Source organism: Pseudomonas sp. SA233 (assembly GCF_054792385.1).
The window spans coordinates 2,803,949-2,859,665 of the sequence record NZ_CP096449.1 but is presented as its reverse complement, the minus strand read 5'-3'; the positions used below and the strand labels follow the sequence as shown (position 1 = coordinate 2,859,665).

Annotated in this window: 55 protein-coding genes and 1 pseudogene (2 of these 56 cut by a window edge); 31 read left to right on the top strand and 25 right to left on the bottom strand. The window is 63.8% G+C overall.

Annotated elements, in window-relative coordinates:
• Positions 1-700: the 5' portion of a helix-turn-helix transcriptional regulator gene (locus tag M1D87_RS13325; protein WP_123084147.1), read on the bottom strand. 89 nt of this gene lie to the left of the window's left edge; only the first 700 of its 789 coding nucleotides appear in the window; it begins with the start codon at positions 698-700; the stop codon falls past the left edge of the window.
• Between the two features lie 162 nt (positions 701-862).
• Here M1D87_RS13325 and M1D87_RS13320 point away from each other — a divergent pair, with 162 nt between their 5' ends.
• Both M1D87_RS13320 and M1D87_RS13315 read left to right on the top strand, forming a co-directional pair.
• Entirely contained in the window at positions 863-1,684 is an 822-nt protein-coding gene (locus M1D87_RS13320) for a carbon-nitrogen hydrolase family protein (RefSeq protein WP_123084148.1), read from the top strand.
• A gap of 99 nt (positions 1,685-1,783) precedes the next feature.
• On the top strand, positions 1,784-3,106 hold the full coding sequence (locus M1D87_RS13315; RefSeq protein ID WP_123084149.1) for an APC family permease: 1,323 nt from the start codon (positions 1,784-1,786) through the stop codon (positions 3,104-3,106).
• Positions 3,107-3,361: 255 nt separating this feature from the next.
• Here M1D87_RS13315 and M1D87_RS13310 read toward each other — a convergent pair whose 3' ends face one another.
• Positions 3,362-5,005 (bottom strand): acetolactate synthase large subunit, encoded by a 1,644-nt coding sequence (locus M1D87_RS13310; protein WP_013972567.1) that lies wholly within the window; start codon positions 5,003-5,005, stop codon positions 3,362-3,364.
• A 170-nt stretch (positions 5,006-5,175) separates the two neighbouring features.
• Here M1D87_RS13310 and M1D87_RS13305 point away from each other — a divergent pair, with 170 nt between their 5' ends.
• The 18 genes and pseudogenes from M1D87_RS13305 (at position 5,176) to M1D87_RS13220 (ending at position 23,511) form a co-directional block, all read left to right on the top strand.
• A complete protein-coding gene (locus tag M1D87_RS13305) occupies positions 5,176-6,057 on the top strand; it encodes a LysR family transcriptional regulator (protein ID WP_123084150.1) in 882 nt (293 codons plus the stop codon).
• Positions 6,058-6,137: 80 nt separating this feature from the next.
• Positions 6,138-7,322, top strand: coding sequence for an MFS transporter (locus M1D87_RS13300; RefSeq protein WP_123084151.1), 1,185 nt, complete (start codon positions 6,138-6,140; stop codon positions 7,320-7,322).
• Positions 7,323-7,573: 251 nt separating this feature from the next.
• Positions 7,574-7,894: pseudogene (locus M1D87_RS13295) on the top strand (BamA/TamA family outer membrane protein); the annotation flags it as partial.
• A 211-nt stretch (positions 7,895-8,105) separates the two neighbouring features.
• Complete coding sequence (locus M1D87_RS13290) at positions 8,106-8,489, top strand: hypothetical protein (RefSeq protein WP_123084152.1); 384 nt, start codon at positions 8,106-8,108, stop codon at positions 8,487-8,489.
• 14 nt (positions 8,490-8,503) lie between these two features.
• Entirely contained in the window at positions 8,504-9,469 is a 966-nt protein-coding gene (locus tag M1D87_RS13285; protein ID WP_123084153.1) for an endonuclease, read from the top strand.
• Between the two features lie 146 nt (positions 9,470-9,615).
• Entirely contained in the window at positions 9,616-9,924 is a 309-nt protein-coding gene (locus M1D87_RS13280; RefSeq protein WP_039613437.1) for a hypothetical protein, read from the top strand.
• Between the two features lie 48 nt (positions 9,925-9,972).
• The gene (locus M1D87_RS13275; RefSeq protein WP_013972562.1) at positions 9,973-10,524 is read left to right on the top strand and encodes a YbhB/YbcL family Raf kinase inhibitor-like protein; all 552 of its coding nucleotides are present in this window, start codon (positions 9,973-9,975) and stop codon (positions 10,522-10,524) included.
• A gap of 555 nt (positions 10,525-11,079) precedes the next feature.
• Positions 11,080-12,135, top strand: coding sequence for a 3-deoxy-7-phosphoheptulonate synthase (locus M1D87_RS13270; protein ID WP_123084154.1), 1,056 nt, complete (start codon positions 11,080-11,082; stop codon positions 12,133-12,135).
• An 80-nt stretch (positions 12,136-12,215) separates the two neighbouring features.
• Complete coding sequence (locus tag M1D87_RS13265) at positions 12,216-12,497, top strand: peptidylprolyl isomerase (protein ID WP_123084155.1); 282 nt, start codon at positions 12,216-12,218, stop codon at positions 12,495-12,497.
• 11 nt (positions 12,498-12,508) lie between these two features.
• Positions 12,509-14,437, top strand: coding sequence for an extracellular solute-binding protein (locus M1D87_RS13260; protein ID WP_232881670.1), 1,929 nt, complete (start codon positions 12,509-12,511; stop codon positions 14,435-14,437).
• Positions 14,434-15,492 (top strand): microcin C ABC transporter permease YejB, encoded by a 1,059-nt coding sequence (locus M1D87_RS13255; RefSeq protein ID WP_123084157.1) that lies wholly within the window; start codon positions 14,434-14,436, stop codon positions 15,490-15,492. Before M1D87_RS13260 ends, M1D87_RS13255 begins: the two co-directional genes overlap by 4 nt.
• Positions 15,492-16,508 carry an ABC transporter permease gene (locus M1D87_RS13250; protein WP_025339234.1) on the top strand — a complete coding sequence of 339 codons (1,017 nt, stop codon included), beginning with the start codon at positions 15,492-15,494 and terminating at the stop codon, positions 16,506-16,508. Before M1D87_RS13255 ends, M1D87_RS13250 begins: the two co-directional genes overlap by 1 nt.
• Before the next feature lie 119 nt (positions 16,509-16,627).
• Positions 16,628-18,010 carry a sigma-54 interaction domain-containing protein gene (locus M1D87_RS13245; RefSeq protein WP_015270254.1) on the top strand — a complete coding sequence of 461 codons (1,383 nt, stop codon included), beginning with the start codon at positions 16,628-16,630 and terminating at the stop codon, positions 18,008-18,010.
• 269 nt (positions 18,011-18,279) lie between these two features.
• Positions 18,280-19,671: a GntP family permease gene (locus M1D87_RS13240; RefSeq protein ID WP_123084159.1), complete on the top strand. Its 1,392-nt coding sequence runs from the start codon at positions 18,280-18,282 to the stop codon at positions 19,669-19,671.
• 10 nt (positions 19,672-19,681) lie between these two features.
• Positions 19,682-20,452, top strand: a complete 771-nt coding sequence (hbdH, locus tag M1D87_RS13235) for a 3-hydroxybutyrate dehydrogenase (RefSeq protein WP_023660865.1) — start codon at positions 19,682-19,684, stop codon at positions 20,450-20,452.
• Between the two features lie 55 nt (positions 20,453-20,507).
• A complete protein-coding gene (gene eco / locus M1D87_RS13230) occupies positions 20,508-20,987 on the top strand; it encodes a serine protease inhibitor ecotin (protein WP_015270251.1) in 480 nt (159 codons plus the stop codon).
• An 87-nt stretch (positions 20,988-21,074) separates the two neighbouring features.
• Complete coding sequence (locus M1D87_RS13225; protein WP_123084160.1) at positions 21,075-23,027, top strand: acetoacetate--CoA ligase; 1,953 nt, start codon at positions 21,075-21,077, stop codon at positions 23,025-23,027.
• A 208-nt stretch (positions 23,028-23,235) separates the two neighbouring features.
• The gene (locus M1D87_RS13220; protein ID WP_013972552.1) at positions 23,236-23,511 is read left to right on the top strand and encodes a peptidylprolyl isomerase; all 276 of its coding nucleotides are present in this window, start codon (positions 23,236-23,238) and stop codon (positions 23,509-23,511) included.
• Here M1D87_RS13220 and M1D87_RS13215 read toward each other — a convergent pair.
• Positions 23,508-24,134, bottom strand: a complete 627-nt coding sequence (locus M1D87_RS13215) for a LysE family translocator (protein WP_123084161.1) — start codon at positions 24,132-24,134, stop codon at positions 23,508-23,510. The two genes, M1D87_RS13220 and M1D87_RS13215, sit on opposite strands and share 4 nt — an antisense overlap.
• Positions 24,135-24,265: 131 nt before the next feature.
• On the opposite strand from M1D87_RS13215, the gene M1D87_RS13210 reads away from it, so the two are divergent.
• On the top strand, positions 24,266-25,084 hold the full coding sequence (locus M1D87_RS13210) for an AraC family transcriptional regulator (protein WP_123084162.1): 819 nt from the start codon (positions 24,266-24,268) through the stop codon (positions 25,082-25,084).
• A 199-nt stretch (positions 25,085-25,283) separates the two neighbouring features.
• On the top strand, positions 25,284-25,898 hold the full coding sequence (locus M1D87_RS13205) for a LysE family translocator (protein ID WP_123084178.1): 615 nt from the start codon (positions 25,284-25,286) through the stop codon (positions 25,896-25,898).
• Here M1D87_RS13205 and M1D87_RS13200 read toward each other — a convergent pair.
• Positions 25,864-26,571, bottom strand: coding sequence for a metallophosphoesterase (locus tag M1D87_RS13200; RefSeq protein WP_013972547.1), 708 nt, complete (start codon positions 26,569-26,571; stop codon positions 25,864-25,866). The genes M1D87_RS13205 and M1D87_RS13200 overlap by 35 nt on opposite strands.
• A gap of 75 nt (positions 26,572-26,646) precedes the next feature.
• Between M1D87_RS13200 and M1D87_RS13195 the strand changes: the two genes are divergently transcribed.
• From M1D87_RS13195 to M1D87_RS13185, 3 genes are all read left to right on the top strand, one after another.
• Entirely contained in the window at positions 26,647-27,162 is a 516-nt protein-coding gene (locus tag M1D87_RS13195) for a DUF3016 domain-containing protein (RefSeq protein ID WP_123084163.1), read from the top strand.
• Between the two features lie 76 nt (positions 27,163-27,238).
• Complete coding sequence (locus M1D87_RS13190) at positions 27,239-27,982, top strand: carbon-nitrogen hydrolase family protein (RefSeq protein WP_123084164.1); 744 nt, start codon at positions 27,239-27,241, stop codon at positions 27,980-27,982.
• Positions 27,979-28,221 carry a hypothetical protein gene (locus M1D87_RS13185; RefSeq protein WP_013972544.1) on the top strand — a complete coding sequence of 81 codons (243 nt, stop codon included), beginning with the start codon at positions 27,979-27,981 and terminating at the stop codon, positions 28,219-28,221. Before M1D87_RS13190 ends, M1D87_RS13185 begins: the two co-directional genes overlap by 4 nt.
• Positions 28,222-28,224: 3 nt before the next feature.
• Here M1D87_RS13185 and M1D87_RS13180 read toward each other — a convergent pair whose 3' ends face one another.
• The 8 genes from M1D87_RS13180 to M1D87_RS13145 form a co-directional block, all read right to left on the bottom strand.
• The gene (locus M1D87_RS13180) at positions 28,225-28,725 is read right to left on the bottom strand and encodes a methylated-DNA--[protein]-cysteine S-methyltransferase (protein WP_003258793.1); all 501 of its coding nucleotides are present in this window, start codon (positions 28,723-28,725) and stop codon (positions 28,225-28,227) included.
• A 503-nt stretch (positions 28,726-29,228) separates the two neighbouring features.
• Positions 29,229-30,869 (bottom strand): fatty acid--CoA ligase, encoded by a 1,641-nt coding sequence (locus tag M1D87_RS13175; protein ID WP_061551491.1) that lies wholly within the window; start codon positions 30,867-30,869, stop codon positions 29,229-29,231.
• Positions 30,870-30,880: 11 nt separating this feature from the next.
• Positions 30,881-32,659 carry an acyl-CoA dehydrogenase C-terminal domain-containing protein gene (locus tag M1D87_RS13170; protein WP_123084165.1) on the bottom strand — a complete coding sequence of 593 codons (1,779 nt, stop codon included), beginning with the start codon at positions 32,657-32,659 and terminating at the stop codon, positions 30,881-30,883.
• Positions 32,652-35,117 (bottom strand): efflux RND transporter permease subunit, encoded by a 2,466-nt coding sequence (locus M1D87_RS13165; protein WP_232881666.1) that lies wholly within the window; start codon positions 35,115-35,117, stop codon positions 32,652-32,654. The genes M1D87_RS13170 and M1D87_RS13165 overlap by 8 nt, the downstream gene beginning before the upstream one ends.
• A gap of 15 nt (positions 35,118-35,132) precedes the next feature.
• Positions 35,133-36,128, bottom strand: coding sequence for a WD40/YVTN/BNR-like repeat-containing protein (locus M1D87_RS13160; protein ID WP_123084167.1), 996 nt, complete (start codon positions 36,126-36,128; stop codon positions 35,133-35,135).
• A 21-nt stretch (positions 36,129-36,149) separates the two neighbouring features.
• Positions 36,150-37,508 (bottom strand): DUF1329 domain-containing protein, encoded by a 1,359-nt coding sequence (locus M1D87_RS13155; protein WP_025339000.1) that lies wholly within the window; start codon positions 37,506-37,508, stop codon positions 36,150-36,152.
• 38 nt (positions 37,509-37,546) lie between these two features.
• Positions 37,547-39,502 (bottom strand): DUF1302 domain-containing protein, encoded by a 1,956-nt coding sequence (locus tag M1D87_RS13150; protein ID WP_025338999.1) that lies wholly within the window; start codon positions 39,500-39,502, stop codon positions 37,547-37,549.
• Between the two features lie 74 nt (positions 39,503-39,576).
• Entirely contained in the window at positions 39,577-40,155 is a 579-nt protein-coding gene (locus M1D87_RS13145; RefSeq protein WP_123084168.1) for an RBBP9/YdeN family alpha/beta hydrolase, read from the bottom strand.
• A gap of 307 nt (positions 40,156-40,462) precedes the next feature.
• Between M1D87_RS13145 and M1D87_RS13140 the strand changes: the two genes are divergently transcribed.
• A complete protein-coding gene (locus M1D87_RS13140; RefSeq protein ID WP_061302347.1) occupies positions 40,463-41,491 on the top strand; it encodes an AraC family transcriptional regulator in 1,029 nt (342 codons plus the stop codon).
• Between the two features lie 262 nt (positions 41,492-41,753).
• On the opposite strand, the gene M1D87_RS13135 is transcribed toward M1D87_RS13140, so the two are convergent.
• The 7 genes from M1D87_RS13135 to M1D87_RS13105 form a co-directional block, all read right to left on the bottom strand.
• Positions 41,754-42,770 (bottom strand): YeiH family protein, encoded by a 1,017-nt coding sequence (locus M1D87_RS13135; RefSeq protein WP_039613495.1) that lies wholly within the window; start codon positions 42,768-42,770, stop codon positions 41,754-41,756.
• Positions 42,767-43,093 carry a Rieske (2Fe-2S) protein gene (locus tag M1D87_RS13130; protein ID WP_123084169.1) on the bottom strand — a complete coding sequence of 109 codons (327 nt, stop codon included), beginning with the start codon at positions 43,091-43,093 and terminating at the stop codon, positions 42,767-42,769. The genes M1D87_RS13135 and M1D87_RS13130 overlap by 4 nt, the downstream gene beginning before the upstream one ends.
• A complete protein-coding gene (locus tag M1D87_RS13125; RefSeq protein WP_123084170.1) occupies positions 43,090-43,743 on the bottom strand; it encodes a DsbA family oxidoreductase in 654 nt (217 codons plus the stop codon). The genes M1D87_RS13130 and M1D87_RS13125 overlap by 4 nt, the downstream gene beginning before the upstream one ends.
• Positions 43,740-45,053, bottom strand: a complete 1,314-nt coding sequence (locus M1D87_RS13120; protein WP_123084171.1) for an MFS transporter — start codon at positions 45,051-45,053, stop codon at positions 43,740-43,742. Before M1D87_RS13120 ends, M1D87_RS13125 begins: the two co-directional genes overlap by 4 nt.
• Positions 45,054-45,241: 188 nt before the next feature.
• On the bottom strand, positions 45,242-46,294 hold the full coding sequence (locus M1D87_RS13115; RefSeq protein WP_123084172.1) for a beta-keto acid cleavage family enzyme: 1,053 nt from the start codon (positions 46,292-46,294) through the stop codon (positions 45,242-45,244).
• A 54-nt stretch (positions 46,295-46,348) separates the two neighbouring features.
• Positions 46,349-47,197 (bottom strand): TauD/TfdA dioxygenase family protein, encoded by an 849-nt coding sequence (locus tag M1D87_RS13110; RefSeq protein ID WP_123084173.1) that lies wholly within the window; start codon positions 47,195-47,197, stop codon positions 46,349-46,351.
• Positions 47,198-47,210: 13 nt separating this feature from the next.
• Complete coding sequence (locus M1D87_RS13105; RefSeq protein ID WP_123084174.1) at positions 47,211-48,191, bottom strand: quinone oxidoreductase family protein; 981 nt, start codon at positions 48,189-48,191, stop codon at positions 47,211-47,213.
• Between the two features lie 229 nt (positions 48,192-48,420).
• Between M1D87_RS13105 and M1D87_RS13100 the strand changes: the two genes are divergently transcribed.
• On the top strand, positions 48,421-48,627 hold the full coding sequence (locus M1D87_RS13100; protein ID WP_123084180.1) for a hypothetical protein: 207 nt from the start codon (positions 48,421-48,423) through the stop codon (positions 48,625-48,627).
• 166 nt (positions 48,628-48,793) lie between these two features.
• On the opposite strand, the gene M1D87_RS13095 is transcribed toward M1D87_RS13100, so the two are convergent.
• The gene (locus M1D87_RS13095; protein WP_061302349.1) at positions 48,794-49,213 is read right to left on the bottom strand and encodes a MerR family transcriptional regulator; all 420 of its coding nucleotides are present in this window, start codon (positions 49,211-49,213) and stop codon (positions 48,794-48,796) included.
• Between the two features lie 111 nt (positions 49,214-49,324).
• Between M1D87_RS13095 and M1D87_RS13090 the strand changes: the two genes are divergently transcribed.
• Both M1D87_RS13090 and osmE read left to right on the top strand, forming a co-directional pair.
• Positions 49,325-50,560: an NADH:flavin oxidoreductase/NADH oxidase family protein gene (locus M1D87_RS13090; RefSeq protein WP_182329265.1), complete on the top strand. Its 1,236-nt coding sequence runs from the start codon at positions 49,325-49,327 to the stop codon at positions 50,558-50,560.
• Positions 50,561-50,610: 50 nt separating this feature from the next.
• The gene (gene osmE / locus M1D87_RS13085) at positions 50,611-50,967 is read left to right on the top strand and encodes an osmotically-inducible lipoprotein OsmE (RefSeq protein ID WP_015270224.1); all 357 of its coding nucleotides are present in this window, start codon (positions 50,611-50,613) and stop codon (positions 50,965-50,967) included.
• Position 50,968: 1 nt separating this feature from the next.
• Here the strand turns inward: osmE and M1D87_RS13080 are convergent, their stop codons facing one another.
• The gene (locus M1D87_RS13080) at positions 50,969-51,298 is read right to left on the bottom strand and encodes a hypothetical protein (RefSeq protein WP_038409613.1); all 330 of its coding nucleotides are present in this window, start codon (positions 51,296-51,298) and stop codon (positions 50,969-50,971) included.
• 164 nt (positions 51,299-51,462) lie between these two features.
• Here M1D87_RS13080 and M1D87_RS13075 point away from each other — a divergent pair, with 164 nt between their 5' ends.
• Positions 51,463-51,696, top strand: a complete 234-nt coding sequence (locus M1D87_RS13075; protein ID WP_039613501.1) for a hypothetical protein — start codon at positions 51,463-51,465, stop codon at positions 51,694-51,696.
• A gap of 15 nt (positions 51,697-51,711) precedes the next feature.
• Here the strand turns inward: M1D87_RS13075 and M1D87_RS13070 are convergent, their stop codons facing one another.
• The 3 genes from M1D87_RS13070 to M1D87_RS13060 form a co-directional block, all read right to left on the bottom strand.
• Positions 51,712-52,134 carry an anti-virulence regulator CigR family protein gene (locus M1D87_RS13070; protein ID WP_421091686.1) on the bottom strand — a complete coding sequence of 141 codons (423 nt, stop codon included), beginning with the start codon at positions 52,132-52,134 and terminating at the stop codon, positions 51,712-51,714.
• A gap of 258 nt (positions 52,135-52,392) precedes the next feature.
• A complete protein-coding gene (locus M1D87_RS13065; RefSeq protein WP_123085886.1) occupies positions 52,393-53,661 on the bottom strand; it encodes a cation:dicarboxylate symporter family transporter in 1,269 nt (422 codons plus the stop codon).
• A 26-nt stretch (positions 53,662-53,687) separates the two neighbouring features.
• Positions 53,688-54,101 carry a VOC family protein gene (locus M1D87_RS13060; RefSeq protein ID WP_039613503.1) on the bottom strand — a complete coding sequence of 138 codons (414 nt, stop codon included), beginning with the start codon at positions 54,099-54,101 and terminating at the stop codon, positions 53,688-53,690.
• Positions 54,102-54,191: 90 nt separating this feature from the next.
• On the opposite strand from M1D87_RS13060, the gene M1D87_RS13055 reads away from it, so the two are divergent.
• A complete protein-coding gene (locus M1D87_RS13055; RefSeq protein WP_085720075.1) occupies positions 54,192-55,049 on the top strand; it encodes a LysR family transcriptional regulator in 858 nt (285 codons plus the stop codon).
• 9 nt (positions 55,050-55,058) lie between these two features.
• Here M1D87_RS13055 and M1D87_RS13050 read toward each other — a convergent pair whose 3' ends face one another.
• Positions 55,059-55,717 carry the 3' portion of an HlyD family efflux transporter periplasmic adaptor subunit gene (locus tag M1D87_RS13050; protein ID WP_061302352.1) on the bottom strand. It continues 529 nt past the right edge of the window, so 659 of the gene's 1,188 nt are visible here — the last part of the coding sequence; the start codon falls outside the window, past its right edge — the gene reads right to left on this strand; the stop codon is at positions 55,059-55,061.

Sequence of the window (55,717 nt, the reverse complement as noted above, 5' to 3'; positions counted from 1 at the left end):
TCACTGTCTCCACGGAGATTTCAAGCTTGCGCGCAATTTCTTTGCTGGAACACCCGCTCAGCATCAGCCGCCCCACCTCCAGCTCACGCCCGGTCAGCGGCGACTCCATCTGCTCGACCCTGTCCTCCATGCGGCTTTGCCAGTGCGGCGCAGGCTTGGTGGCCTCTTCCAGCAACTCCCGCTCGAACGTCATCCGCTGGCGCATCAGCGCAGTGACCCACGGCCGCAACAGTTCAAGCAGGGTGACCTGTTCGATGCTGAACCGGCGCTTGCTACCCAACGACAGGCACAGCGTGCGCTGCGCATCCAGCTGCACGTTGAACTGAATTTCATCGGCAACCACGTTAAGTCGGAAATAGCGCTGGTAGTAGTCCGTCTGCTCGAAACACTCAGGGGCCACATCCGACAGGCGCACCAGGCCAGTTCCCCCGGATTCTCGGCTGGCCACGTAGAAAGGGTCCAGCAGGTACAAGCCCTTCAGGTAGTCCTGGAACAGCGGGTCAGGGTTGCCGTCTGCACTGGGGCACTCGGCGAACACCTGCGGGCGCCCTGCGGAAAACAGCAGCGCAACCCAGCTGTCGCAGGCAACGTACTCGTTCAGCAACCGCACCAAGGCTGTCCAGAAGTGGTCCTTGTCGAGGGTGTCGATCAATTGGCCTACCGATCGGTGCCAGGCGATGTCGTGCAGCGTAAAATTCATCCTCTACCCCTGTTGGGTTACCACGTGGGCGTAATACCCCCCGCCATGATGACCACCCCATAATCCGGGCTAGCTTACGCTGAGCGAACCTGTACAGGGATCGTTTTTTACACCTCATGCCGCCAGGGCATGGCGGTCGAAGCTGTTAGTCGAGGATTGGAAATGAAGGTAGAGCTTGTCCAACTGGCCGGTCGCGATGGCGATACCGCGTACAACCTGCAGCGCACCATCGAGGCGATCGGCAACTGCGGCGCCGATACCGATCTGCTGGTCTTCCCGGAAACCCAGCTGATGGGCTTTCCAACCGAAGAAAACATCGGCCGCATCGCCGAGCCACTGGATGGCCCGAGCATCACGGCAGTCCAACAGGCCGCACAAGCGCAGAATGTTGCCGTGGTCGTCGGGATGGCCGAAGCCGCAGACGACGGTCGTTTCTACAACACCACCGTGCTGGTCACGCCTGAAGGCGTAGCGCTCACCTATCGCAAAACCCACCTTTGGGCATCGGACTGCGGGGTTTTCACCCCAGGCGACCGTTTTGCGACAGCCCTGTTCAAAGGCATCCGTGTCGGCCTGCTGATCTGCTTTGACATCGAGTTCCCGGAAACCGCCCGTGCCCTGGGGCAGCTGGGCGCAGAACTGATCATCATCACCAACGGCAACATGGACCCGTACGGGCCCACCCACAGAACCGCCATCACCGCACGCGCCATGGAAAACCAGGCCTTTGCGGTCATGGTCAACCGCGTAGGCGACGGTGATGGCGGCCTGGTCTTCGCCGGTGGCAGTGCCGTCGTCGACCCGTACGGCCAGTTGCTGTGCGAAGCCGGCCGTGGCGAGTGCCGGATGACCGTCGAGCTGGCCATGGAGCAACTGCAGCAGTCACGGCGCGATTACACCTACATCGCCCAGCGCCGCATCCAGCTGCCGGGTGAACAGGTCGAGCACGCCAACGGTCTTCGCGAACTGATCATCCCCTCCTGAAAATTCCACCCTTCCAGGCTCTATTACTGGAATGCAAGGCCGCCAGGGACGGCAGCGTGTTCGACTCTGAATAACAATCACAAGCTGGAGCAAGCAGTAATGGCCACACTCAAGCGAACGCTTTCGCTGGGCTCGGTGGTGCTTTTCGGCATCGCTTATATGACCCCCATCATCGTCCTGGGCACATTCGGCATCCTGGCCGAGACCACGGGAGGGAGGGTACCTGCAGCCTACCTCGCTGCAGCCATCGCCATGCTCTTTACCGCCTTGAGCTACGGCCACATGGCGCGCGCCTTCCCGGTCGCCGGGTCCGCCTATACCTATGTGCGCAAATCGATCAGCCCGCAGCTGGGCTTCATCACCGGTTGGGCGGTGTTGCTCGACTACCTGTTCCTGCCCATGGCGATCTGGCTCATTGGCGCGGCCTATCTGCACTCGGCGTTCCCGGGCGTGCCACAAGCCATTTGGGTGCTGGCATTCATCGGCATCACCACAACGATCAATGTGATCGGCCTGCGGCTGGCCAAGACCGTCAATGGCCTGTTGATGTTCATTCAGCTGCTGGTGCTGGCGGCGTTCGTTGCACTGGCTGTGCACTATGTCTGGGGCGACCCCACGGTACCGCTGTGGACACTCGAGCCGTTCTACAAGGAAGGCACCCAGTTGCCGCTGATCATGAGCGGTGCGGCGATTGCCTGCTATTCATTCCTGGGCTTCGACGCGGTCAGCACCCTGACCGAAGAAACCAAGGAACCACGCAAGAACATCCCGAAAGCCATCCTGCTGATCACCCTGATCGGTGGCGGGCTGTTCATCGCCTGCAGCTACTTCGTTCAGCTCGCTCACCCGTCCACCAACTTTGCCAACGCCGACGCGGCGGCTTATGAAATCGCCCAGAACATCGGTGGCGACATCTTCGTCAGCATCTTCCTGCTGGGGCTGATCGTCGGCCAGTTCACTTCTGGCCTGTCGGCACAGGCCAGCGCCTCCCGGCTGCTGTATGCGATGGGGCGTGACGGAGTGCTGCCCAGGTCATTCTTTGGAAGGTTGAGCGAACGCTTCAGCACGCCGGTGCCCAGCATCATCCTGTGCGGGGTGGTCGCCCTGCTTGCCTTGCGCATGGACGTGACGACCTCCACCTCGTTCATCAACTTCGGTGCATTTCTCGCCTTCAGCCTGGTCAACCTGGCGGTGATCTTCCACTACTGGGTCGCCATGCAGCAGCGTGGTGCGAACGCGCTACTGATGTACCTCGCGTTCCCCTTGGTGGGCTTTGCATCCACGTTGTGGCTGATGGCAAGTCTTGATCACCTGGCGATCTACCTGGGGGCAGGCTGGCTCTGCCTCGGCGTGCTCTACCTGACGGTGATTACCCGTGGTTTCAAGCGCAAGCCCCCGGAGATGCACTTCGAGGAAGCCTGAGCTGTCCACTCAGGTCGATACGGCGCTTTGAGCGATGCTCTGGATGGCACCGGCGGCGCCGGTGTTTGCGGTTGAGTCTAAGGCAGGTCGCTAGCCGTGCAGGAGCGGCCTAGCGTCGCGATGGGCTGCATGGCAGCCCGGCGATTGTTGCGTTGATGCTGAAATCCGGGGGCCGCTTTGCGGCCCATCGCGACGCAAGGCCGCTCCTACACAGGTTCGGCGCCAGCCTTGAGGTGGCGCCGATCCTGTCAGGCCTTACACCGCCAGCGCGCGCTCACGCAGCTCGCTGTTGAGGATGCGGTCGTTCTCGCTGTAATCGACCGGGCAGTCGATCACGTGCACGCCCGGGGTCTTGATGCAGTGCTCGAGCAGCGGCAGCAGGCCTTCGGCGCTTTCCACGCGGTGGCCGTTGGCACCGTAGGCTTCGGCGTACTTGACGAAGTCCGGGTTGCCGTAGTCCAGGCCGAAATCGGTGAAGCCCATGTTGGCCTGCTTCCAGCGAATCATGCCGTAGCCGTCGTCACGCAGGATCACCACGGTGATGTGCATGCCCAGGCGTACCGCAGTTTCCAGCTCCTGGCTGTTCATCATGAAACCGCCGTCGCCGCAAACCGAGATCACCGGGCGGTCCGGGTGCACCAGGTGCGCGGCCATGGCCGATGGCAGGCCGGCGCCCATGGTTGCCAGGGCGTTGTCCAGCAGCACGGTGTTCGGCTTGTGTGCCTTGTAGTTACGAGCGAACCAGATCTTGTAGATGCCGTTGTCCAGGGCAACGATGCCTTCGGACGGCAGCACGCGACGGATGTCGGCGACCATGCGCTGCGGGTAGACCGGGAAGCGGTTGTCGTCAGCACCTTCGGCGATCTGAGCTTCGTTGGCTTCACGGATCGCCATCAGGCGGGTGAAATCCCAGTGCGAAGTGTCGTTCAGCGCTTCGCTGATCTGCCATACGGCGTTGGCGATGTCGCCGATCACTTCAACCTGCGGGAAGTACACGGCATCGACTTCGGCGGAGCGGAAGTTGATGTGGATGACCTCGGTGCCGCCACGGACCATGAAGAACGGCGGCTTCTCGATCACGTCGTGGCCGATGTTGACGATCAGGTCGGCGGCTTCGACGGCGCGGTGCACGAAGTCACCCGACGACAGTGCGGCGTTGCCCAGGAAGCGCGGGTGGCGCTCGTCGACCACACCTTTGCCCATCTGGGTTGTGATGAACGGGATACCGGTCTTGTCGATCAGCTGCTTGAGGACCTTGGCGGTCATCTTGCGGTTGGCGCCGGCGCCGATCACCAGGATCGGGTTACGGGCGTTCAGCAGCTTTTGTACGGCGGCGTCGATCGCCACGTGCTCGGCCAACGGGCGGCGGTGCAGGCTTGGCGGGATCGGCAGTGCGTCGGTCTGCTCGGCGGCGATGTCTTCCGGCAGCTCCAGGTGCACGGCACCCGGCTTTTCTTCTTCAGCCAGGCGGAAGGCTTCGCGCATGCGCGAAGGGATGTTGTCGGCGGAGGCGAACTGGTGGGTGTACTTGGTGATGGGGTCCATCATGCCGCACACATCGATGATCTGGAAACGGCCCTGCTTGGACTTCTTGATCGGCTTCTGGCCGGTGATCATCATCATCGGCATGCCGCCCAGGTAGGCATAGGCGCTGGCGGTGACCAGGTTGGTGGCGCCAGGGCCGAGGGTCGACAGGCTGACGCCGGTCTTGCCGGTCAGGCGACCATAGGTGGCAGCCATGAAACCTGCGGACTGCTCGTGACGGGTAAGTACCAGCTTGATCTTCGACTTGCGCAGGGATTCGAGCAGGTCGAGGTTTTCCTCACCAGGAATGCCGAACACATACTCGACACCTTCGTTTTCCAGGCATTGCACAACGACATCGGCGGCCTTGGCCATTTGGGGTACTACCTCAAAATCTTCGTGGGATTGCAGATTTATTAAGCTGCGTGACTGAGATGTTGCAGGATGTCTCAGTGGCGCGCATCGTAGGCCCTCTGGTTAATAATAATAAATATATTGTTATGATGCTTGGCATCACAGTTTGTTATGAACGGTAAACCCCCTCAATGAACCTCAAGGCATTGCGCTGCTGCGTCGAGATCGTGCGCCAAGGCAGCTTCACCAAAGCCGCGCAGCACCTGCATATCGCCCAGCCGGCACTGAGCATGGCCGTTACCCGCCTGGAAGAAGAACTGGGCGTCACCCTGTTCAACCGCACCACACGCAAAGTCATCCTGACAGCCGAGGGCGAACGCTTCCTGCCACGTATTGCAGCGGCCCTGCGGGAAATGGATGTGGCCCGGCAAGAGCTGCGCGACATGGCCGACCTGAAGCGCGGCGAAGTGCGCCTGGGTATCCCGCCGATGTTCGGCCTGCACTATGTGCCCGGCCTGATGAACGCCTTCCGCCAGCTGTACCCGGGCATTGCCATGACCGTGTTCGAAGGCAGTGCCGAGGACATCGGCCATCGCCTGGAACAACGGGAGATCGACCTGGCGCTGCTGGAGTCCCGGCGCGTGCCGCCCGACAAGGAATCGATCCTCTTGGGCAGCGATGAGATGCTGGCGTGCATGCACCCTGACCATCCCTATGCTGGCAAGGCCTTCCTCACAGCCGAGGACCTGCGCAATACCGACATGGTGGTGTTCGACCGCACCTTCGTGCAACGTCACCTGCTGGATGCGTTCTTTGCCGAACATGGCATCACCTACCGGGTAGCGCTGCAAAGCAACTTCGTATCGCTGGTGGTACAGGCCGCGCTGGACAACATGGGCGTGGCGACCCTGCTGCGCTCGGTGCAACAGCGCACGCCGGGCATCGTCGGCGTACCGTTCCAGCCAGCGCAGCAGATGAGCTTCCGCTTGTGCTGGCGCTCGGGGGAATACCTTTCGCTGGCCAGCAAGCGCTTCATCGATTTTGCCGCGCAGACTCATTACCTGGAGCGCTGACTCCACCTTGCTCGACGTCACTATCGCGAGTTGACTATGATCCCACCTTGAACGTTTCAGCATGTTTCACAAGGATCCAGATGTCAGTTCAGGAATTACCCCCTCTCCCTAGCAAAAGTACCGTCGCGAAGATGGAAGCCGCCATGGCGCTGGGCAGCTTTGCCATTGGCACCGGCGAGTTCGCCATCATGGGCCTGATGCCCGATATCGCCAGCAATCTGCAATTGAGCGAGCCCCAGGTGGGCCATGCCATCAGCGCCTATGCGCTGGGGGTGATGGTTGGCGCCCCGACACTGGCGATCATCGGTGCCAGGCTGTTGCGCAAGCACATGCTGCTGTTGTTGATGGCGTTGTATGCCGTAGGCAACCTGGCTACCGCCTTCGCCCCCTCGTTCGGTGGCCTGGTCGCCTTCCGCTTCATCAGCGGCCTGCCCCACGGTGCCTACTTCGGCATCGCGGCGGTAGTGGCATCGAGCATGGTGGCCAGGGACCAGCGTGCGGGGGCCGTGGCCCGGGTGATGATGGGGCTGACCGTGGCCATGTTGCTCGGCAACCCGGTTGCCACCTTGCTGGGCCAGTACTTCGGCTGGCGCTCGGCATTCGTGCTGGTCGGCGTGATCGCCCTGTGCACCATCGCCCTGGTCTGGCGCTTCGTGCCCCAGCGCCACGATGAAGTGCGCAGCGACCCGCGCAAGGAACTGCAAGCCTTCACCCTGCCGCAAGTGTGGATGGCGCTGGGCATCGCCTCGATCGGCTTTGCCGGCATGTTCTGTGTGTTCAGCTACCTGGCGCCGACCATGTTGCAGGTGACCCAGGTGTCGCCGCAGTGGATTCCATTCGGCCTGGCGGCATTCGGCGTCGGCGGCATCGTCGGCAACATCGCCGGTGGCAAGCTGTTCGACCGCCTGCAGTTCCGCGCCGTCGGGCTGGTGCTGGTGTGGTCGATTGCCGTGCTGCTGTTCTTCAGCTTTGCCGCACAGGCGCTGTGGAGCCTGCTGCTGGGCATTGGCCTGGTCGGCACCATGATTGCCCTGGCGGCGCCGTTGCAGATCCGCCTGATGGACATTGCCCATGAAGCGCCAAGCCTGGCGGCGGCGTCCAACCATGCGGCGTTCAACCTGGCCAATGCGCTGGGGCCGTGGCTGGGTGGCATGGCGATTACCGCAGGTATGGGCTGGACCAGCACCGGGTACATCGGCGCGGCTACGGCGCTGGTTGGGCTGGGGATCTACCTGGTGGCACGGCGGATGAAGGGCGGGCATTAGGACCGAATGCGGTTCTGAACTTTGGGGCTGCTGCGCAGCCCTATCGCGACACAAGGCCGCTCCTACAGGTTCTGCATTGCCCTCTAGGACGATGCCATCTTTGTGGGAGCGGCCTTGCGTCGCGAAAGGGCCGCAAAGCGGCCCCCGAATCAAACTTCAACGCGCCAGGCTTGCTGGCGGGCCAGTACCAGGCTGGCTGTCTCACCCAACAGGTCCGCATATATGCCAGGCGCAGTGGCGCCTTCGGTACTGATGAAGAGGATGCGGGCGGCAACATCCTGATTGCCGGCGGCGCCGAGTACATCTTCCCGTTGCCGTTCGTGAAGGACCAGAGCCAGCTGCGCAGCTCGGTGTTCGTCGATGCCGGCAACGTGTACGCCGACACCTGCTACCTGTCGACCACCCAGGGCTGCGGCAGCGTGGACCTGGCACAGATGGCCGTGTCGCTGGGGGTTGGCGTGACCTGGTACAGCCCAATGGGGCCGTTGAGTTTCAGCCTGGCGGCACCGCTGAAGAAGCAGGATGGGGCAGAAACCCAGATCTTCCAGTTCTCGCTGGGGCAGACCTTCTGATGCCTGACTCCGTGTAGGAGCAGCCTTGTGCTGCGAAGAGGCCAGCACGGCCGACGGAAATGTAGAGGCATGATTGGCCTCTTCGCAGCACAAGGCTGCTCCTACAGAGACCGCACCGAGCTGGCGTTGAGCATTACCCGCTTTTACCCCTTTGACAGTGACCTTGCTTAAGCTGCCCAGGACTCGTACCCCCGCCTAGCAGGACATGCCCATGCCACCCTTCACACCATGCTTCCCCACTTCACTGCGCCCCGACGAAGTCCCGCTCGCGCTACTTGACCTGGTCCAGCAGCGCCTGGCCGGGCTGCTCGGCCCTCGCTTCACCGTGGTACTTGGCGGCAGTGGCAACGGTGCCGGGGTCAGCCACTACCACCTGGCAATCCAGCACAACCAGAGCGGTGTTTCCATGGAGGACACCGGCGCCGTCGGTACCGGCTTCATCGATCGCCTGCTGCGCATGGCCACCCAGCTCAAGGCGATGCTCGACTCGGCCACGTTCAGCAGCATGGGCAGCGACGACCCGCACCGCCCACTGGTGTGGATCAGCGAGCTGGCCAGCCCCAAGGAAATGATTACAATGCATGCCCCAACCTGAAATATGTTTTTCCCATGAAATCACTGCTTTACGCCGTATCCTTACTGTTTTCCTTCACCCTCCCTGCCCTGGCCAGCCCGCCGGCAACCTTCACCGAGGCCAAGGTGGTGGCCAAGCAGAAGGTGTACATGGACCAGGCCAGCAGTGCCATGGGCGACCTGTACTGCGGTTGCAAATGGGCCTGGGTGGGCAAGTCTGGCGGGCGTATCGATGCCGCCTCGTGCGGCTACCAGACCCGCAAGCAGCAGAACCGCGCCGAACGCACCGAATGGGAACACATCGTGCCGGCCTACACCTTCGGCAACCAGCGCCAGTGCTGGAAGAATGGCGGCCGCGAGCATTGCGTGGATGACGACCCGGTGTTCCGCGCCATGGAGGCCGACCTGTTCAACCTGTACCCGGCAGTGGGCGAGGTAAACGGTGATCGCAGCAATTTCAACTACGGCATGGTTGCTGGCAATGCAGGGCAATACGGGCAGTGCACCACCAAGGTGGACTTCGTGCAGCGTGCTGCCGAACCACGCGACGAAGTGAAAGGCCTGGTCGCCCGTACCACCTTCTACATGTACGACCGTTACAAGCTGAGCATGTCGCGCCAACAGCAGCAGTTGCTGATGGCCTGGGACAAACAGCACCCGGTGTCTGCCTGGGAGAAAGAGCGTGACCGGCGCATTGCCGCGATCATGGGGCATGCCAACCCCTTCGTGACCGGGGAACGCAAATGGACCGCCAACTACAAGCCGGTCGGCAGTGGCGTAGTGCAAGCGGTGCCGGCGAAGGATGCCAAGCCAGAGGCCAAGCCGAGCCTGGCCAGTGCCGGGTCGGTGGGGGCGGTGCTTGGCAACCGCAACAGCCATGTCTATCACCTCTCCGTCGGCTGCCCGGGCTATACCCAGGTTACCGCGAAGAACCAGGTCACCTTCGCCACAGAGGGTGAGGCGCAGGCAGCGGGTTATCGCAAGGCGGGCAACTGCCGCTGATCGCCTTCCTCGGGGCCTGCGCGGCCCCCTTGCAATCGAGCGGGCTGCACGGCAGCCCGCAACAATGACCATCCGTCGCCCAGACGGCACCCCACTCCCCGCCCCCAGCCCAACGAATGACAGATCATCCGTAAAGGAGAGGTTCCATGATCCGCATTCGCCCACTTTCACTGTGCCTTGCCCTCGCCCTGGTCAGCGTCACTGGCACCAGCTTCGCCGCCACCGACACAGACACCGACAGCCGCCCGCAAACCGACCAGCACGGTGGCAAGACCGCCGGTGAAGACAGCAGCGTAAACAGCCCAGGCAGCAGCAAAACCAATGACAGCAGCGACACCGGCAGCAACAGCGATGCCGCCGACGGCGCCGCTGGCGGCTCGAACAGCACCGGCGAAGCCACCGGCTCCGGCGCCGGGCACACCGGTGGCACCGCCGAGGACCAGGACAGCCATTGAGGCCGGCCTGGGCTACACTGCGCCGGAACGCCCTGCCAAGGATTCACCATGAACCTCAAACCCTGGCTGCTCGCCGCCCTGCTGCCTTGCAGCGCCTTGGCCGTCGCTGGCAGCCAGGGCGCGCTGTCGATCAGCTCATCGTCCTTCACCGATGGCGGCGTGATCGCCTTGCAGCAGGTTGGCCCGGACCCGGCCTGTGGTGCTGGCGAAGAGCGCACCCCGCAACTGAGCTGGGACAACCTCCCCGCAGGCACTCAGTCGCTGGCACTGATCATGTTCGATCCGGACGGCGGCAAGGGTATTGGCGTGGTCCACTGGATCGCCTACAACATCGACCCGGCCCAGGATGGGCTGAAGGAAGGCGTCGCCGGGCTGACCGGGCAAGGCGTGACCGTGGGGCGCAACTCGCGGGGCACGCTCAGCTACCGCGGCCCCTGCCCACCCGCCGGCGACAACCCGCACCACTACGCGCTGACGCTGATCGCCACCGACCTGCCATTGGGCACCCTGCCCGAAGGCCTGGACCGCAGCGGCCTGCTGCAACTGCTGCAAGGCCACGCGCTGGGGGCGCAGAGCCTGGTCGGGCGCTATGGCCACTGAGCCTGGCCGTACCGGAACAATTAAACACCCCCATAGCATTTATCCATTGAATGGCCCAGTCGAACTGAAGTAAGCTCGGGCTCATTCACTGGAGAGCAACATGCCGAAACACACCCGCAACCACGCCAACCACACCGGTCGCACCCTGCGCCCTGTGCTGGCCGTTGCCGGCTGCGTGGCACCTGCCAGCTATTACTTTGGGTATTGGTTTAGCCACTAGGCGCCGATACCCACACGGCGCCCACCTTCGAGGGGCCGCCGAACATGAGAATACTCAAACCCCCGGTCGGCTCCCCGACCGGGGGTTTTGCTTTTCAGGCCTTTGAACAACACCGATTCACATTGAGGACAGATTCATGAACTACGCCACTTATTACTACGCAAACACCTACGCCTGGCGATTTAGCCAATCCCGTTCGGGCCAGCCTGCCGCCTCCGTTCGGTCTTCCACAGGTGGCAATGCAGCAGCCAATACGAATTCAACGACTTGTCGAACACCTCGATAGGGCCGACGACGCGGGCCAGAACCCGCCGTCCGCCCAGGGAAAAAACGCCATGCACGCTTCCAGCCTCGCCCTGACCCAGCCGCAAGCAGCCAACACCACCGTCAGCCAGCGCCTGCCCAGCCCGCACCTGCTCAAGCAGCAAATGCCGCTGTCCAGCGAACTTACCCAGCAAGTCCATGCCCACCGCCAGGCCATCCGCGACATCCTCGAAGGCCGCGACAAGCGCCTGCTGGTGATCGTTGGCCCGTGCTCGATCCACGACCCGCGCTCGGCCCTGGAATACGCCGACCGCCTGGCAGCCCTCAGCCGCGAAGTCGACGACAAGCTGCTGCTGGTGATGCGCGCCTACGTCGAAAAACCCCGCACCACGGTCGGCTGGAAGGGCCTGGCCTACGACCCGCACCTCGATGGCAGCGACGACATGCACGCCGGCATCGCCCTGTCCCGCGGGCTGATGCTGAACATGATCGAACGCGGCCTGCCGGTTGCCACCGAACTGCTGCAGCCAATGGCCGCCGGCTACTTCGATGACCTTCTGGCCTGGGCCGCGATTGGCGCGCGCACCACCGAGTCGCAGATCCACCGCGAAATGGTCAGTGGCCTGGAGCTGCCGGTCGGCTTCAAGAACGGCACCGACGGCGGCATCGCCATCGCCAGCGACGCCATGCGTAGCGCCGCCCACTCGCACCGCCACTTCGGCATGGATGCGCAGGGCTACCCGGCCATCATCGAGACCTTGGGCAACCCGGACACCCACCTGGTGCTGCGCGGCGGCCACAAGGGCCCGAACTTCGACGCCAACAGCATCGCCAAGGCCCGCCAGGCGCTGGCCAAGGCCGGGTTGCAGGCGCGGATCATGGTCGATTGCAGCCATGCCAACAGCGGCAAGGACCCGGCGCGTCAGCCGGCCGTTTTCAACGATGTGCTGGAGCAGCGCCTGGCCGGCGACCGCTCGATCGTCGGCGTGATGATCGAAGGGCACCTGTTCGACGGCTGCCAGGCGCTGGGCAAGGGCGCGCTGAAATACGGCGTGTCGATCACCGACGGTTGCCTGGGCTGGGCCTCGACCGAAACCCTGTTGCGCGAGGCGGCACAAAAACTCTAGGCAGCGGGACGCAAGCCTGGCGAGACATACCCCGGACAAGTGCGCTAGGCTTGCCTTTTTTACCCCAAGGAGCAGTACCCATGGCCCGTGCAACCGCCCGCCACATCCTGGTCAGCAGCGAAGAGAAATGCAACGAACTGAAAGCCCAGATCGAAGCAGGCGCCGACTTCGCTGAAATCGCCAAAGCCAACTCCACCTGCCCGTCCAGCCGCCAGGGCGGTGACCTGGGCTCGTTCGGCCCGGGCCAGATGGTCAAGGAGTTCGACACCGTGGTGTTCAGCGCCCCGATCAATACCGTGCAAGGCCCGGTCAAGACCCAGTTCGGCTACCACCTGCTGGAAGTGACCAGCCGCCAGGACTAAGTAGCCAGTAGCTGCTCATGTCCCCTGTGGGAGCGGGTTCACCCGCGAAAGCGCCAGATCAGGCAACGACGTTGCGTGAACGGACGCATTCGCGGGTGAACCCGCTCCCACAGGCCCTGTGTTACCTTTTTCTGCTTTGTTTTTCCTTCAATAGCCAGGCTGCACCCACCCACGCCCTCACCGTCTACGGCGAAGCCCCCCGTTACAGCGCCAGCTTCCAGCATTTCGACTACGTCAACCCCGACGCCCCCAAAGGCGGCATCCTGCGCCGCTCGGCCATCGAGATTGGCCAGTTCGACCATATCCTGCCGTACATCGACAAAGGCATCGGTGTCAGCGAGGTCGATGGCCTGCTGTACGCGCCACTGGCCGTGCGCTCGTTCGATGAACCCTACACCGTCTACGGCCTGATCGCCCGGCGCATGGAGCGCGGCCCGGAGGATGCCTGGCTGCGGTTCGAGATCGACCCGCGTGCCACCTTCGCCGACGGCAAGCCGGTGCGCGCCGAGGACGTACGCTTTACCTTCGAGCTGCTGATGAGCAAGGGCAGCCTGAGGTATCGCACCCAGTTCGCCGATGTTGCCGCCGTCGTGGTGGAAAGCCCACACAGCGTGCGTTTCGACTTCAAGCCTGACCACGGCCGCACCCTGCCACTGGACCTCGCCAGCCTGCCGGTTCTGCCCGAACACGACTGGCAGCAGCGCGATTTTGCCAACGGCGCCGGCTTCGACAAACCGGTCGGCAGCGGGCCGTACCGTATCGGGAGCATCGACAACGGCCGCAGCATCACCTTCCAGCGCGACGCCAACTGGTGGGCGCGCGATCTGCCGGTCAGCCGTGGCCGCTACAATTTCGACAAGCTGCGCATCGAGTACTTCGGTGATACCGAAGTGGCGCGGCAGGTGCTCAAAGGCGGCGGCTACGACTACAACCGCGAATTCTCCGCCACCGCCTACACCCTGGGCTACAACGGCGCGCAACTGGACGACGGCCGCCTGCAGCGCGCCCACCTGGGCCCGGCCAAACCGCAGGTGGCCCAAGGCTTCGTGTTCAACCTCGACCGGCCGCAGTTCAAGGACCGTCGCGTGCGCCAGGCGCTGGGCATGCTGTGGGACTACGAGTGGAGCAACCGGCAGATGATGCGCAACATGTACATCCGCCAGCAGAGCGTGTTCTCCAATACCCCGCTGGCCGCCCGCCAACTGCCGGATGCCGGCGAGTTGAAACTGCTCGAACCGTTGCGCGGCAAGGTGCCGGACGAAGTCTTCAGCACCGTGTTCACCGCCCCGGTCACCGATGGTTCGGGGATCATCCGCAAGCAGCAGCTGCAGGCACTGGCGCTGCTCGAACAAGCCGGCTGGCGCCCCGAAGGCGACCGCCTGGTGAACAGCCAGGGCACGCCGCTGGCGTTCACCTTCCTCAACGGCCAGGCAGGCATGGAGCGCCTGCTGCTGCCGTGGAAGCGTAACCTGGCCCAGATTGGCGTGACCCTGGACATCCGCAACGTCGATTCGGCCCAGTACGTCAACCGCCTGATGGCACGTGACTACGACATGATCGTCACCGGCTACCCGGTCACCCTGTCGCCCGGCGCCGAGCTGTACAACTATTTTGGCTCGGCGGCGGCCCACGACCCTGGGTCGAACAACCTGATGGTGCTGCAGGACCCTGCCGTGGACCGCCTGATCGACGGCCTGGTGCGCGCCGACACCCAGGCCGACATGCTGTACCACGCCCATGCCCTGGACCGGGTGCTGCAATGGAACTACTACTGGATCCCCAACTACTACCCACCGGGCAGCTCCACTGTCTGGTGGAACCGCTTCGGCCTGCCCAAGGTCCAGGCTGCCTATGACGAAGGCCTGGACACCTGGTGGGAAGTCAGCCCTGCCGCGCTGACCAACGCGCAAATGGCCGAACGCCGGAAATCCTCGCCATGACCACTTACATACTGCGCCGTCTGCTGCTGATCGTCCCGACCCTGCTGGCGATCCTGTTGGTCAACTTCCTGATCGTCCAGGCCGCACCGGGAGGCCCGGTGGAGCAGGCGGTGGCACGCCTGCAAGGTATCGGCGGCGGCGCTCCCGGTGCCCGGGCCGAGGTGGTGCACGGCGAGTCACGTGCTACCCGTGGCCTGGACCCGAAACTGATCGAGGAGATCAAACGCCAGTACGGCTTCGACAAGTCCGCCCCCGAGCGCCTGTGGCTGATGCTGGGCCAGTACGCCCGGCTGGACTTCGGCAACAGCTTCTTCCGCGGCGCCAAGGTCACCGACCTGATCCTCGACAAGTTGCCGGTAACCCTGTCGCTGGGCTTCTGGGCCACGCTGATCACCTACCTGGTGTCGATCCCGCTGGGCATCCGCAAGGCGGTGCGCCATGGCAGCCGCTTCGATGCCTGGAGCAGTGCACTGATCGTGGTCGGCTATGCCCTGCCCTCGTTCCTGTTCGCCCTGTTGCTGATAGTGCTGTTCGCCGGCGGCACCTCGCTCAGCTGGTTCCCGGTGCGCGGCCTGGTCTCGGACAACTTCGACGAGCTCAGCCTGCTGGGCAAGGTCGCCGACTACTTCTGGCACCTGGTGCTGCCGGTCGGCGCCCTGGTGATCGGCGGCTTCGCCACCCTGACGCTGCTGACCAAGAATGCCTTCCTCGACGAGATTTCCCGGCAATACGTGGTTACCGCCCGCGCCAAGGGCCTGAGCGAACGCCGGGTGCTGTATGGCCACGTGCTGCGCAATGCCATGCTGCTGGTGGTGGCCGGCTTGCCGCAGGCGTTGATCACGGTGTTCTTCGCCGGCTCGTTGCTGATCGAGGTGATCTTCTCGCTCGATGGCCTGGGCCGCATGAGTTACGAAGCGGCCGTGTCGCGGGACTACCCGGTGGTGTTCGGCACGCTGTTCATCTTCACCCTGGCGGGCCTGCTGATCCGCCTGATCGGTGACCTGTCGTACACCCTGCTCGACCCGCGTATCGACTTCGACACGAGGGCGCGCTGATGCTTTCACCGATCTCGCGTCGTCGCCTGCAACGCTTTCGCCGCAACCGCCTCGGCTGGGTTTCGCTGTGGCTGTTCGCCGCCCTTCTGCTGCTGAGCCTGTGCGCCGAGCTGGTGGCCAACGACAAACCGCTGCTGCTGGGCTACAAGGGCGACCTCTACGTGCCGGCGCTCAAGCGTTACACCGAGCAGCAGTTCGGCGGCCAGCTGCCGTTCCAGCCAGACTACCGCAGCGCCTATGTACGCCAGTTGATCGAGCAGCAAGGTGGCTGGATGCTGTTCGCCCCCATCCCGTTCAGCGCCGATACCCCCAACTACGACCTGCAGGTGCCCACCCCCAGCCCGCCGAGCGCGAGCAACTGGCTGGGTACCGACGACCAGGGCCGCGACGTGCTGGCCCGGGTGCTGTATGGCACCCGGGTATCCTTGCTGTTCGCTTTCGCCCTGACCGTAGTCAGCGTGCTGATCGGGGTGGCGGCCGGTGCTTTGCAGGGCTACCACGGCGGCTGGGTCGACCTGGTCGGCCAGCGCCTGCTGGAGGTGTGGTCGGGGTTGCCGGTGCTGTACCTGCTGATCATCCTCAGCGGGTTCGTCGAGCCGGACTTCTGGTGGCTGCTGGGGATCATGGCGCTGTTCTCCTGGCTGACGCTGGTCGACGTGGTGCGCGCAGAGTTCCTGCGCGGTCGCAACCTGGAGTACGTGAAGGCCGCAAGGGCACTGGGGTTGCCAGACAGCCAGGTGATGCTGCGGCACATCCTGCCCAATGCCATGAACGCAACGCTGACCTATGTGCCGTTCATGCTGACCGGGGCGATCACCACCCTGACTGCACTGGATTTTCTGGGTTTCGGCATGCCGGCAGGGAGTGCTTCGCTGGGAGAGCTGGTGACCCAGGGCAAACAGCACCTGGAGGCGCCGTGGCTGGGCTTTACCGCGTTCTTTGCGCTGGCGGTGATCCTGTCGCTGCTGGTGTTTATCGGGGATGCCTTGCGCGAGGCGTTCGACCCCAGGGGATAGGATTTCAGGTCTGGCCCATTCGCGGGTAAACCCGCCTCAAGGTTTGTGGTGACCCTGTAGGAGCGGGTTTACCCGCGAAGAGGCCAGCCCTGCTTACACAGATTTCAGGATTTCTACCCATGCACGACAGCGACAGCCTCAAGGACTACCCCCAGGTACGGCAACTGGCGATCCGCTCGTTGTTCGAGATCATCGAGCAGTCCAGCGAGGGCACGGTAATCGTCGACCGCCAGGCGCGCATCGTCTGGATGAACGAGCGCTACGCCCGGCGCTTTGGCCTGGCCGACGCCGCCAGTGCCATCGGCCAGCCATGCGAGGCGGTGATCCCGGGCAGCCTGATGCGCGAGGTGGTGAACAATGGCCGGCCAATCCTGCTGGACATGCTCGACACCCCGAACGAGCCGCTGGTGGTAATGCGCCTGCCCATCCACGACGACCAGGGCGCGCTGATCGGCGCCATCGGCTTTGCCCTGTTCGATGAGTTGCGCAGCCTGTCGCCGCTGCTCAAACGCTACTCCAGCATGCAGCAGGAACTGGCCTCGACCCGCTCGCAGTTGCGCGCTCGCCAGGCTAAGTACAGCTTCGCCCAGTTCGTCGGCAGCAGCGCCGCCAGCCTGGAGGCCAAGCGCCGCGCCCGGCGTGGCGCGAGCAGTGATTCGCCGGTGTTGCTGCTGGGCGAAACCGGCACCGGCAAGGAACTGCTGGCCCATGCCATCCATGCGGCGTCGGCGCGGGCGCACAAGGCGTTTGTCAGCATCAACAGTGCGGCGATCCCCGAAACACTGCTGGAAGCCGAATTTTTCGGCACCGCCCCCGGCGCCTTTACCGGCGCCGACCGCAAGGGCCGCAGCGGCAAGCTGCAACTGGCCGAAGGCGGCACGCTGTTCCTCGACGAGATCGGCGACATGCCGCTGGCCCTGCAGAGCAAGCTGCTGCGGGTATTGCAGGAGAAAGAGTACGAGCCGGTAGGCTCGAACCAGATGCTGCGCAGTGATGTGCGCATCATTGCCGCCACTTCCATCGACCTGCAGGCCGCCATCGCCCGCGGGGCATTCCGCGCCGATCTGTATTACCGGCTCAATGTGCTGCCGATCGAGGTGCCACCACTGCGGCAACGGCTGGAGGATCTGCCGGCGCTGTGCGAGGCCATCCTGGGCGAACTGGGCAGCCAGTATGAGCTGGAGGCCGAAGCGCAGCAGCTACTGGCGCGGCATGCATGGCCGGGGAACATTCGCGAGCTGCGCAATGTGCTGGAGCGGGCCACGCTGCTGGCAGATCAGCCGCGGCTGGGGGTGGCGGATCTGCGGGCGGCATTGGGGCCGTTGAGCCCGGTGGCGGGTGAACCTATGCGGCAGACTTACCGTGAGGCCTGTGAGGCATTTGAGCGCGAGCTGATTGTTGGGGCACTGGCCGAACATGGGGGAAATGTGCCGGAAGCTGCGTCGGCGTTAGGACTGGGGCGGTCAACGCTATATAAGAAGATGGTAGCGCTCGGTCTCTGAGTGGAGACTTTTGTTTCCATTTAGAGACTGTCGCGAGGGCTTTGCCCTCGATCGCGACACAAGGCCGCTCCTACAGGAGATCGCGGTGCACATGTAGGAGCGGCCTTGTGTCGCGATGGGCCGCAAAGCGGCCCCAAAATCTCAAGACAGAGACAAAAATTCAGAAGAGAACAAAATAACCATATAAATCAATGAGTTAAAAACTGGCACGATTCCCGCTATCTCCTGCTCACCGATAAAAACAAGACTCACCCAGGAGACCCACCCCGATGACCGTGCTCATCGCCCTCGCCGCTCTGGCCCTGCTGATGCTGGCTGCCTACCGCGGCTACAGCGTAATCCTCTTCGCCCCCATCGCCGCCCTCGGTGCAGTAATGCTCACCGACCCGTCCGCCGTGGCCCCCGCATTCACCGGGGTGTTCATGGAGAAAATGGTCGGTTTCATCAAGCTCTACTTCCCGGTGTTCCTGCTGGGCGCCGTGTTCGGCAAGCTGATCGAGCTGTCCGGTTTCTCGCGCTCGATCGTCGCCGCCGCCATCCGCGTGCTCGGCACCCGCCAGGCGATGCTGGTGATCGTGCTGGTCTGCGCGCTGCTCACCTACGGCGGCGTTTCGCTGTTCGTGGTGGTGTTCGCGGTGTACCCGTTCGCCGCCGAGATGTTCCGCCAGAGCAATATCCCCAAACGCCTGATTCCGGCAACCATCGCCCTGGGCGCGTTCTCGTTCACCATGGATGCCCTGCCCGGCACCCCGCAGATCCAGAACATCATCCCTAGCACCTTCTTCAACACCACCGCCTGGGCCGCGCCATGGCTGGGCCTGATCGGCACATTGTTCGTGTTCTGCGCCGGCATGGCCTACCTGCAGCGCCAGCGCAACAAGGCCCAGCGCGCCGGTGAAGGCTATGGCAGCGATTTGCGCAACGAACCGGAAACCGCAGCCGACCTGGCGCTGCCCAACCCTTGGCTGGCCCTGTCGCCGCTGCTGCTTGTGGGGGTGATGAACTTGCTGTTCACCCACTGGATCCCGCAGTGGTACGGCCCAAGTCACAGCCTGCAACTGCCCGGCATGAGCGCACCGGTGCAAAGCGATGTGGCCAAGCTCACGGCCATCTGGGCGGTGCAGGCAGCGTTGCTGGTGGGCATCCTGATGGTGCTGGTGTGTGCCTTCGGCGCCATCCGTGCCCGCCTGGCCGAAGGCACCAAAAGCGCCGTGGGCGGCGCCTTGCTGGCGGCCATGAACACCGCCTCGGAATACGGCTTTGGCGCGGTGATCGCCTCGCTGCCGGGCTTCCTGGTATTGGCCGACGCCCTGCGCGGCATCCCCAACCCACTGGTCAACGAAGCGATTACCGTGACCTTGCTGGCCGGCATCACCGGCTCTGCCTCGGGCGGCATGAGCATCGCCCTGGCGGCCATGGGCGACACCTTCATCGCCGCCGCCAATGCCGCCAACATACCGCTCGAAGTACTGCACCGCGTGGCCGCCATGGCCAGCGGTGGCATGGACACCCTGCCGCACAACGGTGCGGTCATCACCCTGCTGGCCGTGACCGGGCTGACCCACCGCGAGGCCTACAAGGACATTTTCGGTATTACCCTGATCAAGACCCTGGCGGTGTTCGTGGTCATCGCCACGTACTACGCCACCGGCATCGTCTAAGGAGCTTTGCATGACCCTCAAAGGCAAGACCGCTCTCGTCACCGGTTCCACCAGCGGCATAGGCTTGGGCATTGCCCAGGTACTGGCTCGCGCAGGCGCCAACATCGTGCTCAACGGCTTCGGCGACCCTGCACCGGCGCTGGCGGAGATCGCCCGGCACGGGGTAAAGGTAGTCCATCACCCGGCCGACCTCTCGGACGTGGCCCAGATCGAAGCGCTGTTCGCCGTGGCCGCGCGCGAGTTCGGCGACGTCGACATCCTGGTCAACAACGCCGGTATCCAGCACGTGGCGCCGGTGGAGCAGTTCCCGCTGGAAAGTTGGGACAAGATCATCGCCCTCAACCTGTCGGCCGTGTTCCACGCTACGCGACTGGCCCTGCCCGGCATGCGCACGCGCAATTGGGGGCGCATCATCAACATCGCTTCCGTGCACGGCCTGGTCGGCTCTACCGGCAAGGCGGCCTATGTGGCGGCCAAGCACGGCGTGGTCGGCCTGACCAAAGTGGTGGGCCTGGAAACCGCCACCAGCAACGTCACCTGCAATGCCATCTGCCCTGGCTGGGTGTTGACCCCGCTGGTGCAGAAGCAGATCGACGATCGTGCTGCCAACGGTGGCGATCCGCTGCAAGCGCAGCACGATCTGCTGGCAGAAAAACAGCCATCGCTGGCCTTCGTCACCCCCGAGCACCTGGGTGAGCTGGTACTATTCTTGTGCAGCGAGGCCGGTAGCCAGGTTCGCGGTGCCGCCTGGAACGTCGATGGTGGCTGGTTGGCCCAGTGACGGGCGGCCTGGGCCTGGCGGCGGTCTTGCATTCGTTTATCTGCAAGGAGGCCCTATGCGCCCAACCCCGATGACCGCGATTCTGGCCCTGACCCTGGCTGCCGCCGCACCCGCGATGGCAGCCAGCCTGAAGGACGTCGCGCCCTACCCCGAGGCGGAAAAAGGCTTCACCCGGCAGGTCATCCACCTGCCGGCCCAGGCTGATGAGTCGGCCTATCAACTGGAAATCCTCGCCGGCAAGACCCTGAAGGTGGACTGCAATCGCCAGCGCCTGGGCGGCAGCCTGGAGGAACGTACCCTGGAAGGCTGGGGCTACAGCTACTACCGCCTGGACAAGGTCAGCGGCCCGGCCAGCACACTGATGGCCTGCCCCGATGGCAAGAAGACCGAGGCCTTCGTGCCAGTGGTCGGTGAAGGCTTCATGCTGCGCTACAACAGCAAGCTGCCGGTGGTGGTGTATGTGCCCAAGGACGTCGAAGTGCGCTACCGCGTGTGGACCGCGTCGCAGGACGTGCAAAAGGCTAAAGTAGAGTAACGCGCAAGCCCCTGCTGCCAGGGGGCTTCTTCGCGGGCGAGCCCGCGAAGGCGCCCTCGAATCCAAATGATCATCTGGAGGTTCGGCATGAACGATGTGCTCTGGCGCCCCTCCACGGCGCAGATCGAGGCCAGCCGGATGGATGCCTTCCGCCGCCGGGTCAACCTGCGTTACAACTTGCAACTCGACGACTACCACGCGCTGCACCGCTGGAGCATCGAGCAGCGCCCTGCCTTCTGGCAAACCGTTGCCGACTACTTCCACGTTCACTGGCATAACCCGCCAAGCCAGGTGCTCAGCGAAGGGCCGCAGATGCCCGATGCCCAGTGGTTCGCCGACGCCACCCTCAACTTTGCCGAACACCTGCTGCGCCGCCGTGACGACCGCCCGGCCCTGGTCGCCGTGCGCGAAGACGGCCAGCGTCAGCTGTTCACCCATGCCCAGCTAGCCGCCCAGGTGGCCGGCCTGCAAACAGCCTTGAAGGCCGCCGGCATCGGCCCCGGCGACCGCGTAGCCGCCATCATGCCCAATACCTGGCAGACACTGGTCGCCATGCTTGCCTGCACCAGCCTCGGTGCGGTGTGGTCCAGCTCCTCGCCCGAGTTTGGCGTGCACGGCATCATCGACCGCTTCGGTCAGATCGAGCCCAAGCTGCTGATCGCCTGCGCCGGGTACCAGTACGCAGGCAAAGCCATCGACCAGGTGGACAAGGTCAACCAGGTGTGCGCGCAGCTGCCCGGGCTGGAACAGCTGATCGTGGTACCCCACACCCGCAGCGGAACGCGTGTCGACGAATTCCACGCCGCCAATGTCAGCCTGTGGAACGAGTTCTATCAGCCCGGCGGCGAGCCCCGCTTCACCCCGCTGCCCTTCGACCACCCGCTGTACATCCTGTATTCCAGCGGCACCACCGGCGTGCCCAAGTGCATTGTCCACCGCGCTGGCGGCGTGTTGTTGCAGCACCTGAAGGAACATGGCCTGCACAATGACCTGAAAGCCGATGACGTACTGTTCTACTACACCACCTGCGGCTGGATGATGTGGAACTGGCTGGTCAGCGGCCTGGCGGTGGGCGCCACGCTGGTGCTGTATGACGGCTCGCCCTTCCATCCCGGCCCCGAGCGGCTGCTGGACCTGATCGACGCCGAGGATATCCAGGCATTCGGTACCAGCGCCAAGTACCTGGCGGCGCTGGAGCAGGCGGGCCTGGAGCCTGCGGCAAGCCACCGCCTGGCGCGCTTGCGCCTGCTACTGTCCACCGGCTCGCCACTGTCGCCACACAGCTACGACTACGTGTACCGCAAGATCAAGGCCGACCTGTGCCTGGCGTCGATGTCCGGCGGTACCGATATCGTCTCTTGCTTCGTGCTGGGCAACCCGACCCTTCCAGTGCGCCGTGGCGAGATCCAGTGCAAGGGCCTGGGCATGGCGGTGGAGGTGTGGAACGAGCATGGCCAGCCGGTGCTGGGCGAAAAAGGCGAGCTGGTGTGCACGCGCAACTTCCCGTCCATGCCGCTGGGGTTCTGGAAGGACACGGACGGCAGCCGCTATCACGACGCCTACTTCAGCCAGTTTCCGGGAGTGTGGGCTCAGGGCGACTACGCCGAACAGCGTGCCGACGGCGGACTGGTGATTCATGGCCGCTCCGATGCCGTGCTCAACCCCGGTGGCGTGCGCATTGGCACGGCGGAGATCTACCGCCAGGTGGAAAAGGTCGAGCAGGTGCTGGAAAGCGTGGCCATCGGCCAGGACTGGCAAGGCGATGTGCGGGTGGTGCTGTTCGTTCGCCTGCGTGACGGCCTGCAGCTGGATGAGGCCCTGCGCCAGCACATCCGCCAGGTGATCCGCCAGTTCACCACGCCCCGCCATGTACCGGCGGTGATCGCCCAGGTCGATGACATCCCGCGTACCATCAGCGGCAAGCTGGTGGAGTTGGCGATTCGCAATGTGGTGCATGGCTTGCCGGTGAAGAACACCGACGCTTTGGCCAACCCCGAGGCGCTGGAGCAGTTTCGGGATCGCGAGGAGTTGCAAACCTGACCCTTGTCACCGTCCCTGTAGGAGCGGCCTTGTGTCGCGATGGGGCGCGAAGCGGCCCCAGGTTTTCAGCTTCGCAGCACAAGTTGCCGGGGCCGCTTCGCGCCCCATCGCGACACAAGGCCGCTCCTACAAGGGACGCGTAATCGCCTCAGCACAAAACTATGAGGCATAATACCCACCTTTTTCGCCCCCGAAGCACAGGTATCCCATGAAAGCCCAAGCCCGCCACATCCTGGTCAAGACCGCTGACGAAGCCGAAAAGCTCAAGCAGCGCATCGCCAATGGCGAGGCTTTCGACGTGCTCGCAAAAAAGTTCTCCACCTGCCCTTCGGGCAAACGTGGCGGCGACCTGGGTGAAATCCGCCCCGGGCAGATGGTCGGCGCCATCGACCAGGTGATCTTCAAGAAGCCCCTGCGCGTGGTGCACGGGCCGATCAAGAGCAAGTTCGGCTATCACCTGGTGCAGACGTTCTACCGCGATTAAGCGCGCCGCGCAGCCAGCAGCCCGAGGCCGGCGCAGCCCAGCAATGAGGCGCTGACCCGGTTGAACAGCCGGCGTGGGCCGGGCTGGCTGAACCAGCGCTGCATGTACGCCCCCAGGCCGGCGTAGATGGCGATGGCGGCCCATTCCAGTAACAGGAACAACGCACCCAGCCAGAGGAACTGCTCGCTCACCGGAGTGGTACTGCCGACCGAAACGAACTGCGGCAGGAACGCGGTGAAGATCAGGATAGCCTTCGGATTACCAGCAGCCATCCAGAACTCCTGGCGTACCAGACGCCAGGTGCCGTGCGGCTGATCACCTGCAACCGCGGCCTCGCCCACCGGTGCCCGCCACAGTTGCCAGGCGATATAGAACAGGTAGGCCGCCCCCGCCAATTTGATGGCCAGGAACAGGTATTCGCTGGTGTGCAGCACCACTGCCAGGCCCATCGCCGCCAGGGCGATCATGCCGCTGAAGGCGACGATGCGCCCGCCACCGGCCACGCAGGCCGTACGCAGGCCGTAACGGCTGGCATTGTGCAGCGACAGCAGGTTGTTCGGCCCCGGCGCCATGTTCAGGGCGAAACAGGCGGGGATGAAAAGCAGCAGGCTTGAAAGGTCCATTATCGTTTTCCTTTGGCAACAGGCGCCTATTTCGGCGGTTGGCTGGCCTGGTGGTCAAGTTACAGCCAGCGGAAAAAACTGTATGGGTGCGCGGCGCCTGATAAGCTGCCGGGCATATCGAGGACCCTGTGATGCCCCGTTCCCATGCCGCGCTGTGGCGCGACCCGGCCCTGCCGCATGTCGAAAGCCGCCGCGCCTGCCATAGCCGCGCCTGCTACAAGGCCCACAGCCACCCAACGTTTTCCATCGGTGTGGTGGATGCCGGCCACAGTCATTTCACCGGTGCCGGCAACGGCCAGCAACGCCTGACGCCTGGCACTCTGGTGCTGGTCCCGGCCCGCCGGGTACATGCCTGCAACCCCGAGCCCGGGCAGGCGTGGAGCTACCAGATGCTGCATGTGGATGCCGACTGGCTGGCACAGCTGCATCTGGAGTCCGGGCTGGATGGTGCCGGGCCCGGCGAGCCGGCACGTATCTGCCAGGTGCCGGAGGTGTATCGGCAGTTCTGCGAACTGAACAGTCTGCTGTTTTCCAACGCCAACAATGGTGAGAAGGATGCCGCGCTGATTGCCTTTCTGGGTGACCTGGACTTTGCCAGGCACGCGCCGCTGGCACCCGCACCGGCCCTGGGGGCGACCGCGTTGAGTGGGCTGATTGCGCACATCGAAGGCCAGGACCCGGCGCAGTTGAGCCTGGCGGTACTCGCGCGGGAGGCCGGGCTTGGGCGCTACCAGTTGATTCGCGCATTTCGCGCGGCCACCGGGTTTACGCCGCATGCCTACCTGCTCAATGCCCGGGTCAACCGTGGGCGCGAATTGTTGGGTGAAGGGCAGGCCCTGGCGGAGGTGGCCTATCGGCTCGGGTTTGCTGACCAAAGCCATTTCCAGCGGGTGTTCAAGGCCCATGTGGGGGTGACACCGGGGCAGTATCGGGATTTGCACAGCCTCTGAGACCTTGGGGGCGCTGTGCGCCCCTTTCGCGACACAAGGCCGCTCCCACATTGAACGGCGTACGCAGCACCTTTTGGGAGCGGCCTTGTGTCGCGAAAGGGCTGCGCAGCAGCCCCGGCAATGGGCCTGCAATATTGTTCAATACGGCATGAGCGCCGAAGGGCAGAGTCAGGCTTTCCTCCAGAGCAGCCTCACCCCAATGCAACAGTTCCTGATCATCGCCCTCGCCCACTTCCTCGCCCTGCTCTCTCCCGGCCCGGACTTCTTCCTGGTCGCACGCACTTCGGTCAACGCTGGCTGGCGCGTCGCGAGCGGCGCCTGCCTGGGTATCGCCCTGGCCAATGGCGTGTTCATCGCCATGGCTTTTACCGGCTTGTCGGTACTGCAGGAAGGCAGCCTGCTGTTCACCGCCCTGCAACTGGCCGGCGCCGGCTACCTGCTGTACATCGGCACCCTGTTCCTGCGCCATGCCGGGCAAACCAGCCTGGGCACAGTCGCTGGCAAACAGACCGCCCAAGGGTGGTGGCGGGGATTGGGCATGGGGTTCCTGTCCGGCATCCTCAATCCCAAGAATGCTCTGTTCTATGCCAGCCTGGTCAGCATGGTCGCCAGCGCCAGCATTGCCTGGAAGGCAACCTGTGCCCTGTGGATGTTCAGCATCGTGCTGCTGTGGGACTTGCTGGTTGCCGTGGCCATCGGCAACCCGCTGGTGCTGCGGCGCTTCGCCCGCAGCCTGCCCTGGCTGGAACGGGCCTCCGGGGCCATGCTGGTGCTATTGGCTATGGCACTGTTGTTTCACCTGGCCTGGGGCTGACCAGTTGCAGGGTGCGCATGTCCATCAAGGTGAAATGGCCACTGGCCCAGCCGCCAGTGTCCAGGTGCCAGACGTTGCCAAGCAGCTTGGCCTCCAGCACCGGTGTGTGGCCCACCAACAAGGCACGCAGGCCCTGCACGGGCGCGGTATCGCCTACCTTCAGGCGCCGCCGCGACCATTGGCACACCTCCCGTACCTGCGGGTCGTCATCCAGTTCCAGCCAGGTCCTCAACACCGTCCAGTCGGCGTACGGGCTGTCGGCATGCAGCAGGCCTACCAGGCCGGCCGCGCTTTCAACCTCTATCGCGATCGGCAGCTGCTCGAAGCGCTCGACGAAACGTAACTGCCGAGCCCTCGGCAGGTCCAGAAACCAGCCACCCCCGGCGGCGCGGTACATGTCCAGATCGAGCCGCCCGCCGCGCACGCGGGTAATCGCCAGGGCCTCATGATTACCTTGCACGGCATGGAACCAGGGCTGCGCCAGCCAATCCAGCGCCGCCTCGCTGTCCGGGCCACGGTCGACCAGGTCCCCAACACTGAACAGGCGGTCCACGGCCGGATCGAACCCCACCCCATCCAGGCATTGCTGCAGGCGCTGGAAGTGACCATGGATATCGCCCACCGCCAGGTCACGCCCCCGCAGGTTGGCAATCAGACGCCGAAACCGTGCCATTACAATCTTCCTCTGCTGGTGCCGCCATGCCAGGGGTAAAATGGAGGCACACACAATCTGCCCCGGAGGTGCATCATGCGTACCGCCCTCGTGTGTGCCCTGCTCATTGCGCTGTCACTGGACAGCATGGCACAAGGTGCCCCGGCCGCGCAGGTCGAGGTACGTTTCGAGCATCCGGAAAAATTCCGCGATGCCAGCCTCGACAGCCACGGGTACGCGCGTGGCGCCGACGCCTATGTGATGAAAACCTTGACCCAGTACCTGCAGAAGCTTGGCCAGCGCTACCTGCAACCTGGCCAGCAACTGGTCATCGACATCCGCGACATCGACCTGGCCGGGCGTTTCGAGCCCTGGCACAGCCAGGCCTACGATGTACGCTTCATGCGCGAAATCACCTGGCCGACCATCGACCTCAGCTACACCCTCAGCCAACCGGGCAAACCCGACCAGCAGGCGCAGGAAAGGGTCAGCGACAAGATGTACCTCAGCCGCCCGGGCCGGGTCACGAGCAGCAGCGACCGCCTGTATGCCGAAAAGGCCATGCTCGACGACTGGTTCCGCCAGCGTTTCGCCGTCCACCCGGCATCCTGAAAATCCCTTCATTGGTACAGGCGTTGGTGCCGGTAGTATGCTCAGCCCTTCAACCTGTACCAGGGAAGGGTTTTTCATGAAGTTGTGCGCCGTGCAACTGGCGTCGCTCAAGGGCGATGTGCAAGCCAACCTCGAACGCCACCTGGCCTGCATCGAACAGGCCGCGGCCCTTGGTGCCGAACTGGTGGTATTTCCCGAACTGTCGCTGACCGGCTATGAGCCAACCCTAGCGCGCCAGGCCGCCCTGCCAGTCAGTTCGGCACGGCTGGACCCGCTGCAGGCAGCCTGCGACCGGTTTGGTATCACTGTCGCAGCGGGCCTGCCACTGCCGACCCCTGATGGCATTCGTATCGGCATGCCAATCCTCAGCCCCGGTGTACCGCGCCAGGCCTATGCCAAGCGACGCCTGCATGATGATGAACTGCCCTGGTTCACCCCAGGCGATCAAGCCTTGCTGCTGCAGGTGGGCGCGCACCGGGTAGCGCCTGCGATCTGCTACGAATCGATGTTCATGGCGCATGCGACAGCCGCGCGGGAACACGGCGCCGACCTGTACCTGGTCAGTGTGGCTAAAACTGCCAAGGGCATTCGCGAGGGTTACCTGCACTACTCCGAGGTGGCTCGAGAGCTGGGCATGCCAGTGTTGCTGGCCAACTGCGTGGGGCCGGCCGACACCTTCATCGGCGCTGGCGGCTCGGCGGCCTGGGACAGCCAGGGGCGCTTGCTGGCCAGCCTGGACGACCACAGCGAAGGGCTGATCGTGCTGGACACCGCCAGCGCCAGTGCCATGGCGGTGCCCTTGGCCCCGCACCCGTCATGATCTATCTGTTCCTGGCGTTGCTGAGCTACGCCTGTACCTATTACCTGACGGGGCTGCTCATCCATGGGCAACTGGCCGATGTAGCCGAGGGTTTGCGCCACCGGCCTGATGCGCCGACACCCGGCGAGTATCTGCGTGCAGTCAAGCCACATGCGCGCCGGGCCCATCGGCAGTACACCCTGATGGCCGGCTCGGCGTTGGCCCTGCTGGTCTGCCTGGCCGCCAGCTGGTTCTGCTGACACCTACAGGTCCAGTGCCAGGCTTTGCCGGCCTTCCAGCGCCAGCAGGTACTGCTTTGCCGCAAGGCCACCGGCAAAGCCGGTCAGGCTGCCAGATGCACCGATTACCCGATGACACGGGGCGATGATCGAAATCGGGTTGCGGCCATTGGCGGCGCCTACCGCGCGCACCGCGCTAGGGTTGCCGATCTGCCGGGCGATGTCGCTGTAGCTGCGGGTTTCACCGAACGGTATCGCCAGCAGCGCAGCCCACACCTGACGCTGGAATTCGGTACCGGCAAAATCCAGCGCCAGATCGAAGCGCTGGCGCTTGCCGGCAAAGTACTCGCCAAGCTGGCGAGCGGTTTCCAGCAGTACCGGGCACTGGTCATCACGGTGCAGGGCGCCAAGGCGCACGCGGTTTTCCCGCTCCTCTTCCCACAGTACGGCTGTCAGGCACTCGCCACGGGCTACCAGGGTCAAGGTGCCGACGGGTGACTGCATGAAGGTGAATGCGCTGGACATAAGCAGGCTCCTGCCAGGTTGCGATCAACCTACTGTACGCATCCCCAGTTCTGCCTGCATCCGCTTTCTTGCTCAGGCAATCACGCAAGCGGAACATCGGCGTTGGCATATTGCCCGGACCAGATGCCCTCCACCGCGTCGCCTGCTTCGCGGGTGAACCCGCTCCCACAGGGGCCCCACCAGCTGAAGGAATACGCCATACCTGTAGGAGCGGGTTTACCCGCGAACACCGGCGCAGCCGGTGCCATCCACCGCGTCGCCTGCTTCGCGGGTGAACCCGCTCCCACAGGGCCCCCACCAGCTGAAGGAATACGCTGTACCTGTGGGAGCGGGTTTACCCGCGAACACCGGCGTAGCCGGTGCCATCCACCGCGTCGCCTGCTTCGCGAGCATGCCCGCTCCCACAGGGACCCCATCAGCTGAAGGAATGCGCCGTACCTGTAGGAGCGGGCGCGCCCGCGAACACCGGCGTAGCCGGTGCCATCAGCCGGCGCTGCCAGCATTCAGAGAAATGCCTGCCGGATCTGCTTCTTGTCGATCTTACCAACGCTGGTCTTGGGGATCTCGTCCACGCAACGCAAATGCCGCGGTATCGCCCATTTGTTCAGGTGCCCGCTGTCGACAAACGGCTGCAGATGCCCTGCCAATGCCGCCTGGTCGAACTGCATGCCGTCACAACGGACCACCAAGGCCAAGGGTTGCTCACCCCACTGCGGGTCCGGGATGCCGATCACTGCCACCGAAGCGACAGCCGGGTGCTGGCTGATCAGGTTTTCCAGCGCCACCGAGCTGACCCACTCGCCTCCGGTCTTGATCACATCCTTGATCCGGTCACGAATGCGCACCACACCCGCAGGGTCGATGCAGGCCAGGTCGCCAGTATGCATCCAGCCCCCCAGCCACAACGCGGCACCCTGCTCCGGTTCATGCAGATAGCCCTGGGTCAGCCACGGGGCACGCACCACGATTTCACCCAGGCTCTCGCCGTCGCGGGGCACATCAATGCCTTCAGCGTCGACGATGCGCAGGTCCACCAGGGCAATCGGCACGCCGGCATCGATACGTAGCGGCAGCTGTTGCGCCATGGGCAGTGCCAGCAGTTCGGCGCTCAGGTGGGTGATGCTGAGCAGCGGGCAGCTTTCCGACATGCCGTAGCCACAATGCACGCTGATGCCGCGCTCGCTGGCACGCTGCGCCAGACCCAGGGTCAGGGCGCTGCCGCCCAGCAGCATCTTCCAACCGCTCAGGTCGGCGCGGCGCCCTTCTTCGCTGTCGAGCATCATCTGCAGCACCGTGGGCACGCAATGAGAGAACGTCACGCCCTCGTCGCGGTACAGGCGCACCAGGCGGTTGGGCTCGTAGCGCCCCGGGTAGACCTGCTTGATGCCCAGTGCCGTGGCCACATAGGGCACGCCCCAGGCATGCACATGGAACATCGGCGTAATGGGCATGTACACGTCGCCGCTGCGCAGCAGCGGCACCTCGCCGCAGGCAGCCAGGGTGCCCTGCTCGACCAGGGTATGCAGCACCAGTTGCCGGTGGCTGAAGTACACGCCCTTGGGGTTGCCGGTGGTACCGCTGGTGTAGAACAGCGTGGCCAGTGAGTGCTCGTCGAAATCGGCGAAGTCGAACTGTGGCTCGGCAGCCGCCAGCAGCGCTTCGTACTCACCCAGCAACGGCACATCTTGCGTTGCCGGGCCGCCTTCGCCGAGGCGAATGAAACCCTCGACCGTCGGCAAGTCATCGCGCAGTTGCGCCATCAATGGCAGGAAGTCGTCATGCACCAGTACCAGGCGGTCCTCGGCATGGTTCATGGTGTAGCGCACCTGCTCGGTGGACAGCCGTACGTTTACCGTGTGCAGCACCGCACCCAGCATCGGTACGGCGAAGAAGCATTCAAGGGCCCGATGGCTGTCCCAGTCGAGCAAGGCCACGGTGTCGCCAGGCTTGACCCCGGCGGCGGTCAGTACATTGGCCAGCCGCTGGATGCGTTCGAGCAGCGTGGTGTAGGTGTAGCGCAGCTTGTCGGCGTAGACGATTTCCTGGTTGGGCTGGTAGCGCACGCCCGACAGCAGCAGGCGCTTGATCAGCAGCGGATAGGCGTAGGCCTGCTCGGCCGCAGGCATGATGCGAGTGGTGATCATGTCGGCGGCCTTCACAGTTGCCCGGCCTCGAGCAGGTACAGGCTGTCGCTACCGGCCCTGACGCTGGCGCTCAGCGAATGAATGCGTGGCAGCAGGCGGGCAAAGTAGAAACGCGCGGTGCCCAGCTTGCTCAGGTGAAACGGCTCGGGAGCCGCATGACACTGGCAAACCACGGCCATGCGTGCCCACAGGTAGGCGTAGAAGGTGTAGCCAAACACCTGCAGGTACTCCACCGCCGCCGCGCCCAGCTCACGCGGGTTGCCCTGGGCCCGATCGAGCAACCAGGCGGTCAGCTCGTCGAGGTTGCGCACGGCAGCCAGCAGCGGCGCGCCGAACTCGGCGCACGCCGCGGGCAGCGTCTCGACAAAGGCAGTAATTTCGTCGGACACGCTGCGATAGGCCTGGCCGCCATCGGCAAACAGTTTACGCCCCACCAGGTCGAGGGCCTGGATGCCATTGGTGCCTTCGTAGATCTGGGTAATGCGGCAGTCGCGGATCAACTGCTCCTGGCCCCATTCGCGGATATAGCCATGACCGCCCAGCACCTGCTGGCCGTGCACGGTGGTTTCCAGCCCCATGTCGGTTAGGAAGGCCTTGGCCACTGGCGTGAGCAATGCCACCTTGGCCTCGGCCTGGGCGCGTGCGACCGGGGCCTCGCTGTATTTGGCCAGGTCCAGCTGCAGTGCCACATAGGTAGAGAAGGCCCGCCCGCCTTCGTTCAGCGCTTTCATGGTCAGCAGCATGCGCCGCACATCCGGGTGGACGACGATCGGGTCAGCGGGTTGCCCCGGCGCTTCGGCCCCCGTCGGCGCACGGCCCTGCTGGCGATCACGGGCATAGGCAATGGCGCCCTGGTACGAGCGTTCGCCCAGGGCCAGGCCCTGGATACCTACGCCAAGGCGCTCGTAGTTCATCATGGTGAACATCGCGTTGAGGCCCTTGTTCGGCTCGCCGACCAGGTAGCCGATTGCACCGTCGAAGTTCATCACACAGGTGGCAGAGGCCTTGATGCCCATCTTGTGCTCGATCGACCCGCAACTCACCGCATTGGCCTCGCCCAGCACGCCGTCGGCGTCAACCAGCACCTTGGGCACCAGGAACAGCGATATGCCCTTGGGCCCGGCGGGCGCATCCGGCAGCCGCGCCAGCACCAGGTGGATGATGTTCTCGGTCAGGTCCTGCTCACCGCCAGTGATGAAGATCTTGGTCCCGCTGATGCGATAGCGGCCATCGGCAACCGGCTCGGCGCGGGTGCGAATCAGGCCCAGGTCGGTGCCAGCGTGCGGCTCGGTCAGGCACATCGAACCGGTCCAGCGCCCTTGGTACATGGGCGGCAGGTACAGCGCCTTCAACGGCTCGCTGGCATGGTTGAGCAGCGCCAGGCAGGCCCCGGCGGTCAGCATCGGGTACAGGCCGAACGACAGGTTGGCGGCATTGAGCATTTCTTCGAGCTGGGCACCGATCACTTTCGGCATGCCCATGCCCCCATATTCCGGGGCACCGGCCACACCCACCCAGCCATCCGCGGCAAATGCCCGGTAGGCGTCGGCGAAGCCATCGGGGGTGTGTACCTGGCCGGCCTCCCAGCGGCAGCCCTGCTCGTCGCCACTGCGGTTGAGCGGCGCCACCACCTCGGCAATCAGCCGGCCGGCCTGTTCGAGCACGGCCCGGGCTGTGTCGCCATCGACCTGCTCGGCCAGCGCGGGCGTTTGCGCCCACCAGGCCGGGATGTCGAACACTTCGTTGAACAGAAAATCCATGTCGCGCAGTGGCGGAAGGTAATCAGACATGAGGCGAACACTCGGTTTCTTGGGTTTGCGGAAGCGACGTGGCCTGGACCTCGGCAGGTGCCGGGGCGGCCTGGCCACGCAGGAGGAAATGCGACAACGCGGGGATCAACACCAGCGCACCGAGCATGTTCCACAGGAACATGAAGGTCAGCAGCAGGCCCATGTCGGCCTGGAACTTGATCGGCGACCAGGCCCAGCCGACCACACCGGCCGCCAGGGTAATGCCGACCAGCCCGACCACCCGGCCGGTGAAAGCCACGGCTTTCTGGTAGGCCTGGGCCAGGCTCAACCCGGCGCGCTGGTAGTGCAGTTGCACGCTGAGCAGATACAGCGCGTAATCCACGCCAATACCTACGCCCAGGGCGATCACCGGCAAGGTGGCGACCTTGACGCCAATGCCCATGGCTACCATCAGCGCTTCGCACAGCACCGAGGTGAGCATCAGCGGCAGGATCGCCACCAGCGTGGCGCGCCAGCTACGGAAGGTGAACAGGCAGAACAGCGTGACCGCCAGGTACACCAGCAACAGCATGCGGTGGTTGGCCTTGCGGACCACCACGTTGGTGGCGGCCTCGATGCCGGCGCTGCCGGCGGCCAGCAGGAACTGCTGTTCGGCGCTGCTGTTGGCCTGGGCAAAACGCTCGGCCACGGCGGCCACCTGGGCCAGGGTGTCGGCGCGGTGGTCCTTGAGGTAGGCGATTACCGGCATCAGCGAGCAGTCGTTGTTGAACAACTCGGGGGCGTTGACCGAGGCCTGCTGGGCGGCGTAGTTGAGCACGTCCTGGTTGCGCTGCAGGCTGTTCAGGCGCGGGTTGCCTTCATAGGTGCCGGCGGTGATCTGGCGCACGGCATTGGCCAGCGACACGGTGGTCTGCACACCCGGCAATTGCTGCAGTTCCCAGGCCAGGCGGTCGGCAAGCACCAGCGTCTGGTATTGCAGGCAGCCTTCCGGCGCGGTCTTGACCATGACCGCGAAGGTATCGCTGGACAGCGCGTAGTGCTGGGTGATGTAGGCGTTGTCGAGGTTGTAGCGGGAGTCGGCGCGCAGCTCGGGGGCACCGCTGTCGAGGTCGCCGATTTTCAGTTGCAGGCTGCCCCAGATGCCGAGGGCGCCCAGGGCCAGGGCCACCAGCAGTGCGGCGCTGGCCCATTTGCGTTCGGTGAAGCGGTCGAGCAGGTCCCAAAGCCGGCCGAAACCTCGGTGTTGGGCTGCGCGGGCGTCGATATGCAGGGCCCGCTCGGCAGCCTTGCGGCCAACACCAACATAAGACAGCGCCACCGGCATCAGCAGCAGCGAGGTGAAGATCAGCACCGCCACGCCGATGCTGGCGGTGATGGCCAGGTCCTGGATCACCGGGATGTCGATCAGCATCAGCACGGCAAAGCCCACCGCATCCGCCAGCAACGCAGTCACCCCGGCCACGAACAGGCGGCGGAAGGTATAGCGCGCTGCCACCTGGCGGTGAGTGCCACGGCCGATGTCCTGAAGGATGCCGTTCATCTTCTGCGCCGCGTGGGATACGCCGATGGCAAAGATCAGGAATGGCACCAGGATCGAATACGGGTCGATGGCGTAGCCCAGCCAGGCGACGATGCCCAGCTGCCACACCACCGCGGTCAGCGAACACAGCACCACCAGCAGAGTGCTGCGCACGCAACGGGTGTAGCAGTAGATGATCAGCAGGCTGGTCAGCACCGCCAGGGCGAAGAACGCCATCACCTGGATCAGCCCGTCGATCAGGTCGCCCATCAGCTTGGCGAAGCCGATCACATGGATGCGGTACTGGCCGCTGGCCTGGTACTGGCTGCGCAGTTGTTCGAGCTTCTGCGAGAAGGCGTGGTAGTCGAGGCCTTTGCCGGTAGCCGAATCCTGGTCGAGCAGCGGCACGACCAGCATGCTCGACTTGAAGTCGCGCGCCACCAGGCTGCCGACGATATTGGCGCGCTCGATGTTCTGCCGCAGCTGCTCGATGTCACCCGCAGCGCCCTGGTAGCTGTCGGGCATCACCGGGCCGCCCTGGAAGCCCTCCTCGGTCACCTCGGTCCAGCGCACCGCCGGGCTCCACAGCGACTTCACCCAGGCCCGGTCCACGCCCTGGCTGAGGAACAGCTCGTCGTTGATGTGGCGCAGGGTCTGCAGGTAGCCCGGGTCGAAGATGTCGCCCTGGGTGTTCTCCACCACCACCCGCACCGCGTTGCCCAAGCCACGCAATGATGGGCGGTTTTCCAGGTAGTTCTGGATGTAGGGGTGGCTCTGCGGCAGCATCTTGTCGAAACTGGGGCGCAGCTCCAGGCGGGTCAGCGCCATGTAGCCCAGCACCAGGGTCGCCAATAGCATGCACAGCAGGAACGGCAGGCGATGGTTGAACACCAGGCGCTCCAGGCAATTGCCCGAGCGTGGGTCGAAATCGTCGAGGTTGCGGATTACCGGCAGGGTGTCTTGGCGGGTAGCGGCCATCAGGGTCTTCTCTTGTTATGGGTGCAGCGTGGGGTTGCCGGGCTGGTTGCGCACGCCCCGCTCGCCGACCAGTACCAGGCCGTTGCCGGTATCGGTGGCGAGCGCGGTCACCGGGCCACGGGCGCTTTGCGGCACCGGGCTGAAGCTGGCACCATCATCCCGGCTGAGCAGCAGGTCGCCAGCCTGGCTGGCCAGCCATAGCTGGCCGTCACGGTCGACACCGGCGGCGGTGAGGCTGGTGTTCACACCCGTGCTGACCGGTTGCCACTGCCGGCCGCCATCGGTGCTGCGGTAGGCATGCCCACGCAGGCCGTAGACCAGCAGTACGCCAGGCTTGCCGACAGCACCGAACAGTGTGCCGGCGTAGGGTGTCTCGACACGGCTGAAGCGCTCACCGTCCTGCTTCAGCAGCAGGCCTTGCTCGCCGGTGATGTACAGCTCGTCACCCACCGCGGCGAGGCTGGTCAGGTGCAGGCCTTGCGGGTTATCGCTGTGGTCGAGCCAAGGCTGCCAGTGCTCGCCGCCATCAACGGTGCGCAACAGCAGGTTGAACACGCCGACCGCATAGCCATTGCGGGCATCGCTGAACCACACGTCGAGCAAGGCATTGTCGCTACCCGTGCCCGGCAGTTGTTCGGCCAGTGCCCGGCCATCCAGCTGCTTCTGCCAGTGCACGCCGCCATCGCGGCTGTGCAGCACCACGCCATCGTGGCCAACCGCCCAGCCCAGTTCGGGCGTGGCGAAGCTCACGGCATTCAGGTCGGCGCTGACCGGCACCTGGGCCTGCTGCCAGTGCGCGCCGTGATCGTCGGAGTACAGGATGTGCCCTCGCGGGCCCACTGCGACCAGGCGCTGGCCGGCCAGGGTGACATCGCGCAAGGCGCTGCTGGCGACCAGGGCGCTGGGCCTGGCGGGCAGGTCCAGCACATCGGTGAAGGGCGCAGCCTGGGCCGCGCCCTGCAGCGCGGCCAAAGCCAGAACCACCACGCTGCATCGTTTGAAGACAGACATTGCCACCTCTGCTCCGTGCGTTCAGCGAATGCCGTTGCCGGCCAGCGACTCGGGCGACCACTGGGTTTTCGACAGCGGGTCGATATAGCGGATGCCCCCGTAGGCACCGACCACGCCATTGAGGTTATAGGTGCCGCCGATCAGGTCGTAGATCATGAACGGCGTGGCGTCCGGGGTCTGCTTGTCATAGCTCTGGGTGAGAAAGGCGAACGAGCCGCGGTACAGCTGGCCACGGGCGTCGTACTGGTCCGAGGCCAGGGCGATCCAGCTGTCTTCGTCGAGGTAGAAGCGGCGCTTGTGGTAGATATGGCGCGCACCGTCCTTGAGCTTGCCTTCCACTACCCACACCCGGTGCTTCTCCCAACGCACGAACTGCGGCGCCAGGTGGTTGGGGGTGATCACCTGCTTGACGTCGGTGTTGTAGGTCAGCTGGTAGGTGTTGTACGGCACGTACATTTCCTGCTTGCCGACCAGGGTCCAGTCGTAGCGGTCCAGCGCACCGTTGAAGACGAACACGTCATCGTAGGTACCCGAACCCGAAGTGCCCGGGTTGGGCGTATCGTAGGCGAGGTTCGGTGCCAGCTTGACCCGGCGCTGGCCCGGCAGGTACTGCCAGGCACTGCGTGGCTGCACCAGCGGGTTGGCGGCATCGCGCAGCATCATCGCTTCGCCTGCACGGCGTGCGGGCCCGGTGTACACCAGTTTCATCTGGTAGTAGGTGTCCTTGGCACCGATCGGCTTCGTCATGTCCTCGTAGATCGGGTAGCTGATATTGGCCTGGCCGGTGGTCGACAGCGATGGCTTGCCGGCAGCGTCGACGTTCCAAGAGTCGTACTTGGCAGTCATGCTCACGCCCTGATAGCGCAGCAGGAAGTTCCACATGGCCTCGGCGCCGTTCTGCGGAATGGGGAACGGGATACCCGGCAGCACGTTGTCTACCGCCGTGCCGCCCTCCTTGCTGTTGGCGGCAGTGGCGTTCTTGCGGGTGTTGTCGAGTACCGCTTGCGGCAGCGCCACGCTACGGTGGGTCGGGTACACATCGACGCGGTAGCTGGGGTAGCGTTTGAGCAGTTCCAGGGTGGTGGCAGTCAGTTGGCCCTTGTACTGCTCGGCGTTCTTGCCATCGATGACCAGCAGCGGCTTGTCGCTGGCGAACGGGTCGGGGCGCATGCTGGCGCCGCTCTGGTAGCTGGCTGGCGGCGTCAGCAGGCCGCCTTGGTAGGCCGGGATCGAGCCATCGGCGTTGCCGGCCTTTTCCGCGCCGATGACGGTCAGGCTGGTGCCCAGGCGCGCGGCCTGGTCAGTGGAAACGGCGGCCTGGGCAGCGTTCAGGGCGGCCAGTGACAGGCACGAGGCCAGCAGGGTACGTACGAAATTCATGATGGTTGTCTTCCTGTGTAGGCTGTAGGAAACATGACTCAGAAGGTCGTCTTGACGGTCAGGTACAGGGCGCCACGGTCCTCGGTGGTGGCACCACCGCCGGAGAAGGAGGCGTAGCCGCCGCCGTAGCAGGTGTAATCCTGTTCGCCGTCCAGGGCGTTGGGGGTGCTGCCGTCGGTCTGGCCGTCCTTGCAGGCCTTGGTCTCACCGAAACTGTCGACGTACTTGAGGTCGACGAAGTACTGGTTGTAGATCGCGGCGCTCACGCCCACCGCATAGTTGCCGGTGTTCTCGGCGCCACCGCCCTGCACCGGCGACACGCCGTCGAGGCCGACGTTGACCGACAGCGGCATGCTCAGGTCCATGCCCGGCAGCACCTGGTACCAGGTAGGGGTGAAGTTGACGGCGATGCCCCAGTTGTCACGGGTGGCCTTGTCGATGCCGCGGTAGCTGCTCTTGCCCTTGTACAAGGCCTCGTTGTGGCTATCGAGCTTGAGCAGGTTGCTGTAGAACAGCTCGCCAAGCAGGGTTGCCGAATCGAACAGCGGCGTATCGCCAATGGTCATCAGGCCGTTCAAGGTCCAGTGCAAGGTGTCGCCGGTGGCGCTCAGGCCGTCGCCATCCTTGGGCACGTCGTAGATCACCCCGCTGCTGGGCAGGCGTGCCGGCAGCAGGCCGAAGCCGCCGCCCAGGCCACCCTGGCCGGGGGCGCTGACGATTGCCGGGATGCTCGCCAACGGCATGTTGTGGCGGATGTTGAGGTCGCTGCCGACACTGATGCCGCCCACATCCTTGGACAGGCTCAGGCCATAGATGTCGATGTCGTCGGAGTAGGCGAACTGGTAGGTAGTGCTTTGCAGCGAGTTGTACAGGTTGCCGACTGCGCCTTGGCGGCTGCCCGGCGGGTTGCCGAACGGGCCGTTGGCGACGGTCATGCCGCGCGCGTCGAGCCAGGCTTGCGGGAGGATCTCGGAGGTCTTGCGGTAGTAGAAACCGAGGGTGCCGCCCAGCCACTCGGGCGACCACTTGGCCATGATGCCCCAGTCGCCGCTCTTGCCTGGGTTCAGGTCATGGCCACGGCGGATGGTGGTCAGCGCACCGCGCACCGGGATCAGCCCCGGGGTGCCGGTGTGGCCGAGCAGGAAGCTTTGGGCGCCCTCGCCTACCACATCCGAGCCGCCATAGTAGGTACCGGCTTCGGGCAGGCGGGCGGCGTCCCAGTCGAAGAAGTACTGGGCGCCCAGGGTCAGTTCAGAGTTGACCAGGAACGAGGTCGACAGCTGGTTGCGCGGCACGAACAGCTCCTTGGCCTCGGTGCCCGGCGAAGCGGCCAGCTTGGCCAGGTCGAGGCCCGACTGGCCGTAGCTCAGCGAATGCACCGGGTTGAGCAGGGTTTCACCCCAGAACAGGTTGTGCTGGCCCAGCTTGGCGCTGACCTGCGAGGCCTCGCCGACTTCACGGCTGAAGAACACGAAGGCATCCAGCACTTCACCGGACGGGCCGCTGTAGTAACGCTGGGCGTAGTTGCTCAGGTGCGGGCTGCCCAGCGGCACACCGGTGCCGGGCAGGCCATTGAGGCTGGGGTTGATGCCGGACTGGTCACCGTTGCCGTTGACGAACGGGTTGCTGTTGGAACCGGTGTTGTCATAGGCCTTGTCGTACCAGCTGGCGGTGCTGACGCGGAACCCGGTGTTGCCCTGATAGACCACATCCAGTTCGGTCAGCAAGTCGACCCGGTTGGTGATGTTGGTGCCGGCCTTGCGGAAGTTGTAGTCACCGTCGTTGCTGTTGGGCGTGCCCAGCATGCGCTTGTCGGCGCTTTCGGTGCGCACGCCGTAGTTGTACTTGACGGTGTTGTCGAAGCGCACGGCCCAGTTTTCATTACCGGTATCGACTTCGAACGCCTGGGCGGCGGGCAGCGTGAGCAGGCCGATGGCGCAGGCAAGCAGGCAGCGCTGTGGTTTCACAGCACGGTAAATGCGGTGTTCTGGCATTACGATGGCTCCACGTATTGTTATTGTTTTTTTCGCCGCCCGTCTTTTGCGAGCGTGGCTGGGGCGTCCATGCGCTATTGCAGGTTGGGCTGGTCCAGTCGCTGGATGAACGCCTCGGCCTGCGGCCAGGGGCCGAAGCCGGAGGCCGGGTTGAGGTGGCCGACGGCCCCCAGTGCGACCAGTTCGCTACCCCAGCCTTGGGCCAGGGTGCTGGCCGCGGCAAAGCTGGCCAGGTGGTCGTTGCTGCTGGCCGCGACAATGCTGGGGAACGGCAGCGGCGCCTGGGGCAATGGCGACCAGCCGTGCTCGGCCAGGCTGGTCGGGCTTGGGTAGTGGGCCGGCCATGGCGCGTTCAGGTCGGGCGGCGCCGCCAGCAATGCACCCTTGATCGGCCGCCGGTAGCGCGCCGCCCAGTGGGCGACCATCAGCACGCCAGCGCTGTGCGCCACCAGGATCACCTCACCATCGATCTGGTCCAGTTCGCGCTGGATCGCCTCGACCCGGGCTGTGCAGCTCAGGCCGTCGACCTGCAGCGGCGGTACGCTGCGCACCTTGGCCAGGCGGCCCGCGAGCAGGGTCTGCCAGTGTTCGGCGACATGGTCGCGCAGGCCGGGGACGATCAGCACGGTGGCAGTGGTTTGCAGTTTTTCCACGGTGAACCTCGTGTGCGGTGTAGCTCTTGAGGTTCACAGTAAACAGCCCACCCACCGGGTGCTTCACATTGGGCGTCAGGGGCTTTTCATTTGATGACAATGGCCAAGACAGGGCTTTGCTTTTCAATTCATGACACGCAGGCTATAAAACCAATCAGCCGCTCACTTTTTGTAGGAGCAGCCTTGTGCTGCGAAGAGGCCGGTACGACGAACATTACTGTTATGGCCTTTACGGCCTCTTCGCAGCACAAGGCTGCTCCTACAAAAAAACAGCAGTTAGCCTGGAAAACATGGATAACAACAAAAAATGCCTGCCCTAGTCCGTGCCGCCAGCTTGACCAATTACCTTGAGGTGTCCCGCCACCTGGGCCTCAATCCCCATGCGCTGTTGGCACAGGTTGGCCTCAGCGCCGCGTTGCTCGAAGACCCCAACCGGCGTATTCCGGTTGCCAGCGTCATCGCCTTGCTGGAAGCCTCCGCCAGCGCCACCCGCTGCGAAAGCTTCGGCCTGCGCATGGCCGAGTTGCGGCAACTGTCGGACTTCGGCGAAATAAGCCTGTTGCTCAGCCACCAACGCACCCTGCGTGATGCACTGCAGGTGATCGTGCAGTACCGTCACCTGCTCAATGACGCCCTGGCCATTCATATCGAGGAAGCCGGCAAGACCGTGGTCATCCGTGAGGAGGTGATCAACGAACGCGCGCCCTGCAGCCGCCAGGCCACCGAGCTGGCGATCGGCGTGATGATGCGCCTGTGCGCGGCGCTGCTAGGTGCGCATTGGCACCCGATCAGCGCCAACTTCACCCACGCGCCTCCCGCCGACCTGGCCACCCACCGGCGCATTTTCGGCTGCACGCTGGTGTTCGGCAGCGAGTTCAACGGTATCGTCTGCCCGGCCGCCGACCTCGACAGCGCCAGCCCGCAGGCCAACGAGGCCATGGCGCGACTGGCGCAGCGCTATCTGGACAGCCTGCCGGCGGGCGGCACGCCGTCCCTGGAGCTGGAGTTGCGCAAGACCATCTACCTGCTGCTGCCCATGGGCCGCGCCACCATCGAACAGGTGGCACAGACCCAGGGCATGAACGTGCGCACCCTGCAGCGGCGCCTGGAAGAAAGCGGGTTGACCTTCAAGGACCTGATCAACAGCGTGCGCCGTGACCTGGTGATGCGCTACCTGGAGAACCCCGGCTACTCGCTGGGGCGTATCGCCGACATGCTGGGTTATTCGATGCCCAGTTCGTTCACCCGCTGGTTCATCGCCCAGTTCGGCATGCCGCCGGCCAGTTGGCGGGCACGGAATTTTGATCAGATCGCGTCAGGGCCGCCAGGCGCCTGAGCTTGGATTTGCGGTGCCTGTGAGATCGAGCGCCGCCCGCGCGGCGCTTCGCAGCACAAGGCTGCTCCTACATGTGTTTCGGGCCAGTTATTCCTGAGGCAGACGCGCGCGGGCCCTTGGTGCCCACCTCGATATTGTGCCGGGCAAACAAGGCGGTCGCGTGCATTGGAACAGGCGTTATTGGCCCGAAACAGATGTAGGAGCAGCCTTGTGCTGCGAAGCGCCGCGCGGGCGGCGCTCGATCTCACAGGCGCCACACATCTCAAGCCGAACCCACCCAATGCATCAACGCCAGCACCAAAAGCACAAGAAACACGCTCTCCCCCACCATCAGCGCAATGGGTTTCACCCCGACCGAGGCCAGCGCCTTGAGTTGGGTTTTCATGCCCAGGGCACTGATCGCCACCACCAGGCAGCCACGCGACAGGTCGTTGATACCGCCTTGCACCGCGGCGGGTACCCAGCCTGTGCTGTTGACGCACGCCAGCAGCAGGAAGCCGACCGCGAACCATGGCAACAAGGGCGGCCGCTGCCCGCCTGCCTCGAGGCCCTGGCGCCGGGTGATCATGGCCGCGCAGACAATGACCGGCAACAGCATGGCCACCCGCATCAGCTTGACCACGGTGGCGATGTCGCCGGTTTCGGTAGACATGCTGTAGCCCGCGCCCACCACCTGCGCCACGTCGTGGATGGTCGCACCGAGGAACACCCCGGCCTGCGCTGGGGACAGGTGCAGCCACTGGGCAATCATCGGGTAGAGGATCATCGCCAGGGTCGACAGCGCCGACACGCCGATCACGGTGAACAGCGTTGCATGCTCCTTGCGCGGGTGCTGGGGCAAGGCAGCTGCCAGCGCCAGCGCCGCCGAGGCACCGCAAATGGCCGTGGCACCGCCGGTGAGCATGCCGAACAGCCGTGAAAACCCCAGCGCCTTGGCCACCACAACCGAAACCAGGATGGTCACCACCACCAGGGTCACGACCAGGGCCACGGGCTTCCAGCCCAGGCTGGCGATCTGGTCCAGGGTGATGCGCATGCCAAGCAACGCCACGCCCAGGCGCAGTACCGTGCGGGCGGTGAACTCGATACCGGCTTTGCAGGGGCCATCGACCGCGAGAAAGTTCAGCGCCATCCCCAGTAACAAGGCAAACAGCATGACCGGCGCTGCGTAATGCTCACTGAGGAAACTGGCGGCCGCACCGACGATGAGGCTAACCACCACCCCCGGGGCGAGGGTGCGGATACGCTGATGGGTAGCGCCAAGTGCCAGTGTATTCATTGCCCCGCTTCCTCACAGTCAAACACGATGTAAACCTGCCCGCCCTGCTGCTCGACCGGGTAGCTGGCAACCTTCAAGGCCTTGGAATTGACCAGGTAGCCGCTGGCCAGGTCAAAGCGCAGGCCGTGCGCGCAGCACTGGATGACACGGCCTTCCAGCCGGCCGCCACACAACGACGCGCCCTGGTGCGGGCAGCTGTCGTCAATGGCATAGAGCGAGTCGGCAACGTTGAACAGCGCCACGCTGCGCCCCTCGCAGGCCAACAGCACACGGCCGTCACGTTCCGGCACCTGATGGGGGGCCAATGCAATGCGCCGGGTCATGCCCTCTCAACCTCTTGCAGCGCTTCGGTCATGGCCGCATACAGCACCTCGGCAGGCTGCGCACCTGCAATGAGCGGCCCTTGATTGAAACGGAAACGCGGCACTGCACTGCCGGCGCGCCCTGCCCCATCGAGGAACGGGCTGCCGTCGTCACGCAGGCAGTCGACAACCTGCGCGGCATTCAGCCCGCAACATTGGGCGATGTCGAGCAAGGTGCGGCTATCCCCCAGGTCGCGCCCCTGGTGGAAATAGGCGATGAACAGCTGTGCCAGCAAGGCTTCCAGTTGCCCTGCTTGGAGCAACTGAGCAGCACGTTGCAGCAGCCGATGGGCATTGCCGGTGTTGGGCATGCGGCGAATACGCGAGAAGTCGATGTCCTCGCCCACCACGCGGGCAGCGGCGCGCACCTGGGCCTGGCGCTCACGTACCGCTTCCTCGCTGCCCAGGCGTTGCAGATAGAAGGCATGGAACGGCACGCCACTGGCTGGCAAGCCCGGCAACAACTGCACACCTCGCCATTGCAGTTGTACCTGCACTTGCGGTTGTTCACGCTGCAAGTGCAAGAGCGCGGCCTGCAGGTGTCGCTGGCCAATCAGGCACCAGGGGCAGACGAAATCGAAGAACACTTCGACGGACAACAGCTGTTTCACGGTTTCAACTCCCGGGGTGCGGCAGCGTCGCCTGCCGGTGCATGCAGACGCTCCATGTCGCGGTGGTAATGACGTTTGGCAAGGAAAAACACTGCCGCCGCGCCGATGCTCATCAGCGGTACCAGCTGGAAGGCGGCATGCAAGCCGATCAGGTCGGAAACGCGCCCGGTGATCAGCGGCCCGGTCGCCAGGCCCAACAGGTTGTTGGCCAGGGTCAGGGTGGCAAACGCGGTGCCGTGCACCGAGGCGTGGGTGAGGTTGGCGACCATGGCACTGGACGGGCCGTTGGTGCCGGCGGCGATCATCATGCCCAGGCAGATCAGTACCAGTTGGGCGGTGCCGGCCGGCAGTGCGAAGGCGATGGACAACAGCGCGCAACTGCCCAGGCAGTAGGCGATGGCAAGGCTGATCTTGCGGTCCGGGCGCTGCCGCCCGAGGCGGTCGCAGAGCATGGCGCAGAGGATCATGCCGATGCCGCTGCACAGCACGATGACTGCGGCAATTGCCCCGGCGCGGTCGGTGCCCATGGCGTAATAGCGGTTCAGGTAGCTTGGCATCCACACGATCACGGTGCCGCCGACGAACAGCTGCAGCCCGCTGCCGACGTAGGCGGCGATGACCGAACGGCTGCTGTACAGGGTGCGCAGCGGGCGGCCGGCCCTGCCTTGCGACTGCTGCGCGCACCGAGGCGCAATACGTGCCTCCTTGACGATCAGCGGGTACAGCGTCGCCAGCACCAGGCCGAACAGCGCCATGCCAGCGAATGCCCAGCGCCAGCCCAGGTGCTGGGCCAGTACACCGCCCAGGGCCATGCCCAGCACCGAGCCGAACATGCCACCGGCCATGAACGCGCCGGCGAGGGTCGAGCGCATGTCGCGGGGGAACACGGCGACCACCACGGCGATGCCGACACTGCCGTAGGCAGCCTCGCCCACCCCCACCAGAAAACGCGCGACGAACATTTGCGGATAGTTTTCCGCCAGGGCGCAGCCGAGGGTGGCCAGGCTCCACAGTACTGCCATCAGCACCAGGCTGCGCACCCGGCCGAAGCGGTCGGCCAGCAGCGACAGCGGGAAGGTCAGCAGGCCGACCATCAGCGCGACGATACCGCTGAGCAGGCCGAGCTGGCTGTCGCTCAATGCCCATTCGCCCTTGAGCAGCGGGAAAACCGCATTGAGCACCTGGCGCGACATGTAGTCGGAGATCAACAGGCCAAAGGTCAGGGCGAAGACCACCCAGGCATAGCGCCGAGGGACGCTGTGGGCGGTGTCGGTGCCGGAATCTTCGGCACTGGCGAGATAGGTGGCCATGTTGCCTCCTTGGGTGCGGGGCGTGAGGTTGTTCTTGTTGTTATGGACTACAGCCAACATTCATGTTGCTTTTGCGGGCCTCTTCGCGGGCTCGCCCGCTCCCACAGGGACTGCGTCGACCTTTGGGCCAGTGCCGCACCTGTGGGAGCGGGCATGCCCGCGAAGAGGCCAGGCCTGCTGTACCAGCATCAGCCGCGCTGCGGCACGCCCTTCACACCCGGCTGGCGATTCGGCGCCATGCCGTTGGCCACGAGGGTCTGCTCGATGCTGTCGTACTGCTGCCCGATGCGGTAAATGGCGCGTGCTTCCTTGCCGCTGGCAATCTCGCGGCCCAGTTCATGGGCCACACGCACGGTCTGCTGGATCTGCTGCACCGAGGTGAACCGCTTGCCATGCTGGTCGATGATGGTGTCTTCGTTGCCGCAGCGTGGGTGCAAGCCCATGGCCAGGGCCATGGTGTTGAACGGCAACACGTTCTTCAGCAACGATTCGGCGGTCAGGGTGCAGCCGTCCGGCGCGCGGTGGATGAAGTTGAAGAAGTTGAACGGGTTGGGGCCGTCGAAACCGCCGCCGATGCCGATCCAGGTCAGGTTCAGCGGGCCCATGTAGTCACCGCGACGCACGATGCGCTCGAGCGTCTCCAGGGCATGCATGCCGGTCAGCTGGAAATGCGGCTGGATGTTGCTGGCCTGCAGGCGGCGCAGGTGCTCGCGGACCCAGGCCGGGCCGGCCGGCACGGTCATTTCGCTGTAGGCGGCATGAATCGCCGGGCTGGCCAGCGAGGTGCCTTCCAGGTACTCGGGGTACAGCAACTCCATGATGTTCATCTGCGTGGTGTTGATGGCCACGGTCACCTGGTCGGGGCGCGGCGTCAGCTCGGCGAGCATGTGCCGGGTGTCGTCCGACAGCCACTTGGCCGCCTCGCCCTCGCTTTCCGGGGCGAACGAAATCGATCCGCCAACCTGGATGATCATGTCCGGCACCGCTTCGCGCACCCCGGCGATCAGCTCGTTGAACTTGGACAGGCGCTTGGAGCCCTTGCCGTCCAGTTCGCGCACGTGCAGGTGCAGTACGGTGGCACCTGCATCAAAGCAGTCGACAGCCTTCTGCACCTGCTCGTCCATGGTCAGGGGAATGTCTTCAGGGAAGTCTTCGGGCATCCACTCCGGGCCATAGGGGGCCACGGTGATCACCACCTTTTCCATGTTTTCCGGGTGCAACGAATCGTCGAAGAATTGCATGCTGTAGTCCTCGCTATTGTTATTGTGCGGTTGCCGCCAGCGACGGCGACGAACTCAGAACGTGGGGCTGCCCTTGATCCCGGCGCGCTCCATCTTGCGATGGCACGGCGGGTAGTCCATGACGGCGTAATGCTGTGTGCTGCGGTTGTCCCAGATCGCCACGCTGTTGGGCTTCCAGCGCCAGCGCACCTGGTACTCCGGCAGGTAGGCCTGGCTGATGAGGTAGCGCAGCAGGTCGCTGGCGCCGGGGTTGGCGTCCTGGCCGAAGCGCACCCGCTGCGGGGTGTGGTAGTTGCTGAAATGGGTGGTAAAGGCGTTGACGAACAGCACCTGCTCGCCGGTTTCCGGGTGGGTGCGCACAACCGGGTGCTCGGCATCGGGGAACTGCGCCTTAAGCGCCAGGCGCTTTTCCAGCGGCATGGCAGCGCCAAAGCTCGCCTCGATGCTGTGGCGGGCGCGCAGCCCTTCGATCTTGGCCTTCACATCGCCTGGCAGGTTTTCATAGGCCAGCACCATGTTCGCCCACATCGTGTCGCCGCCCACGGGCGGGCACTCGATGCAGCGCAGCACACAGCCCATCGGCGGGGCCTCGCGCCAGGTGGCGTCGGTGTGCCAGGCATTTTCATAGCGGTCGTTGGGCTGGTCCGGGCGCTTGTAGATCTGTACCAGGCCCGGATGTTCCGGGTCACTGCCGGCCACCGGGTGGTCCTCCAGGTCGCCGAAGCGGCGGGCGAACGCCACGTGTTCGGCGCGGCTGAAGTGCTGGTCGCGCAGGAACAGCACACGGTGCCGGAGCAACTGCGCGCGAAGCTGGGCGAACAGGTCGTTGTCGTGGATCGCGTCGGCCAGGTTGACCCCACTTACCTCGGCACCGATCGCGCAGGTCAGTTGTTCGATGTGCATGCTGTTGCCCTCTTCAGATGACGAAGATCGACGAGCCGGTGGTCTTGCGCGCTTCCAGGTCACGGTGGGCCTGGACGGCATCCTGCAGTGCGTAGTGCTGGTTGATCTCGATACGGATGCGCCCGCTGCCGACGTGATCGAACAGCTCACCGGCCAGGTCGGCCTTTTCCGCCGGGTCGGCGATGAAGTCGGCCAGTGCCGGGCGGGTGAGCTGCAGCGAGCCCTTGATCGCCAGCAACTGCGGGTCGAACGGCGGGATGGTGCCTGACGCCGTGCCGACGCAAACCATCAGGCCGCGGCGCTTGAGCGAATCGAGCGAGCCCATGAAGGTGTTCTTCCCAACGCTGTCGAACACCACGTTCACCCCCACCCCGTCGGTCAGCTCACGCACGCGCGTGGCAACGTCCTCGACGCTGTAGTTGATGACGTGGTTGCAGCCATGGGCGCGAGCCACTTCGGCCTTGGCCTCGGTGGACACCGTGCCGATCACGTTAAGCCCCAGCAGATGCGCCCACTGCGCGACGATCAGGCCGACCCCGCCAGCAGCGGCATGCAGCAGCACGCTGTCGCCGGGTTTGAAGTCATGCAGCCGACGCAGCAGATAGGCCGAGGTCAGGCCGCGCATGGTCATGGCAGCGGCGGTTTCGAAGGCGATGGTATCCGGCAGCTTGATCAGCGCGGCAGCAGGGATCAGGCGCTCGGTGCAATAGGCGCCCAGGGTGTTGAGGAAGCCGGTGTAGGTGACCCGGTCACCGACTGCCACCTGTGTCACGCCCTCGCCCACCGCCTCGACCACGCCGGCCGCTTCCACGCCAATGCCGTTGGGCAGCGGGATCGGGTAGGTGCCGTTGCGGAAATAGGTATCGGCGTAGTTCAGGCCCACAGCCACCTGGCGCAAACGCACCTGCCCCGGGCCGGGCTCGCCGACCTCGGCGTCCTCGTAGCGCAGCACCTCGGGGCCACCGGTCTGATGGAAACGTACGACTTTGGACATGCTTGTCTCTCCAATCATCGATCTGGACGCATGGCGTCAGTTCTGGGTGATTGGACTGTATGCCCTTGGTGTGCGGGGTGCTTCGCATCGGACGACAGCGGGTTTTCATTTGATGACAGGACGGGCGTCGACCTGCCGTTCAACAAAACGAGGTTTTATTCATGAGTATCCTTGATGGTTATCCATGGCCAGACTAATACTTAAGTCTCTGCCTGGGGAGGCACGAAAAATGCAACCAAGATTCGTTATCGTTCCCGCTGTGCCGATCGAAAAGGAGTCGTTCCGCGTGGGTAGCCGCTATTACGCCGCTACCGTTTGTGGGGGGTTCGACATTTACGACAACCAAGCGAAGGAGCGGCTCAAGCCCAGTTATCCGAGCAGGACGGATGCGCTGATGCAGTGTGAGCAGATGAACAAGCGCGGTGATGTAGGCTGATCGCGGGCGCAACTGTCTTACCCAGAATCCAGACGCCTGTGCGATCCCTGTAGGAGCGGCCTTGTGTCGCGATGGGCTGCGCAGCAGCCCCCGGATCTTGCGTTGATGCACAGATTGCCGGGGCTGCTACGCAGCCCATCGCGACACAAGGCCGCTCCTACAGGGGTCACGTGTTCGTGGCCTCGCCCTGCTGCCAACCGGCAATCAGGCGCTGGGCATTCTCCTCGCAATCCATCCCCTGCGGCTTGTCTTCCATGCCTGCAATAACCGCCAGCAACTGCGCGCGGTTGTGCGCCAGCCGCTGCTGCATCGCTTCGATCTCCGCCACCTTGCGCTTGAGGCTGCCCAGCAATAAATCATGCCCACCCGCCGCAGCCCCGGAGGCATCGGTGAGTTTGCGCATTTCTTCCAGGCTGAACCCGGCCTGCTGGCCGCAGGTGATGATCTCCAGCGCCAGCACCACCTGCTCCGGGTAATCGCGGTAACCATTGCCCAGGCGCCGCGCAGCAATCAGTCCGCTGGCTTCGTAAAAGCGGATACGCGATGCACTAAGCCCCGTGCGTCGCGCCAGTTCACCAATTTTCATTGCGGCAGCATTCCCCTCTTGACCTTAAAGCTGACTTTAACCTTAGCCTTTTCCCGAACCTAGCCCACGCGCGCAAAAACTGATGCGTGGCAACCCTTTCCGGAGATCGCCATGACGCCGTTCCAGCCCCTGCACCTGCCCAATGGCAGTGTCATCCCTAACCGTATCGCCAAGGCGGCGATGGAGGAAAACCTGGCCAACCCGGACCAGACCCCTTCCGACCAGCTGCTGCGCCTTTACCAGGCTTGGGCCAAGGGCGGTGCCGGGCTGTTGCTGACCGGTAACGTGATGGTCGACCCTGGCGCCATGACCGGCCCGGGTGGCGTTATGCTCGATGCCAGCCAGCCACTGCAACGTTTTCGCGACTGGGCGCGCATCGGCCGCGCCCACGGCGCGCAGTTCTGGATGCAGATCAACCACCCGGGCCGGCAGATGCAGGCCAACCTCGGCCAGCCCACCGTGGCTCCTTCGGCCATTGCCCTGGACATGGGCGATTTGTCAAAGCTGTTCCCCCTGCCCAAGGCACTGGACGAAGCCGAGATCGGCGCGTTGATCCAGCGCTTCGCCCGCACTGCGGCGCTGGCTGAAGAAGCTGGTTTCAGTGGCGTACAGATCCACGCTGCCCACGGTTACCTGCTGAGCCAGTTTCTTTCGCCACTGAGCAACCAGCGCCAGGATCGCTGGGGTGGCAGCCTGGAAAATCGCGCGCGGTTGCTGCTGGAGGTGGTCAAGGCCGTGCGCGAGGTGGTTTCGCCCGGTTTCGCCGTGGCAGTGAAACTGAATTCGGCGGATTTCCAGCGCGGCGGTTTCGAACCGGCGGATGCGCGCCAGGTAGTGCTGTGGCTGAATGAATTGCCGGTGGACCTGGTGGAGCTGTCGGGCGGCAGCTATGAGGCACCGGCGATGCAGGGTGATGCCCGCGATGGGCGCACCCTGCATCGCGAGGCCTACTTCCTGGAGTTTGCCCGGGAAATCGCCGCCATCGCGAAGATGCCGATGATGGTCACCGGCGGTATCCGGCGGTTGCCGGTGGTCGAGCAGGTGCTGGCCAGCGGTGTGGCCATGGCTGGGATTGCCACGGCGTTGGCAGTCGAGCCTGCCCTGCCCCGGCGCTGGCAGAACGGCGAGCCGACGGCAACCGCCGAACTGCAGCCCATTCGCTGGAAGCGCAAGGCCTTTGCCGCACTGGCCTACATGGCCCTGGTGAAATTGCAGATGCGCCGCCTGGCGGCCGGCAGCCGGCCCAAGGCGCATGCGTCGCCCTTGCGCGCCTTGTTGCTGGAGCAAGGCTGCACGTTACTGCGGGTGCGGCAGTACAGGCGTATGATGAAAAGCCGAGCGGATTGATGGTGTGATCGCAGAGCCAGGCGTCGCACATTCGCGCTGGGAGCACTGCCATGAACAAACCCTTTCACGCGCTGATCCTTGCACTGGCAGCGCTTTCTGCCTGCTCGTCCAACTCCGCGCTGTACCACGACCAGCCGCTGGTGGCGAAAGTCACCAACGGCATGAGCAGAGACCAGGTCATGCAGGTAGGCGGCAAGCCCGCTGCGGAGACCGAACGCACCGTGGTGCCCGGCACCTGTTTCGACTACATGCTGACCAAGGCCGACAACCGGCAGCCCTACAGCGTAAGTTTCGACGGCACCGGCAAAGTGGACAATACCGCTTTCATGACCTGCGCCGAGTGGAGCAATGCTCAGCGCAGGGCCCGCCTGCCCAGCATGGGCGGCTCTAGCGGATCGGGTTACTGAGTCAGTCCAGGCATTCCCTGGCTGCCTGGCGCAATTTGTCGCCAGACAGAAAGCTGCCCTTGTAGAAGGTCGCGCGGCTGCCCTCGTGGGAATCGACTACGTCCAGCACATCATCGGATGCCACGGGGCTGGGTGCCGTCAGCCGGTAGCCGTGGGCGATCGATTTCTGCGTGGCTTGAGGCGCCAGTGCTTGCCATTTGGGTAGTACGCAAGCGGCGTATTGCTGGGGCGATTTGTGAGTCAGTTTGCTGGCAGTGGGTTTGCCAGGGGTTGCGCAGCCGGCAACACCGGTGACCAGCACGGCGAAGAGAAAGATACGAAACATAGACATTTGCAATTAGCCATCAAGGATACGCTGCATTCTAACGGGGGTTGTACTGGCTTACCAATCAACCAAAGTCTCGCAGCACAGGCCCACCTGATATTTCTGCCAGTAGCCTGGGTGCGTGAAGGCTGGGAAAGTGAACCCTGCCAATAGCCTTCGGAGTACGCACCATGCAAAAGAACACCAACCGCACGCACTTCTTCTATCAGAATGGAAAACTCATCACCTTGAGTGTTGGTGAACAAGGTCGCAGCATTTTTCGTAATGCTGATATGCCACTGGCCGAACTACAAACAGAGGGCACGCACTCGAGCGAACTGCTGGTGACGGACGACAAAGGCTCAGTACTTAACGTTCTGGAAAATAGTAGCGGCAAGGATGACAAGAATGAAGGCGCTGGCTGACACCAGCGCCAGGCTTCAATCCAGTGCGCCGTTCAACACCTCGTAGATGATCCCCGTAGCGACTGCTACCAGGATCAGGTCCGCCCCCGCCTGCATCCACTCATAGCCATCATAATGAGGGAGTTTCCCCAGCAGCCTGCCATCCAGCTTCTTGGCGATACCCGGCGGCAGTGGTTTGCCACGGGCCAGGTTCTTCTGAATGCCCGGGGGCAGCGCCGGCCCTGCGCTCCAGTAGCTGCGGTGCCCGTCAAGAATGCCAAGCACATCGCCACGGTTTATCGACGGCCCACCATACGAGCCCCCGTGACCTTGACCATGCTGCCCCTTGTCCTTGCCGTGGCCCTGCCCTTTACCATTACCCGGGTCGGCATAAGTGAGCGCCGGCCCCACTGCCAGCGCGATCGAGGTAGCGATAACTGCCCATCGACGCTTTGCCATAGCTGTTTCCTTACACGGAAGACGTCCCAGCACTGTAGACCAAAACCCGGTTCAGGGTGGAAGTCCCCAAACCCGGGTCAGGGCTTGGCACTCCGATAGAGCATGATGGCTGCCACATCGAGAGCCAACACGGCAACGGCGTAGAGAAACATGAAGTACAGATCTTCTGGAAACATGGCCGTATCCCCAAATGAGCAGGTTTTCAGGGATGCAGCAATTCCCGTTCCAAACGCCTGGCTGAACGAGCCTGCCCATCTGCTATCGAGATGATTGCTCCATAACCACGACATCAGCCGGTAATGTTCCAGCGCGGCTTTCCCATTTTGCGACCACGATCGGCGCCAGCGCATTGCCGAGCACATTCAGTGCCGTAACGGGCATGTCCATCAATCGATATACCCCTGCAATCAAGGCCACGCCTTCCAAAGGCAAACCTGCCGCCGTCAGGGTTGCAGTGAGAATCACAAACATGAACCCGGGCACTCCGGCAGCGCCTTTGGACGTCAATACCATGATGAATACCAGCATCACCTGGTCTGCCAAGGCCAGTTCAATATTGTAGGCCTGCGCGATAAACAGTGTACCCAGGCCCGCAAACAGCGACGCGCCATCCAGATTGAATGAATAGCCCAACGGGATCACCAGCGACGTGATCGCTCGCGGCACACCCCGTGCTTCGGTCTTGGCCATCAATTGCGGCATGACAGTGGCGGAACTCGCGCTGCTGAAGGCCAGTATCAGTTCATCCTTGAAGGCCTTGATGATCTCGAAGATATTCTCGCCAACAGCCCTGGCAACAAGGCCCAGCACGGCAATCGCGAAGAACAGTACCGCCAAATAAGTAATGGCTATCAGTTTTGCCAGCGGCATCAGTGAATCAATCCCGAAGGTCGACACCGTGACAGCTATCAGGGCAAAGATGCCGATCGGTGAGTAGGCCATGACCATATGAGTGACCTTGAACATGGTATCCACCACCGTCTGCAGCACCGCAACCAACGGCTTTTTCCTGGGTTCATCCAGCGTAGACAGTGCCACCCCGAACAAGATTGCGAAGAACAGTACCGACAACAGCTTCGCCTCTGCCATTGCGGCCACTACGTTATCAGGAATGATGCCCAACAGTACCTTGCCGAGCCCTGCCGAACCATTTTGCACCGGTGGCACTGCTTCACTCGCCGATGAAACGGCGAAGCCCGCACCGGCGCCTGGCTGGAACACATTACCGATCAACAAACCGAAAATGATTGCGACCCCGGTGACAACAAAGAAATAGACAAGGCTTTTTGTTCCCACCCGCCCCAATGCGCGTTTGCCAGAGCCGGCTATGCCTACCACCATGCAGGAAAACACCAGCGGCACGATGATCATTTTCATCAGTTTTATAAACGCGTCGCCCGCCGGCTGTAGCACTTGTTCGATCCACCACCCCTTGTAATCGGGAAAATGATTCAACAACACGCCAACGCATATACCGACAGCCAGACCAATTGCAATTTGCGTGATTAAATTTATTTTTATTCTCACAGGACTGATCTCTGTTTTATAAAATACTAGGAAGCAAATACTGCACTCAAATTCTTGAACCCCTTGATCTCGATCGGGTTACCACTGGGATCCAGGAAAAACATCGTCCTCTGCTCGCCAGGCTCACCCTCGAAACGAACGACCGGCGGGATTTCGAACTGCACGCCCAGAACTCCAAGGCGCTCAGCCAAGGCTTGCCAGCGATCCAGAGGCAATATCACCCCGATATGGGGCATCAGTACAAGGTGCGGGCCGACCTTGCCAGTGCGGCTGGTTTCAAAGGGCTTGCCCACATGCAGAGATATCTGGTGACCAAAGAACTCGAAGTCTACCCAGGTCTCAGTGCTACGTCCCTCGACGCAACCAAGAACTTCTTTATAGAATTTTCTTGCCACATCCAGATCGCTGACATGATAAGCAACATGAAAGGGTGTCAACATGATGGTACTCCTCGAACGGAGCCACTATCCTCACACCGCCCGGCACTCATGTACACCAACTGACACTTGGCCTGAGCATAAGCATTACTTATGGACATTCAAAATCTGGAAAGCCTCATATCTGTTGTGGAATGCGGCTCCATTGCGGGCGCGGCAAAGAAAGCAAATGTTTCAGCCGCTGCAATAAGTTTGCGTATTCGAAATTTGGAGAAACACTTGGGCTGCACTCTCTTCAATAGAGAAGCACACGCGATAAGGCCGACAGAACAGCTGCTGGCATTGATTCCACGGATACGTTGCATCGTCGAGCATGCCAATCAGCTGAGGAACGACCTCAACGCCGACACGCTGACCGGGGAACTGCGCATTGGCGCCATATCAACCGCCCTCACCGGCCTTGTACCGGCAGCACTGGAGCATTTGTCTTCCTCCGCGCCCGACCTAAAGCTCACCATCACGCCCGGTGACTCGAAACTGCTTCATGACAAGCTGATCAATCAGGAACTGGATGCGGGAATCCTGGTCGCGCCCCCCTTCAAGACCGCAAAATCGTTGAGAACGCTCACGTTGCGCAGCGAACCGCTGTGCTTGTTGGCACCTGCCGCGGCCTCCCGGGCTGAAGCGCAGGCAATGCTGGCCACCGGGCCCTATATCCGATATGCCGTCGATTCCTGGGGCGGCCTGATAACCCAGCGCTATCTGGACGATCTGGGCCTCGCGCCAAGCGTGGCTTGCGACCTTGATGCGCTCGAAGCCATCAGCCTGCTGGTGTCGCTGGGGCAAGGCGTTTCCTTGGTACCGCAATGGCCGTCATTGCTGGAGCAATCGCCAAACGCCCGGATTCTGAGTGAAGAACCAAGATACTGCCGCGACATAGTGCTGGCCTACAGTGCCGGCCATCACCGCACCTCGGCAATCAAGCTGCTGGCATCCGTACTGATGGCCTGACGCTCCGACTCAGTACAGACGGGCCTTGATCAGTGGGCGCAGCAAGTAATTGAGCACGCTGCGCTTGCCGCTGAGGATATCCACCTCGGCAACCATGCCGGGGATGATCGGCAGCACCTCCTCGCCGCGCTTGAGCTGGCTGCCGTCAGTGCGAATCAGCACCTGGTAGTACGACTCCTTGCCGTGGGGCGTGTCCTCCTCAATGGTGTCGGCGCTGATCTGCTCCAGGGTGCCCTTGAGGTCGCCATAGATGCTGAAATCGTAGGCGGTGATCTTCACCTTGGCCGGCATGCCCGGTACCAGGAAGGCCACGTCGCGCGGCTTGATCCTGGCCTCTACCAGCAGGCGGTCCTCCACCGGGATCACTTCCATGATCGCTTCGCCGGGCTGGATCACCCCGCCACGGGTGTTGATCAGCACGGTGTTCACCCGCCCACGCACCGGCGAAACGATCCCGGTGCGGCGGAGCTGGTCCTGGCGCTGCTGGACGATCGGCTCCAGGGCACTGAGGTCGGCCTTGCGCTGTGAGCGTTCGGTATAGGCATCCTGGAAGTAGCTGCTCTTCAGCTCGGTCAGCTTGCCGTTGAGGGTAGCGATGTCCTGGCTCAGGCGCAGCGCCTCCATCTGGCTCACCGCACGCTTGGCCACCAGCGGGCGGACCAGGTCGA

Excerpts from the sequence above, each read along its gene's own strand:
- M1D87_RS13320 (WP_123084148.1), top strand. The coding sequence starts at position 863 with ATGAAGGTAGAGCTTGTCCAACTGGCCGGTCGCGATGGCGATACCGCG.
- M1D87_RS13315 (WP_123084149.1), top strand. The coding sequence starts at position 1,784 with ATGGCCACACTCAAGCGAACGCTTTCGCTGGGCTCGGTGGTGCTTTTC.
- M1D87_RS13310 (WP_013972567.1), bottom strand. The coding sequence starts at position 5,005 with ATGGCCAAGGCCGCCGATGTCGTTGTGCAATGCCTGGAAAACGAAGGT.
- M1D87_RS13305 (WP_123084150.1), top strand. The coding sequence starts at position 5,176 with ATGAACCTCAAGGCATTGCGCTGCTGCGTCGAGATCGTGCGCCAAGGC.
- M1D87_RS13300 (WP_123084151.1), top strand. The coding sequence starts at position 6,138 with ATGTCAGTTCAGGAATTACCCCCTCTCCCTAGCAAAAGTACCGTCGCG.
- M1D87_RS13290 (WP_123084152.1), top strand. The coding sequence starts at position 8,106 with ATGCCACCCTTCACACCATGCTTCCCCACTTCACTGCGCCCCGACGAA.
- M1D87_RS13285 (WP_123084153.1), top strand. The coding sequence starts at position 8,504 with ATGAAATCACTGCTTTACGCCGTATCCTTACTGTTTTCCTTCACCCTC.
- M1D87_RS13280 (WP_039613437.1), top strand. The coding sequence starts at position 9,616 with ATGATCCGCATTCGCCCACTTTCACTGTGCCTTGCCCTCGCCCTGGTC.
- M1D87_RS13275 (WP_013972562.1), top strand. The coding sequence starts at position 9,973 with ATGAACCTCAAACCCTGGCTGCTCGCCGCCCTGCTGCCTTGCAGCGCC.
- M1D87_RS13270 (WP_123084154.1), top strand. The coding sequence starts at position 11,080 with ATGCACGCTTCCAGCCTCGCCCTGACCCAGCCGCAAGCAGCCAACACC.
- M1D87_RS13265 (WP_123084155.1), top strand. The coding sequence starts at position 12,216 with ATGGCCCGTGCAACCGCCCGCCACATCCTGGTCAGCAGCGAAGAGAAA.
- M1D87_RS13255 (WP_123084157.1), top strand. The coding sequence starts at position 14,434 with ATGACCACTTACATACTGCGCCGTCTGCTGCTGATCGTCCCGACCCTG.
- M1D87_RS13250 (WP_025339234.1), top strand. The coding sequence starts at position 15,492 with ATGCTTTCACCGATCTCGCGTCGTCGCCTGCAACGCTTTCGCCGCAAC.
- M1D87_RS13245 (WP_015270254.1), top strand. The coding sequence starts at position 16,628 with ATGCACGACAGCGACAGCCTCAAGGACTACCCCCAGGTACGGCAACTG.
- M1D87_RS13240 (WP_123084159.1), top strand. The coding sequence starts at position 18,280 with ATGACCGTGCTCATCGCCCTCGCCGCTCTGGCCCTGCTGATGCTGGCT.
- hbdH (WP_023660865.1), top strand. The coding sequence starts at position 19,682 with ATGACCCTCAAAGGCAAGACCGCTCTCGTCACCGGTTCCACCAGCGGC.
- eco (WP_015270251.1), top strand. The coding sequence starts at position 20,508 with ATGCGCCCAACCCCGATGACCGCGATTCTGGCCCTGACCCTGGCTGCC.
- M1D87_RS13225 (WP_123084160.1), top strand. The coding sequence starts at position 21,075 with ATGAACGATGTGCTCTGGCGCCCCTCCACGGCGCAGATCGAGGCCAGC.
- M1D87_RS13220 (WP_013972552.1), top strand. The coding sequence starts at position 23,236 with ATGAAAGCCCAAGCCCGCCACATCCTGGTCAAGACCGCTGACGAAGCC.
- M1D87_RS13215 (WP_123084161.1), bottom strand. The coding sequence starts at position 24,134 with ATGGACCTTTCAAGCCTGCTGCTTTTCATCCCCGCCTGTTTCGCCCTG.
- M1D87_RS13210 (WP_123084162.1), top strand. The coding sequence starts at position 24,266 with ATGCCCCGTTCCCATGCCGCGCTGTGGCGCGACCCGGCCCTGCCGCAT.
- M1D87_RS13205 (WP_123084178.1), top strand. The coding sequence starts at position 25,284 with ATGCAACAGTTCCTGATCATCGCCCTCGCCCACTTCCTCGCCCTGCTC.
- M1D87_RS13200 (WP_013972547.1), bottom strand. The coding sequence starts at position 26,571 with ATGGCACGGTTTCGGCGTCTGATTGCCAACCTGCGGGGGCGTGACCTG.
- M1D87_RS13195 (WP_123084163.1), top strand. The coding sequence starts at position 26,647 with ATGCGTACCGCCCTCGTGTGTGCCCTGCTCATTGCGCTGTCACTGGAC.
- M1D87_RS13190 (WP_123084164.1), top strand. The coding sequence starts at position 27,239 with ATGAAGTTGTGCGCCGTGCAACTGGCGTCGCTCAAGGGCGATGTGCAA.
- M1D87_RS13185 (WP_013972544.1), top strand. The coding sequence starts at position 27,979 with ATGATCTATCTGTTCCTGGCGTTGCTGAGCTACGCCTGTACCTATTAC.
- M1D87_RS13180 (WP_003258793.1), bottom strand. The coding sequence starts at position 28,725 with ATGTCCAGCGCATTCACCTTCATGCAGTCACCCGTCGGCACCTTGACC.
- M1D87_RS13175 (WP_061551491.1), bottom strand. The coding sequence starts at position 30,869 with ATGATCACCACTCGCATCATGCCTGCGGCCGAGCAGGCCTACGCCTAT.
- M1D87_RS13170 (WP_123084165.1), bottom strand. The coding sequence starts at position 32,659 with ATGTCTGATTACCTTCCGCCACTGCGCGACATGGATTTTCTGTTCAAC.
- M1D87_RS13165 (WP_232881666.1), bottom strand. The coding sequence starts at position 35,117 with ATGGCCGCTACCCGCCAAGACACCCTGCCGGTAATCCGCAACCTCGAC.
- M1D87_RS13160 (WP_123084167.1), bottom strand. The coding sequence starts at position 36,128 with ATGTCTGTCTTCAAACGATGCAGCGTGGTGGTTCTGGCTTTGGCCGCG.
- M1D87_RS13155 (WP_025339000.1), bottom strand. The coding sequence starts at position 37,508 with ATGAATTTCGTACGTACCCTGCTGGCCTCGTGCCTGTCACTGGCCGCC.
- M1D87_RS13150 (WP_025338999.1), bottom strand. The coding sequence starts at position 39,502 with ATGCCAGAACACCGCATTTACCGTGCTGTGAAACCACAGCGCTGCCTG.
- M1D87_RS13140 (WP_061302347.1), top strand. The coding sequence starts at position 40,463 with ATGCCTGCCCTAGTCCGTGCCGCCAGCTTGACCAATTACCTTGAGGTG.
- M1D87_RS13135 (WP_039613495.1), bottom strand. The coding sequence starts at position 42,770 with ATGAATACACTGGCACTTGGCGCTACCCATCAGCGTATCCGCACCCTC.
- M1D87_RS13130 (WP_123084169.1), bottom strand. The coding sequence starts at position 43,093 with ATGACCCGGCGCATTGCATTGGCCCCCCATCAGGTGCCGGAACGTGAC.
- M1D87_RS13120 (WP_123084171.1), bottom strand. The coding sequence starts at position 45,053 with ATGGCCACCTATCTCGCCAGTGCCGAAGATTCCGGCACCGACACCGCC.
- M1D87_RS13115 (WP_123084172.1), bottom strand. The coding sequence starts at position 46,294 with ATGCAATTCTTCGACGATTCGTTGCACCCGGAAAACATGGAAAAGGTG.
- M1D87_RS13110 (WP_123084173.1), bottom strand. The coding sequence starts at position 47,197 with ATGCACATCGAACAACTGACCTGCGCGATCGGTGCCGAGGTAAGTGGG.
- M1D87_RS13105 (WP_123084174.1), bottom strand. The coding sequence starts at position 48,191 with ATGTCCAAAGTCGTACGTTTCCATCAGACCGGTGGCCCCGAGGTGCTG.
- M1D87_RS13100 (WP_123084180.1), top strand. The coding sequence starts at position 48,421 with ATGCAACCAAGATTCGTTATCGTTCCCGCTGTGCCGATCGAAAAGGAG.
- M1D87_RS13095 (WP_061302349.1), bottom strand. The coding sequence starts at position 49,213 with ATGAAAATTGGTGAACTGGCGCGACGCACGGGGCTTAGTGCATCGCGT.
- M1D87_RS13090 (WP_182329265.1), top strand. The coding sequence starts at position 49,325 with ATGACGCCGTTCCAGCCCCTGCACCTGCCCAATGGCAGTGTCATCCCT.
- osmE (WP_015270224.1), top strand. The coding sequence starts at position 50,611 with ATGAACAAACCCTTTCACGCGCTGATCCTTGCACTGGCAGCGCTTTCT.
- M1D87_RS13080 (WP_038409613.1), bottom strand. The coding sequence starts at position 51,298 with ATGTCTATGTTTCGTATCTTTCTCTTCGCCGTGCTGGTCACCGGTGTT.
- M1D87_RS13075 (WP_039613501.1), top strand. The coding sequence starts at position 51,463 with ATGCAAAAGAACACCAACCGCACGCACTTCTTCTATCAGAATGGAAAA.
- M1D87_RS13070 (WP_421091686.1), bottom strand. The coding sequence starts at position 52,134 with ATGGCAAAGCGTCGATGGGCAGTTATCGCTACCTCGATCGCGCTGGCA.
- M1D87_RS13060 (WP_039613503.1), bottom strand. The coding sequence starts at position 54,101 with ATGTTGACACCCTTTCATGTTGCTTATCATGTCAGCGATCTGGATGTG.
- M1D87_RS13055 (WP_085720075.1), top strand. The coding sequence starts at position 54,192 with ATGGACATTCAAAATCTGGAAAGCCTCATATCTGTTGTGGAATGCGGC.